Raw genomic sequence first — 56495 nt, 5'->3', positions numbered from 1 at the left:
GCGACCAGGCAGGAGCACACCGGCACGCCGTCCAGGCGCACCGTGCATGAGCCGCACTCGCCCTGCTCGCAGGCGTTCTTGGAGCCGGGCAGCCCCAGTCGCTCGCGCAGCACGTACAGCAGGGACTCGCCCTCCCAGACGTCGTCGGCCTGCTGGGGGCGTCCATTGACGGTGAAGTTGACGCGCATCACGCCGCTCCCTCGTTCGTTCGGCGGGCGCCGCGGTACGACTCCCAGGTCCAGGTGAGCGTCCGGCGGGCCATGACGCCCACCGCGTGGCGGCGGTAGCTCGCGGTGCCGCGGACGTCGTCGATCGGGTTGCAGGCGGCGGAGCACAGCTGCGCGAACTGCCGGGCGACGGAAGGGGTGATGATCTCCCCGCTGTCCCAGAAGCCTCCCTCGTCGAGCGCCGCGTTCAGGAACTCCTCGGCGGCCCTGGCCCGGATGGGCGTGGGCGCGGCCGAGCCGATGCCGGTGCGCACCGTACGGGTCTCCGGGTGCAGGGCGAGGCCGAAGGCGCACACGGCGATGACCATGGCGTTGCGGGTGCCGACCTTGGAGAACTGCTGCGGCCCGTCGGCCTTCGCGACGTGGACGGCGCGGATCAGCTCGTCGGGTTCCAGGGCGTTGCGCTTGACGCCCGTGTAGAAGGCGTCGATCGGGATGCGGCGGGAGCCGCGGACCGACTCCACCTCGACCTCCGCGCCGGCCGCCAGCAGGGCGGGGTGGGCGTCGCCGGCCGGGGAGGCGGTGCCGAGGTTGCCGCCGACGCCGCCGCGGTTGCGGATCTGCGGGGAGGCCACCGTGTGCGAGGCGAGGGCCAGGCCCGGCAGCTCGGCCCGCAGGTTCTCCATGATCTTCGAGTACGGAACGGAGGCGCCGAGCCGCACGGCGTCCTCGCCGACCTCCCACTCGTAGAGATCCGGGACGCGGTTCAGGTCGAGCAGATACTCGGGCCGGCGGTGGTCGAAGTTGATCTCGACCATCACGTCGGTGCCACCCGCAATCGGCACAGCGGCGGGGTGCTCGGCCTTCGCGGCGAGCGCCTCCTCCCAGCTGGTGGGGCGAAGGAAGTCCATGACCGGCTCTCTTCTTCCGTCTCGTGAGTCGTACAGATTGAGCCAATCCGTGTGCGGCGGGCCCGGCTCGTTCCTGTCCCTTTTACGCGGAGTGGAGTCAGTACACCGTTGACCGCTCCGGCTCGGTCAGTCACCGAAAACATGAAGGGTTTGGCTGGTCGGCGCGGGCATCTTGTAGATTCGTATGAACCAAGGTCTTCAGAAACCTCTTGGGTTCCCCTGGAAACAGAGGCGGCCGAGGGGACGCGGACTCACCTCCTGGCGGAGCTGCTGCCCGGCCGCGCGGCCGGGCCCTCGCCACTTGATCCATAGTAGTTTTCTAGACACAGAACGGCGGCGACGAGAATGCGGCTGCGCGCACTGCTGGACACCGATGCGCTGGGCCTGAAGCTGCTCGGCGGGGAGGACGAGCTGGACCGCACCGTCCGGGGTGTCATGACCACCGACCTGCGCGATCCCAGCCGCTACCTCTCCGGCGGTGAGCTGGTGCTGTCGGGGCTCGCCTGGCGCCGGGACGCCGCCGACTCCGAGCCGTTCGTACGGATCCTGGTGCGGGCCGGGGTGGCCGCCCTGGCGGCCGGTGAGGCCGAACTGGGGCCCGTGCCCGACGACCTCGTGGTGGCCTGCGCCCGGCACCGGCTGCCGCTGTTCGCGGTGAACGAGTCGGTGGCGTTCGCGACGATCACCGAGCACGTGGTGCGGCAGGTGTCCGGCGAGCGCGCCGGCGACCTGGCGGCCGTGGTGGAGCGCCACCGCAGGATGATGACGGCCGGCCCGGCGGGCGGCGGCCCGGACGTGGTGCTGGACCTGCTGGGCTCCGACCTGGACCTGCGGGCCTGGCTGCTCTCCCCCACCGGCCGGCTGATCGCCGGGCCCAAGGTGGCGGGCCCGGCGCTGCCCGCCGACGTGTGCGCCCGGCTCGCCGCCGAGCACCTGGCGGCCGCCCGCACCGGCCGGCGCGGCCCGCACCGGGTGACGCTGGGCCCGACGACGTACTCCCTGTTCCCCATCCGCGGCGGCGGCCGCTCCCCGCGGGCCGCGCGGGACGTGCGCGAGACGGTGCTGTCGGACTGGCTGCTGGCCGTGGAGGCGGACGCGGGCGAGTGGCCCGAGGAGCGGCTGGATCTGCTCCAGGGCGTCACCCAGCTGATCGCGGTCGAACGGGACCGCCGGGACGCGGCCCGCACGGTACGCAGGCGGCTGGCCCAGGAGGTGCTGGAGCTGGTGCAGAGCGGCGCGCCGCCCGCGGAGATCGCCGCGCGACTGAGGGTCGCCGCGCCGGTGCTGCTGCCCGGCCTCGGGGCGGCCCCGCACTGGCAGGTGGTCGTGGCCCGGGTCGAGTGGGACGACGGGGAGAACGAGGGCGGGCCGATCGCCCAGTCGCTGCTGGAGGAGATCCTCGTCGACCCCCACAGCACCGGTCCCGAGCCGTCCGACCGGATCGCCGTCGCCCACACGGGCGACGAGGCGGTCGCGCTGGTCCCGCTCCCGGCCGTCTCGGCCGAGCACGACGGCTCCGAGACCGGGATCCTCGCCGACGCGCTGCTGGAGGCCGTGCGCGACCCGCTGTCGGCCGGCCTCGACGACGACGGGCGGCTCACCCTGGGCGTCAGCGCGGCCGTGCACTCGGCCGAGGGGCTGCGCGGGGCGCTGGAGGAGGCCCGGCACGCCCGGCGGGTCGCGGCGGCGCGCACCGGCCGCGTCTGCGCGGCCGGGCACCAGGAGCTGGCCTCCCACGTCCTGCTGCTGCCCTTCGTCCCGGACGACGTGCGCCGCGCCTTCACCGCGCGGCTGCTGGACCCGCTGCGGGACTACGACCGCCGGCACCGCGCCGAGCTGATCCCCACCCTGGAGGCCTTCCTCGACTGCGACGGCTCCTGGACCCGCTGCGCCACCCGGCTCCACCTGCACGTCAACACGCTGCGCTACCGGGTCGGGCGTATCGAGCAGTTGACGGGCCGTGACCTGTCCCGCCTCGAGGACAAGCTGGACTTCTTCCTGGCGCTGCGCATGAGTTGAGGCCGCGACGGACGGGCACGGCGCGCCACCTGCGGCCTCCTCCGTCCCACGACTTTGTGAAATTTTTCACCCATCCTCTTGGCCGGGCCACGGATTTCGTGCTGAGATGCCGCCACCACTCAAGGCTCGATGGCGTGCTCGGGGAGGGCAATGTGGCGCATACCGCCATGTCTGGTAACGGAACGACCCCTGGTGACGATCCACTCCAGACCGCGGTATGGCGGCTGCGCTCACGCGCGTGCTGGGCCGACGCGGCGGCGCTGCTCCAGTCGGCCACCGCGGCCGCGGCGCTGCAGAGAACCGCGCTGCTGGTCGAACGCTGCCTCTACACCGAGGCGGGCTGGGAGGAGGCCGAGGACGCGCTGCGCACCGCCGAGGCGCTGGCCCACACCGACGAGGAGCGGGGCGCCGCCGCTTGTGAACGCGGGTACCTCGCCTACGCGGCCACGCTGCACGGCGTACGGGACCGGGCGGACGAGGCGCGGTCGGCGCTCGGCCGGGCCGCGGCGCTGGTCCCGCCCGGGGTACCGGGACGGGCCCTGCTGGACTTCCGGCGCGGACTGATCGCCGAGAACCTCACCCGCTCCCCGCAGGCCGCGCACGCCGCGTACCGGCGCGCGCACGCGGGCGCGATCGCCCACGCCGATCCGCTGCTGCTCTCCTTCACCTGGCGCCACCTGGCCGGACTGGCGATGCGGGACGGCGAGTTGGCCGAGGCCCGGAACGGGTTCGCCGAGTCGCTGCGGATCCGCGAGGAACTGGGCTACCTCGTCGGCACCGCGCCGGCCCTGGTCTCCCTGGCCGATACGGAGACCGAACCGGAGGCGTCCCGCCTGCGCGAGGAGGCACGACGGCTGTTCCGGCTGCTGGGGGGCGTACCGACGTGGCTGGCCCAGCAGTTGACCCCGGCACCACCGACACCGGGCGCGGCCACGGCCTGAGAGACCCACGAGGCGACTGCTTCTCAGAGGAACCTGAGAGGTTGCTGTGCCAGGCTGACCAGCCCCAACGCGCGGACGGCCGACGGTGTCCGCGCGCACCCCCCACGGTCGCTCCGGAGGATCGCCCGATGAGCCTGGTCAACGGACTTCCCGCCCATGTGCTGCTGGTCCACGCAGTCGTCGTCCTGGTCCCTCTCAGCGCCCTGGCGCTCGTGCTCTGCGCCCTGTGGCCGCAGGCCGCCCGGCGCCTCGGTCTCGTGCTGCCACTGCTCGCCCTGGTCACGCTGGTGAGCGTGCCGCTGACCACGCAGGCCGGGGAGTGGCTGGAACGTCATGTGAGCGGCGACGCGCTGGTGCGCCGGCACGCGGAGCTGGGTGACGGACTGCTCCCGTGGGCTCTCGGCCTGTTCGTGCTGGCGGCCGGCGTCTGGTGGATATCCCGCCGGACGCCCGCACCGGACGGGGGGACGCGCGCGGGCTCGGTACTCCGGGTCGCCGCGGTCGTCCTGTCCGTGGTGGTGGCCGCGGGTGCGGTCGTCGACGTGTACCGGATCGGCGACTCGGGCGCGAAGGCCGCCTGGCACGACGCCTACTCGAAGACGGCCACGCAGTCGGGCGGCGACGACTGACGGGCGGAACACCGCCACCACGTGTCACCGCGCGCCGGCCCGCACCGCATGACCGCCTGCTCAGTCCGCGCCCGCGAAGTGCTCGGCGACCAGGGCGCGTACCACGTCGACGTCCCGCGCGACGAGGGCGTCCAGGAGGGCCGTGTGCTCGGCCGCGTCGGCGACGAGGTCGGCGCGGGCCGGGCGCGCGGAGCCGCCGACGAGCGGCCACTGGGCACGGCGGTGCAGATCCTCGGCGATCTGGACGAGCTGGTCGTTCCCGGAGAGGGACAGCACCGCGCGATGGAAGGCGCGGTCGGCCTCGGCGTAGGTCGCCCGGCACCCGGAGGACGCGGCCCGCACGGTGGCCTCGGCGAGCGGGCGCAGTTCGTCCCAGCACTCGACGGGCACCCGGCGGGCCAGCCGCAGCATCACCGGCACCTCCAGCAGGGCCCGCACCTCGGCCAGTTCGGCGAGCTCGCGGTCACCCCGCTCGATCACCCGGAAGCCGCGGTTGGGCACGACCTCCACGGCGCCCTCCAGCGTGAGCTGCTGCATCGCCTCGCGTACGGGGGTCGCGGAGACCCCGAACCGCTCGCCGAGCGCGGGTGCCGAGTAGACCTCGCCGGGTTTCAGCTCCCCCGCCACCAGGGCGGTGCGCAGGGCCTGCAGGATCTGGCCGCGTACCGAGGAGCGCCGCACGAGGGGCCGGGGGTGCGGGACGGGCGGTTCGCCGTGCGTGTGCTCGCCGCGGACGCCCGCCCGAGGGAGGTCCGCGGCCCCGGGGGCCTCCTGGTCCCGCCGCGGCCCCCCGGCTGCCTGCTCCCGCCGCAGGTCCGCGACCTGCGGCTGGCGCGGCACGCGAGGCACGGCGCCCCGGCCGGCCCCGGGGGCCCGAGTGCCGGCGGAGTCCTGTGCGCCCTGCTTCACGGTTCTCCTCCGGGCTCGCGGTGCTTGAGGCACTTGGGGTGCTTGGGGTCATTACGGCGGCTTGTCGCTCTGCCGTCAAGCACCTTAGGCGCTGTAGGCCAAGGCTTCACATTCCGATCAACTGAAGTAAGGTAAGCCTTACCTACAATCGAACGTGAAAACGGTGGTCCGGCATGCCTGTGCCCTCTTCGGCCGTAGCGGACGCCTACGCCCGCCTCACCGAGGCCTTCCCCGGACTCGCGGTGACGGAGACGGGCCCCGGCGAGAGCGTCCCGGACGGCGGCGGCTGGACCTCGGCCGCCTCCCTCGCGGCGGGCGGGAGGGGCCTGGACGCGTTCCTGGCCTGGGACGACGCCCAGGTGCTGCGGGACTACGGCACGCACGCCCGCCCGGACGTCGTGGCGAGCTTCGGGCTGCACCGCTACGCCTGGCCCGCCTGCCTGCTGTTCACCGTGCCCTGGTTCCTGCACCGCCGGGTGCCCCGCCTCCCCGTGACCCACGTCTCCTACGACCGGGCCGCCGGCCGCATGGCCGTACGCCCCGCCGCCCTCGCCTGCCTGCCGGGCGACCCGGCGGCCGCACTGCCCGGCGCGCGCGTCGTACGCGACGAGGAGGCACTGCGGGCCGAACTCCGCTCGGCCGTGGCCGAGCACCTGGAGCCGGTACTGGCCGGATTCGGCCCCCGTATGCGGCGGCGCGGGCGCGCCCTGTGGGGCATGGCGACCGACGAGGTCGTCGAGGGACTCTGGTACGTCGCCCATCTGCTCGGCGAACAGGAGCGGGCGGTGCGCGAACTGGAGCTGCTGCTGCCGGGGGCGACCCGGCCGTACGTCGGCTCCGCCGCCTTCCGGGAACTGACGGGGCCGGACGGCGAGTCCCTGCCCACCCGCGACCGGGCCAGCTGCTGCATGTTCTACACCGTGCGCCCCGAGGACCTCTGCGTCACCTGCCCGCGCACCCGCGACGCGGACCGGATCGCCAAGCTGACGGCCACGGCGGCGGGCTGAGCCCTCGTCACACCGGACTGAAACCGCCCTGACGGTCCGGCGCACCCCAGCGATCGCGTAAGATCACTCGCGACTGGGACACCCACAAGGTCACAGGTGATTCACAAATTCCTCACCTGCCACGGGAACTTTCCGCGGAACCACCGGTACGGGTAGTCTTATTCGAACTCAACTCCCGCCCCTCAAGCGGCAGTTCGAGCAGAACGCCGCCCCGGGCATCCCCTTGCACCTCCTTGGCGGCCTCTTGCCCCGAAAACCCCTGAGGGCCGACGGGATTGGGCCACTATGGCGGGCGTTACGCCCTATCCCAATGCAAGGGACCCCAGATGAGACTGACCGACATATCGCTGAACTGGCTGCTTCCGGGCGCCGTGCTGCTCCTGGGCGTGCTGGCGGCGGTTGCGGTGATCGCGCGCGGCAAGCGCTCCTCCGGGGAGAACGCGAGCGCGGACGACTCGTGGGAGCGCAGCGAGGAGCGCCGCAGGCGCAAGGAGGCCATCTACGGCACGGCCTCCTACGTTCTGCTGTTCTGCTGTGCGGCGGTGGCCGCGGCACTCTCCTTCCACGGCCTGGTCGGCTTCGGCGAGCAGAACCTCGGCCTGACCGACGGCTGGCAGTACCTGGTGCCGTTCGGTCTGGACGGCGCGGCGATGTTCTGTTCCGTGCTCGCGGTGCGCGAGGCCAGCCACGGTGACGCGGCGCTCGGCTCGCGGATACTCGTGTGGATGTTCGCCGCCGCCGCGGCCTGGTTCAACTGGGTGCACGCGCCCAGGGGCATCGACCACGCGGGGGCACCGCACTTCTTCGCGGGCATGTCGCTCTCGGCCGCTGTCCTGTTCGATCGCGCGCTGAAGCAGACCCGCCGGGCCGCCCTGCGCGAGCAGGGTCTGGTGCCGCGCCCGCTGCCGCAGATCCGTATAGTCCGCTGGCTGCGGGCGCCGCGCGAGACCTACAAGGCCTGGTCGCTGATGCTCCTGGAGGGCGTGCGGAGCCTGGACGAGGCGGTCGACGAGGTGCGCGAGGACGAGCGCCAGAAGGCGGAGAACCGGCGGCTGCGTCGCGATCAGGAGCGCATGGAGCGGGCGCAGTTGAAGGCGCTCAGCCGTGGCCACCGCGGCTTCATCGGCCGGGGTGGCCGGCCCGTCGAGCAGCAGGCCCTGGAGCGCGGCTCCACGCAGGTCACCGCGGAGCCTGCCATAGCGGCGGCGGAGCTTCCCGTGCGCGCGCGTCCGTCCCTTCAGCCCGTCCGCAAGGGATCCGAGAGCTCAGCCGTCGACCTCACCGCGGAGGACGACACAATGGCCCTGCCGCGCCTCGACTCCCTGGAGCGCAAGCTCAAGGACCTGGAGCAGCAGTTCGGCTAGGAACGAGTCGACTGGACCGGTGAACGGGTGGGGGGCGCGGCCTGCGGGCCGCGCCCCCCACCCGTTCACGCGGCGTCCGCGCCCAGTTCGAACCAGACGGACTTTCCGACCCCGTGCATGCACACGCCCCAGGTGTCCGCGAGGGACTGCACCAGGACCAGGCCCCGGCCGCCGGTGCCGTCGCCCGTCCCCGGTGTCCGAGGTCTGGGCCGGCGGGCCACGAAGTCCCGTACCTCCACGCGCAGTCCGCGCGGTGACACGGTGGCCGTCAGGATCGCGTCGTCGTCGGTGTGGACGAGCGCGTTGGTGACCAGTTCGCTGGTGAGCAGTTCCGCGACCTCCGATGTGCCGGGCCTGCCCCAGTGGCGCAGCAGTGCGCGCAGCGCCCGTCGTGCCTCGGGCACCGCCTTGAGGTCGGCCCGCCCCAGTCTGCGTCTGAGCTGCGGCGGGACGGGCCGTCCCGGGAGGCCGTCCCTCTCTCCGCCCGCCGGTCTCTGCGTGTGTTCCTCCGTCGTCCGAGCCGAGGAGGCCCCGACCGTCGCGGGACCACCCCCTCGTGCCTGCCTCTTCATGGCCCCCGTCCGCGTGCCGATGTCGGTTCCCCTCCAGTTCGAACACGTTCACGGAGATCCATGCCCCGTCGGGCGCGGGCCAGTCATGTGGAATGGCCCACGCCAGTTGTCCGGCGCTCCCCTGTCCCGACGGGCCTACGGCCGGGGCACGTTGCGCAGGTTGGAACGCGCCATCTGCACCATCCGGCCGACGCCTCCGTCCAGCACCATCTTCGAGGCCGACAGCGCGAACCCGGTCACCATCTCGGCCTTGATCTTCGGCGGGATCGACAGGGCGTTGGGGTCGGTGACGACGTCCACGAGGGCGGGGCCCTTGTGGCTGAAGGCCTCCTTCAGGGCGCCGGCGAGGTGCCTGGGCTTCTCCACCCGGACGCCGTGGGCGCCGCAGGCGCGGGCGACGGCTGCGAAGTCGGGGTTCTTCATGGCCGTTCCGTAGGCGGGCAGGCCCGCGACCATCATCTCCAGCTCCACCATGCCCAGCGAGGAGTTGTCGAACAGGACGACCTTCACCGGCAGGTCGTACTGCACCAGGGTCAGGAAGTCGCCCATCAGCATGGCGAAGCCGCCGTCCCCGGACATGGACACCACCTGCCGGCCGCGGTCGGTGAACTGCGCGCCGATCGCCATCGGCAGGGCGTTGGCCATCGAGCCGTGCGAGAAGGAACCGATGATGCGGCGGCGTCCGTTGGGCGAGATGTAGCGGGCGCCCCAGACGTTGCACATGCCCGTGTCGATGGTGAACACGGCGTCGTCGTCGGCCACTTCGTCCAGGACGGCGGCCACGTACTCGGGGTGGATCGGGACGTGCTTGTCCACCTTCCTCGTGTACGCCTTGACGACCCCCTCCAGGGAGTCCGCGTGCTTCTTGAGCATCCGGTCCAGGAAGCGCCGGTCCGTCTTGACCCGCACCCGCGGCACGAGACAGCGCAGGGTCTCCTTCACATCGCCCCACACCGCGAGGTCGAGCCTGGAGCGGCGGCCGAGGTTCTCGGGCCGGACGTCGATCTGGGCGATCTTCACATCGGTCGGCAGGAAGGCGTTGTACGGGAAGTCGGTGCCGAGCAGGATCAGCAGGTCACACTCGTGGGTGGCCTCGTAGGCGGCGCCGTAGCCGAGCAGCCCGCTCATGCCGACGTCATACGGATTGTCGTACTGGATGAATTCCTTGCCGCGCAGCGCGTGCCCGACCGGGGACTTGATCCGCTCGGCGAACTCCATCACCTCGGCGTGCGCGCCCGCCGTGCCGCTGCCGCAGAACAGGGTGACCCTGTCGGCCTCGTCGATCATCTCGACGAGCCGGTCGATCTCGGCGTCGCCGGGCCGGACGGTGGGCCGGGAGGTGACGATGGCGGTCTCGGCGGCCCTCTCGGGCGCGGGCTCGGCGGCGATGTCGCCGGGCAGCGACACCACGCTGACGCCGCTGCGGCCCACCGCGTTCTGGATGGCCGTCTGGAGCAGCCGGGGCATCTGCTTCGGGTTGGAGATCAGCTCGCTGTAGTGGCTGCACTCGGCGAACAGCCGGTCGGGGTGGGTCTCCTGGAAGTACCCGAGGCCGATCTCTCCGGAGGGGATGTGCGAGGCGAGGGCGAGGACCGGGGCCATGGAGCGGTGGGCGTCGTACAGGCCGTTGACGAGGTGCAGGTTGCCGGGACCGCAGGAGCCCGCGCACGCCGTCAGACGGCCCGTGATCTGGGCTTCGGCGCCGGCCGCGAAGGCGGCGGTCTCCTCGTGGCGGACGTGGATCCAGTCGATGGCGGCGTTGCGGCGGACCGCGTCGACGACCGGGTTGAGGCTGTCCCCGACCACGCCGTACAGGCGTTTGACTCCGGCGCGGACGAGGATGTCGACGAACTGCTCTGCGACGCTCTGCTTGGCCATGGCGCTCGGGCACCCCTTCGGTCTGCCGCGGATCCTCCGCCTCCATGAAGGCACAGCCCCGACGCTCACGCCTCCCACACGGCAGCGGCCGTACGGTCGTCCGCGTAGCCCTTGACCCGCACCTGGGCGTCCGCCAGGAAGGCGGCGAGGCCCGGCGGGGCGGGATCGGACCACCGTCGCGAGAGGTGGGCGCACAGCTCGGGCTCGCCGCGCAGCGGGTCGGCCAGACCGGCGGTGCACATCAGGAGCGTGTCACCCGGTTGGGCCACGGACGCACGGAAGCGGAAGGGTTCGCGGGGCGGTTCCGGGGCCGGGTCGTACGGGTTCGGCGGGGTGGTGATGCCGAGGTCCATGGTGAGCCGGTCGCCGTCCGGGGTCTCGGACGGCGGCGAGCCGAAGCCGACCACGGGGTGGCCGGGGGTCTCGGCGACGCCGGGTTCGATGTCCTGCCACTCGCCCTCGCGCAGCCGGAACAGGCCGCCGGCGCCGACGCCGAAGAAGACCCGGACGCGGCAGTCGGGGTCGGCGGGCAGGAGCAGGCAGCGCAGGGTGGCCGTGTACTGCTCCGGCTCCACGCCCTGTTCGGCGGCGCCCGCTCGGAGTCTGCCGAGGCTGCGGTCGGTGAGGCGGTGCAGCCCCGACTTCAGGTCGCCGCGCCGGGCCGCGCGGATGTCCTCGGCCAGCCGTGCGTGGCTGCGACCCACGGCCTCGGCGATCCACTGGCACACCTCGCCGGCCGCGCGGTGCGCGCCCGGGGTGGCGCGGGCGCCGGTCGCCATCGCGACCAGCACCAGTGCCTGGTCCCCCGCGCCGAAGCGGGCGGTGAGCAGCGCGTCGCGCCGCGACTCGCCCCGGTACCGTGCGGAGTCCCCCCGGATCGACACCGCCCGCAGCGTGCACGCCCCGTAGGCGGCCCCGTCCAGCACGGTGTCCGGCACCGTGACGTCCAGCCCGTCCGGCTCGGCCCCGGGCAACGCGGTGGGCTCGGCCGCGTAGGTGGGCGGCCGGGCCCCGACATACCCGACGACAACGCCGCCACCCCGGGCACGCGGTGCGACGTGCGCCCCGGCGTCGGGCGGTGCGACATGCGCCTCCCCGGCGCCCGATACGGAGTACGCCTTACCGGCGGCCGGTGCGGAGTGCGCCTGACCGGCGCCAGGTGCGGAGTGCGCTTCCACACCGCCCGTTGCGGCGTTCGCCTCCCGGGCGGCCGGTACGTCGTACGCCTCCACGCCAGGCGGTGCGTCGTACGCCTCCTCCACACCGCGCGAAGCGGCGTGCGCCTCCCCGGCGGCCGGACCCTCCTCCGCCTCCGCGCCACCCGATACGGCGTACGCCTCCCCGGCGGCTGGTGGGTCGTACGCCTCGCCACCGCCCACCTCACGTCCGGAGCCGCCCACGGCCCCGACAGATGGAGGCTCCGGCGGGGAGGGGGGAGTGGAGGGCGGCGGGGGTGCGGAGGAACGCGGAGAAGCGGACGGAGGTGGAGGGGCGGCCGGAGGTGCGGAAGGGGGCGAGGGGGTGGACGGGGGCGGAGAAGCGGTTGCGGGCGCGGACGGAGGCGAAGAAGGTGACGGGGGCGCGGGAGGAGGCGGGGGCGTGGACGGAAGCCGCCTCGCGGCGGGGCCGGCCGGGTCGGCGGCGTCCCTGGGCGAGGGACCGCCCGAGCCGGAGCCGGTACCTCCCCGGTGGGTCGACTCGGCGGAGCCCGACGGCCGGCCGTCGCCCGTCCCCGCGGAGGAGACGGGCGGTTGAGCCGGCTTCATCGGCGCGGAATCCCAAGCCGCCCCCGCGGCGGGCCCCTCAGCCGGCGCGGACGACCGAGGCGACCGCACCGGCTCCACCGGCCCGGAACTCCAAGCGCCCCCTGCAGGCGGCTCTTCGGCCGGTACGGGCGGCTGAGACGGCCGCTCCGGCGTCCCCGTCCCGGGCTCCCGGTCGGCCTCCGCAGCCTCCCCCTCGGCGCGAGAGGCAGACCAAGGCGACCGCTCCGACTCCCCCGGACCGGAACCCCAAGCACCCCCCGAGGCCGGCTCCGCCGGTTCGGAGCCCCGGTCGGCTGCCGACGCCGTGTCCTCGGGGGTGCTGCGCCACCAGTCCGGGGCCGGGTCCGGTGGGCGTGGGGTGGGTAGCGGCGCGCCCCGCGGGGGGCCGTCGACCGTTCCGGACGCCGAGGCGAAGCGGTCGTCCAGGGAATCGGCCCCGGCCGCGGGGCCGGTGTCCTCGGCGGAGTCGTCGTACAACTGCCCCCACCAGTCGTCCTCTTGACCGGTGGGCCTTCCCCCCTGCTGGCTCATGCCGCCAATTGTCCACCGCACGGGCCCTGTGAGAACGGGGCATCGGCAAATCCGGTGGACCGAACCACCCCGGGGCGCGGCGAAGTCGCCGGACGGCTCCACCCCCCACGGAGGAGCCGTCCGGCGGTACATGGGTGATCCTGGTCCGGATCACGGTCCGGTCGGCCGAAACACCGCCGTCCGGAACGCCCCGACGCGGCCCGCGGTGCCCGGCCCGGACGCTGCGGGCCGGGGCCGTCAGTTGCCCCGGCCACCCGCACGGGGTGCGTATCCGTGCAGGCCACGTCCATGGCTGGACACCGGGCACCCGTCGGTGCTTCGGTGGCGCCACCTTGTCAGAGTGACCGGTGGTACAGCGATGATGTGCCGCGGCGGGTTTGCGCCGTGGCTGTTTCCCGCCACCGCCGACGCGCCGCGGAACGTGATGCCAGGAGTCTGAAAGGGGAGGGACAGCAGCTGATGCTGGCAGCGATAGGTCTGGACGAGACACACGAGGCGGCGTACCGGGCTCTGGTGTCCGTGGGCGCCGCCGAAGTCCCCGATCTCGCACGGCGGTTGATGCTCGGCGAGCGGGACACCGAGCACGCCCTGCGCCGTCTCGAGCGGCACGGACTCGCGGCCCAGTCCTCGGCCCGGCCCGGCCGCTGGGTGGCCGCGCCGCCCGGGGTGGCGCTGGGCGCACTGCTCACCCAGCACCGCCACGAGCTGGAGAGGGCGGAGCTGGCCGCCGCGCTGCTCGCCGAGGAGTACCGGGCGGCGGCCTCCGAGCCCGCGGTGCACGATCTGGTCGAGGTGGTCACCGGCGCCCCCGCGGTCGCGCAGCGCTTCCTCCAGCTCCAGCTCGGGGCGAGCGAGGAGGTGTGCGCGCTGGTCACGGGCAACCCGATCGCCGTCTCCTCGATGGAGAACCACGCCGAGGAGCAGGCGGCCGCCCGCGGGGTCCGCTACCGGGTGGTGCTCGAACGCGCCGTGCTGGACAAGCCGAACGGCGTCACGGAGCTGACCGCCGCGCTCAGCCGCGACGAGCAGGTGCGGGTCGTCGAGACCGTACCGACCAAACTGGTCGTCGCCGACGGGACGCTCGCCATGGTGCCGCTCACCTCGCACACCCCGGAGCCCACCGCGCTGGTCGTGCACGCCAGCGGCCTGCTGGAGCTGCTCTACGGGCTGTTCGAGTCGGTGTGGCGGGAGGCGCTGCCGCTGCGGCTCGGGGCGTCCGGTGTGACCGAGGAGGACCGGGACGGCCCCGACGCCATCGACCTGGAGGTGCTGTCGCTGCTGCTGGCCGGTCTGACCGACGCGAGCGTCGCCAAGCAACTCGACCTGGGCCTGCGGACCGTGCAGCGCCGGGTGAAGCGGCTGATGGAGCTGACCGGGGTGAGCACCCGGCTGCAACTGGGCTGGCACGCCTACGAACGGGGCTGGGTGGCCCGCGAGCGGCACGGCTGACACGCCGGTGCCTACGGGCACGGCTGACACGCCGGTGCCTACAGCACGCCCTCCAGCGTGAGCAGTCGCACCTTCCGCTCCAGGCCGCCCGCGTAGCCGGTCAGGGAACCGTCCGCGCCGATCACGCGGTGGCAGGGGCGCAGCACCAGGAGCGGGTTGGCGCCGATGGCGCCGCCGACGGCCCGAACAGCCGCGCGGGAAGCGCCGATACGTGCGGCGATCTCGCCGTACGTGGTCGTCGAGCCGTACGGAACGTCGTCGACGGCGGCCCACACCCGCTCCCGGAACGCGGTGCCGGCGGTGCGCAACGGCAGCCGGAACTCCTTGAGTTCACCGGCGAAGTAGGCGCGGAGCTGTTCCTCCGCCGCGCGGAAGGGCCCGGCGTCGTGCCGCCAGTCGGCCCGGACCTCGCGACCGCCCTTCTGGCCTGGCACGGACAGCGAGGTCAGCGCCCCGGAGGAGTCGGCGGTCAGCAGCAGGGGGCACAGCGGGCTGTCGAGGGTGGTCCAGTAGGTCGTACCGGTGACCGTCGAGTGCGTGTGCGTGTGCGTGGTCATGGGGTGATCTCCAGCTCTTCGGCGGCACGCAGGTGCCGCAGGGCGTACGAGCGCCAGGGGCGCCAGCTTTCAGGGGTGTCCGCGCCGGGCGGGGCCACGTCGGGGTCACCGAGGGCCCGGGTACGGATGGCGGCGGCCACGGCCGGATCCAGGCCGGGCAGGGCGAGCAGTGCCCGGTGCGTGTCGTCGCGGTCGGCCCCCGGGTCCAGCCGCACCGTGCCGTCGGCGAGGGCGGCGGCCAGGGCGCCCAGGGGGCCGTCCGGTTCGGCCTCGGCGAGCACGGCCGGCTCGGGGAAGAGGTGGGTCAGCGTGCCGGTGGGAGCGTCCAGCGCCTTGCCGTAGCGCCGTACCAGCTCCGCGGCGGCCGCCGGTCCCACCAACGCCCGGACCGCCGTCTCCGGCGGGTCCGCCGAGCCCGGCGAGCGCAGGCCGGGCCGGGCGGCGACCAGCGGGGCCAGCCGCGGGTCCGCACCGAGCCGCTCGTCGACGGCGTACGGGTCGGCGTCCAGGTCGAACAGCCGGCGCAGCCGCTGCACGGCCGTGGTCAGATCGCGTGGGTCGGTCAGGTGGAGCCGGGCCTCCAGCCAGCCGCCGGGATGCGCTCCGGACCCGGCCCGTGGCGCGCCGGAGCGCTCGTCCACGGCGGCGGTCCCGGTGCCGTACGGCAGGCGCAGGGTGCGCCGGTAGGTCCGCCGTCCGGGCGTGCCGCCGATCTCCTCGACGCCGGGCACGGCCTCGCGTTCCAGCAGGTCGAAGACGGGGCCGGCCTGGTAGGGGCCCCGGTGGGCGAGCCGCAGCGGGATCCCGGCGGTGGGCGCCGCGGGGCGGCGGCCCCGTGCCCTGCGGGCGGTGGCGCGCAGCTCGCTGGGGGTCGCGGCGTAGACGCACCGCATCGTGTCGTTGAACTGCCGCACGCTGGCGAACCCGGACGCGAACGCGATCTGCGTGACCGGCAGGTCCGTGGTCTGGAGCAGGACGCGCGCGCTGTGCGCCCGCTGGGCACGGGCGAGCGCGACGGGCCCGGCACCCAGCTCGGCGATGAGCTGCCGGCGCACCTGCCGCTCGCTGTAGCCGAGTCGCGCGGCGAGCCCGGCGACGCCCTCCCGGTCGATCACGCCGTCGCCGATCAGCCGCATGGCCCGCCCGACGGCGTCCGCCCGTACGTTCCAGTCGGCGGAGCCGGGCACCGCGTCCGGACGGCAGCGCCGGCAGGCGCGGAAGCCCGCGCCCTGCGCGGCGGCGGCCGTGGGATAGAACCGCACGTGGTGCCGTTTGGGTGTCACGGCCGGGCAGCTGGGACGGCAGTAGATCCCGGTCGTGTCGACGGCGAAGAAGAACTCCCCGTCGAACCGGCCGTCCCGGCTGCGTACGGCCTCGTACCTGGTGTCCTCGTCCATCACGCCGTCCAGTGTCCGCCTCCGCGCGGGGGTGCCGCTGGCGGAAATCGGACACTGCGGCCGACATGACAGGTGACGGATGACGGATGACGGATGGCGGATGAGGGATGACGGATGACGGGTGACGGGTGACGGGCTAGTGCCACCGCCCCCGCTTGGCCTCCATCGCGGCCCGCCCCTCGGCGCCCTTGCGCTTCCAGTCCCGCCGGATCTCCGAGCGCAGCCGCGCGTCGGTCTTGGCGACGATCCACTGGTTCTCGCGCAGGAGCTTGCGGTAGCTCTCCAGCCGCCGCTGGGGCAGCTCACCGGCGTCGACGGCGGCGAGCACCGCGCACCCCGGCTCGCTGTCGTGGGCGCAGTCGTGGAACCGGCACCGTCCGGCCAGCTCCTCGATCTCGGAGAACACCTGTCCGACCCCGCTCTCGGCGTCCCACAGGCCCACTCCGCGCAGTCCCGGGGTGTCGATCAGCACGCCGCCGCCCGGCATCGCGAGCAGGTTGCGGGTGGTGGTCGTGTGCCGGCCCTTGCCGTCGACGTCCCGTGCGGCCTGTACCGTCATCACGTCCTCGCCGAGCAGCGCGTTCGCGAGCGTGGACTTGCCCGCGCCGGACGACCCGAGCAGCACGGACGTGCCCGAGGAGACGACGGCGAGGAGGACGTCGAGCCCGTCGCCGGTCATGGCGCTGACGGGCAGCACCGGCACACCGGGCGCACTAGTCTCCACGTCCTGGACGAGATACCCCAGCCCCGTCGCGTCCGGCACGAGGTCGGCCTTGGTCAGCACGATCAGCGGCTGCGCGCCGGATTCCCAGGCCAGTGCCAGGTAGCGCTCGATGCGGCCGAGGTCGAGTTCGACCGCGAGGGACACCGCGACGATCGCGTGGTCGACGTTGGCGGCGAGGATCTGACCCTCGGACCGCTTGGACGAGGTGGAGCGCACGAAGGCGGTGCGGCGCGGCAGCGTCGTGCGGACGTAGCGCGGGTGGCCGCCGGGCTCGACGGCAACCCAGTCGCCGGTGCACACCACCCGCATCGGGTCGTGCGGGGTGACGAACGCGGTGTCGGCGCGCAGCACACCGCCGGCGGTGACGACGTCGCACTGCCCCCGGTCCACGCGGATCACCCGGCCCGGCAGCAGGCCTTCGGCGGTGTACGGGGTGAAGACCGACTCCCAGCCCTCGTCCCAGCCGTAGGGGGCGAGAGGATGCGGCGAGTCGGAAGAAGGAACGGAGGGAGCGGAAGGAACGGAAGAAGCGGAGGAACGCAAGGGGGAACCCTTCACGAGGGCGGCCCCGACGGCCCGCGACGGTGCGCGCGGGCGTGGCAGGAGGTGTCAGCCGGTGGCCGCGGAGGGGGAGTGGATGGTCCTGTCGTTGCGGGCAGCGCCCATTACCGAGACAGCCATGGGTCACACCTCCTCTTTCTCCGCGAGAACTCAGCGAACTCTGGGAACCGGCAGCGGCGGCCGCCGGCCTCCGCGTAATGCGAGCCTCACGGTAGGGGAGCGCGAGGAAGCGGCGCCACCGGATTTACGCCGGCGCCGCCCGCCGTCACCCGATGCGCTCCCAGCCGCGCCGAGGCGGGGCTCGCGGCTGCGGTGGACGATGCAGGGGCGGGTGAGGCAGCCCAGCGGTGCGGTGAGCATGTGGACCAGCCGGGTGAAGGGCCAGGCCGCGAAGAGCAACAGGGCGCTGAGGGCGTGGAGTTGGAACGGCAACGGCACGCCGCTCATCAGTTCCGGGCGCGGTTGCAGGGCGAAGACGGACCGGAACCAGGGGGAGTTGGTCTGCCGGAGGACGAAGACGGCGGGGGCGAGGGCGAGGTAGGGCAGCACCACCCACAGCAGGATGCCGCCCGTGTCGGCCAGGGCCACCGTGGTGAGGGGTTGCGCGAGGTCTCCGGCGGTGAAGAGCCGGGTGAGGTAGCCGACGAGGGCAGCGCGAACGGCGCGGCCCGGCACCCGCGCACCCGCGCACCCGAGGATTCCACCGACCGGAGCGCCGCCCCTCGAAACGTCGGGTCCTGAGGCGTCGGGCGGAACCCCGCCGAAGATGTGGGCCAACAGGCCCTAACGGCGGGCCGGGTGCGCGGCGACCATGGAAGGGTGTCCGACAACGATGGCTTTCGCTCGATGGACCGGCAGGAGTGCCTGCGCCTGATGGCCGAGGTACCGGTGGGCCGTGTCGTCTACACGCGGCAGGCACTGCCCGCGGTGCTGCCCGTCAACTTCGCCCTGGCGGCGGACGCATCCGTCCTGCTGCGTACCTCCGCGGGCTCCGGCCTCGTCCGTGCCGTGGACGGTGTCGTGGTCGCCTTCGAGGCGGACGCGTTCGACGCGCAGAGCCGGTCGGGCTGGAGCGTGGTCGTCACCGGCCGGGCCACCGTGGTGACCGATCCGGTCGAGCACGAGCGTCTCCTGCGGACCGGGCCGCGCTCCTGGATGCCGATCGAGGAGGACGTCTTCGTCCGCATCGAGGCCACGATGGTCACCGGACGGGAGCTCACGGATCTGCGCGTCGCCAATTGAGCGGCCGAGCGTCAGCGGTTGAGGGTATGGAGGGGCCGGGGCGGACGTTCGGTCCGCCGCCCGGCCCCTCGTCGTGTGCGTTCAGCCCGTCCGGCCCGTGGGGCCCGCCGGTGTTTCGTCCGTGCCCGCCGGTGTTTCATCCGTGGGGGTCAGCCGGGTGGCGGCGCGCGGGGTGCGGCCGCCCTCCGGGCCGTAGCCGAAGCGGATCAGCAGGTGGGGGCGGCACCGAAGCCTCGGGGCGGCCATCGTCGCCCGCAGGTCGGGCCACTCCATCGCCTGGTGCAGCATCGAGGTGCGCACTCCGAACCGGGTGGCCACCAGCAGGGCCCGCTCCATGGCCTGCCCCGCGCGCAGCCAGTCCTCCCGCCGGTCGTGCGGGGTCCACAACAGGGCCACCTGCGCGTGCCGTTCGAAACGCAGGGCGGGCGGTCGCAGCCCGGGCAGCGGGCCGGTGAAGTCCCGCATCGGCATCCGCCCCGCCGTGTCCCGCGGGCCGAGCGAGGTGAGCGGAATGCCGTGCGGGAGGCGCATGTCCGGCGCGTTGACCCAGGCCCTGGTCTCGGCGGTGCGGGCCGGGTCGGCGGCGTTGCGCGCCTCGGCCTGCGCGGTCAGGCTCAGCAGGCGCCGGGTGCCGGCGAAGTCGGGGACCTCCAGGTGCGCCCCCTCGATCCGCGCCGCCTTGACCATCTCCAGCACGATGTGCTCCGGCACCGGCCGCCCGGTGAAGGGCATCCGGCTGGTGTGCCTGCGCGCGACCGCGTCGTACAGGCCCGCGTACGAGGGCTGTGCGTCCGGGGCCGCCACGAACAGCCGGACGGTCGCCAGCAGGCCGGGGTCGCGCGGGTCGGGCAGGAGCGTCACGAGCGGGTCCCAGCCGAGGTGTGCCGCGGCGACGCGGAGGTTGAAGACGGCCGCGCCCACGGAGAGGTGCTGGGCACGCTGCCGCGGATCGGTCAGCGGCAGGGACCGCGAGTCGGCGCGGACGTGGATGGACCGGGTGTCGGCGTCCATGCCGAACCGCCAGGGCTGGGTGTTGTGGATCGACGGAGCCGCCACGGCCGAGTACAGCAGGCTCTCCAGGGTGGTCGCGTCGACTGCCGGTGTCCGCATGACGGCTCCTCCATGGGCTCCCTTGACGCTTGCCCGTCCACCTTCCTTCGCCGCCCGGCCGGGGCGGAAGGGCTCAGCGGGCCCTCGACAGGGCCGCAGGTCCCGACCGGACCGCGGCCGCCCGGCCGGGGCCGGACGGCCCTGGTGCCGCGGCGGCCCGTGTGGTGTCATGAAAGTGACGGGAAGGACCGCAAGACGCGGGGAAGCGGCGGAGAAGCCGTGCACCGCGCAATCAGGATCCGCGAGAAGTGGATTGTCCTTCCCGTCCGATCATGTCCGGCCGAAGCCCGGACCCCGCCCCGCTCACCGGTCCGCGGGAGTGATGCGGCGTCCCGTCAGACGGGCGGGGCGGATACGCACCCAGAGGGTCCGCGGCCCGCCCGCCCAGGGGTCGGAGTGGACCCGCTGCTCCAGCCGGCGCACCGCTTCGGCGTCCGTGACCGCTTCGGCGCGGCCGACCGCCAGCACGCTCCAGCCCTGGCTCATCGTCTCGTCGACCTGGTCCACCTCGAAGGCCACCTCGTGGCCGACGGCCGCGGCGGGGACCGCGTCGGGCTCGGTGCGGAAGACGAGCGAGTCGTCCACCACGTCGTAGTTGACCGGGAGGACGGCGGGCCCGTCCGGGCCGGTCAGCGCGATACGCCCCACTCCGTGCGTCGACAGCAGCGCCCGGCACTCGTCCGGACCGAGGTCGGTCAGCCGGGGGTGGAGCAGCGCCTGTCCCTGCCCGGGCGGCACGTCCTGGTCGCCGCCGCTCAGCGTGATCAGTGTGGTGTCCAGCGCGTCGGCCAGCCGTACGACGGTCCCCATCCCCGGCGCCGACGGGCGCTGCTCGAGATAGGCGAGGTACTGCGGGGACATCCGGGCCCGGCCCGCCGTCTCCTCCAGGCTCAGTCCCCGCTTCCTGCGGGCGGCCGCCAGACGCCTGCCGAAGTCCCCCGGCCGGCCCGGCCCGGCGCGGGAGGGTTCCGCGGGGGCCTGTCCGCCGGCCGTGGTCTCCTCGTCCTCCCCCGGGTGCCGGACATGCGCGTCCGGCCCTGGGAACACCAGCGTGATCTCGCCGGTGTCGGACCAGCGCACGTCGTACGGCGGGGTGCCGTCCTCGTGGTGCAGGCCGACGATCTCACCGTCACGCCGGACGTCGCCGGTGACCGGGCTTTCGACGACCAGTCGGTCGCCCAGCTGAGCGTGCATGGCCATCCCTCCCTGAAGGGGGTCCGCCCTCCAGGATCGCCCGACCCCGCCGCCCGCACCAACGGGCCCGAGGTCCCTCGCAAAAGGGACGAACGGCGCCGTCCTCGTACACGAGGGGCCCAAGCCCGCCCGGGTGTGCCACCGCCACCCTGGAGAGTGCGGGCCCGCGCGTGAACCGCGGACCGGCGCACGCGAACCGGTCGGGCGGACCGAAGGGAGAGACGTCATGCGACACCGTACGGTGGAGGACCTCATGACCCGCGGAGTCGTCCGGGTCCGCCGGGACACCCCGTTCAAGCAGGTCGCCAAGGTGCTGGCCGACAACGAGGTGACGGCCGTGCCCGTGGTCGACGAGTCGGACCGTCCCGTGGGGGTGGTCTCCGAGGCGGACCTGCTGCGCACGGTGGCCGTGCGCCCGGACCCGGCCGGCCTGCTGCCCGGAACGCGGGCGGAGGGCGCCGGGCACGGTGGCTCCGCCGCCGGCACCGCCGAGGACCTGATGACGGCACCGGCGGTGTGCGCGCGCCCCGAGTGGACCGTCGTGGAGGCCGCGCGCCTGATGGACGCGCACCGGGTCAAGCGGCTGCCCGTGGTCGACGAGGGCGGCACCCTCGTGGGCATCGTCAGCCGCGGCGACCTGCTGCGGGTCTTCCTCCGGCGCGACGAGGCCATCTTCGAGGAGATCACCCAAGAAGTGCTCGCGCGGACCCTCGGGCTCACCCCGGCGGACGTGACGGTCGCGGTGTCCGACGGCCGGGTCTCGCTGAAGGGGACCGTGCGGACCAGGAGCCTCGTCGCGGTGATCGAGCGGCTGTGCGGCGGGGTCGACGGCGTGGTGTCGGTGAGCACCGACATCATCTACCGGTCCGACGACACCGGCGGAAACACCGGCCACGCATGAGGCACCGGCGCCGATGGACGAAGGCCGGGAGGTCCCGGTCAGGAGGTCCCGCGCAGCCGGTCCTTGGCCTGGGTGGCGATGACGGCGGCCTGGATGCGCCGCTCCACGCCGAGCTTGGCGAGCAGACGGGAGATGTGGTTCTTCACCGTCTTCTCGGCCAGGTAGAGGCGCTGGCCGATCTGGCGGTTGGTCAGTCCCTCGCCGATCAGGGCCAGGATCTCCCGTTCCCGGTCGGTGAGGCCGGGCAGCGTGTCCGGCTCCTCCTCCGGCTGCTGTCCGCCCCGCAGCCGGGCCATCAGCTTCGTGGTGGCGCTGGGGTCGAGCAGTGACTGGCCGCTCGCCACCGTGCGCACCGCCGAGACCAGGTCCGAGCCCCGAATCTGCTTCAGCACATAGCCGGAGGCACCCGCCATGATCGAGTCCAGCAGCGCCTCCTCGTCGTCGAACGAGGTCAGCATCAGGCAGGCCAGTTCCGGCAGACGGGAGCGCAGGTCGCGGCAGACGGTCACGCCGTCGCCGTCCGGCAGCCGGACGTCGAGCACCGCGACGTCCGGTCGCAGGGCGGGGACACGCACCAGTGCCTGATCGGCGGTGGCGGCCTCGCCGACCACCGTGATGTCCGGTTCGTCGTTCAGCAGGTCGTGCACCCCTCGCCGTACCACCTCGTGGTCGTCGAGGAGGAAGACCCGGATCGGGGTGTCGGGTCCGGCCTGCTCACGGTCCGCCATCGGTCGCTCCTTGTGATGTGTCGGCTTACCTCAAGGATCCTTCCCCGAAGCGCGTGCGCGGACCAGGGCCGGTCGGCCCTGGTCCGCGCACACCCGGGATGGGATCCTGCCGGCCGCCCCGCGCGCCGGACGGCGACGCCGGGGTCAGCCGTCCCAGGACCAGTCCGCCACCTCGGGCAGGTCCACGCCGTGCTCCCGGATCCAGGCGTGGTGGCGCAGCCGGGTGTCCTCCATCCGCTGGCGGACGGCCGCGGCGCGCACCGCGAGGCCGGGGACGCGGTCGATGACGTCCATGACCAGGCGGTAGCGGTCCAGGTCGTTGCTCACCACCATGTCGAACGGCGTGGTCGTGGTGCCGATCTCCTTGTAGCCGCGCACGTGCAGGTGGGGGTGGCCCGCCCGGCGGTAGGCGAGTCGGTGGATCAGCCACGGGTAGCCGTGGTAGGCGAAGATCACCGGCTTGTCCCGGGTGAACAGCCCGTCGTACTCGAAGTCGGTCATCCCGTGCGGGTGCTCCCCGCTGGGCAGCAGCCGGGCGATGTCCACGACGTTGACCACGCGCACGGCCAGGTCGGGCAGGTGCCGGCGCAGCAGCTGGGCGGCGGCCAGCACCTCCTGGGTCGGCACGTCGCCCGCGCAGGCCAGCACCACGTCCGGTTCGCGGTTGCCGTCCTCGGTGCCGGCCCACTCCCAGATGCCGGCGCCGCGCGCGCAGTGCACCGTGGCCTGCTCCATGGAGAGCCAGTCGAAGCAGGGCTGCTTGCCGGCGACGATCACGTTGACGTAGTCGCGGCTGCGCAGCGCGTGGTCGGCCACGGAGAGCAGGGTGTTGGCGTCCGGCGGGAAGTAGACCCGGACCGCTTCGGGGCTCTTGTTCAGGATGTGGTCGACGAAGCCGGGGTCCTGGTGGGAGAAGCCGTTGTGGTCCTGGCGCCACACGTGCGAGGTCAGCAGGTAGTTGAACGAGGCGATGGGGGCCCGCCAGGGCAGCCGGCGGGTGGTGCGCAGCCATTTGATGTGCTGGTTGACCATCGAGTCGACGATGTGCACGAAGGCCTCGTAGCAGGAGAACAGTCCGTGCCGGCCGGTGAGGAGGTAGCCCTCCAGCCAGCCCTGGCAGGTGTGTTCGGACAGGATCTCCATGACCCGGCCGTGCGGGTCGAGGTGCTCGTCCACCGGCAGGGTCAGTGCCTGCCAGGCCTTGCCGCTGGCGCCGTAGACGGCCTGGAGGCGGTTGGAGGCCGTCTCGTCCGGGCCGACGAGCCGGAAGTCTCGCCGGTCGGTGGTGGCGGCCATGACGTCCTCGAGCAGGTCGCCGAGGACACGGGTGGGCTCGTGGAGGGTCGCGCCGGGCTTGTCGACCTCGACGGCGTACTTCTCCAGCGGGGGCAGGGGCAGTTCGCGCAGCAGGAGCCCACCGTTGGCGTGCGGGGTGGCGCCGAGCCGGCGGGTGCCGTGCGGGACGCAGGAGAGCACGGCGGGGCGCGGGGTGCCGTGCTCGTCGAACAGTTCCTCGGGGCGGTACGAGCGCAGCCACCGCTCCAGCTGCCGCAGGTGCTCGGGATTGTCCCGGACTCCGGCCAGCGGGACCTGGTGGGAGCGCCAGGTGCCCTCCACGGGCAGCCCGTCGACCTCGGCGGGTCCGGTCCAGCCCTTGGGGGTGCGCAGCACGATCATGGGCCAGCGGGGCCGTTCCGTGGCACCGTCGGTGCGGGCGGCGCGCTGGAAGGCGGCGATACGGTCGAGCGCGGTGTCCATGGCCGCGGCCATGGCGCGGTGCACGGCGGCCGGGTCGTCGCCGGTGACGTGGATCGGGTCGTGGCCGTAGCCCCTGAGCAGTTCGTCGAGTTCCGCCTCGGGGAGGCGGGCCAGGACGGTCGGGTTGGCGATCTTGTAGCCGTTGAGGTGGAGGATCGGCAGGACCGCTCCGTCGTGGACCGGGTCGAGGAACTTGTTGGAGTGCCAGGACGCGGCCAGCGGGCCGGTCTCCGCCTCGCCGTCGCCGATCACGCAGGCGACGACCAGGTCCGGGTTGTCGAGCGCGGCGCCGTAGGCGTGGGAGAGGGAGTAGCCGAGTTCGCCGCCCTCGTGGATGGAACCCGGTGTCTCGGGGGCGACGTGGCTGGGCACCCCGCCGGGGAAGGAGAACTGCTTGAACAGCCGCGCCATGCCGGACGTGTCCCGGGTGATGTCCGGATAGGTCTCGGTGTACGAGCCCTCCAGCCAGGAGTTGGCGAGCACGGCGGGCCCGCCGTGGCCCGGACCCCAGATGCACACGGCGTTCAGGTCACGGGCCTTGATGACGCGGTTGAGGTGGGTGTGGACCAGGTTGAGGCCGGGCGAGGTGCCCCAGTGGCCGAGCAGGCGCGGCTTGATGTGTTCCGGGCGCAGCGGTTCGGCCAGCAGCGGGTTGCCCATGAGGTAGATCTGGCCGACGGAGAGGTAGTTCGCGGCGCGCCAGTGGGCGTCCAGCGTCGCGAGCTCCTCCTCCGTGAGCCCGGCGGCTGCCTGCTGCGTCTCGACGGACATCGGGTTTCCTTCCGGGGCGGGACAGCGGTCGGGGGTACCGCGTGCCGGTGGCACACGCTCCCACCCTCCATGTCCCGCCCGGGTACCCGACAGGGCCGTTCGGGTCACTCCTCGGAGCGGGCCGCCGGAACGCCGGAACGCCCCGCCGCCGGGCCGCTCACGGTCCTGGGATCAGGCCGTCGCGCAGCTGTGGCCGTTGAGCGTGAAGTCGTACGGCGTGGAGTTGTGGCCGTGCCAGGTGCCGAGGAAGCCGAAGGACAGGGTGCCGTTCGCGGGGACGGACTTGTTGTACTCGGCGGCGGTGGCGGTGACGCGGGAGCCGTTCTGGGCCACGGTCGCGTCCCACATCTGACCGACCTGCTGCCCGTCGGGGAAGGACCAGGCGACGCGCCAGGTGTCCAGGGAGCGGGCGGTGGTGACCGTGACCTTGGCCTGGAAACCGTCGGTCCACTGGTACGTCAGGTCGTAGTCGACCCGGCAGGCCCCCGTCCCGCCGCTCCCCGGCCCACCGCTCCCCTGCCCGCCCGTCGCCGGGTCGCCCGCCCCTGGCCCGTCCGTCGCGGGATCGGGCGAGTCGCCCCCGTCGGCGGTGGCCGAGGCGGTTCCCTGCGGCTCCGGGTCGGGGTTCTCACGGCCGGACCGGGTCGCCGCGCCGCTCGCGGACGATTCGTGGGCCGCGGACACCGAGGCCGCGACGGACGCGGACGGCAGGGGGTCGGCGGCGGGCGGGGCGGCGACCGGGTCGTCGGCCTGGCGGCCGTCGGCGACCGGCTGACGGCCGGCCTCACCGTGCGCGGCGTCGTTCGCGGAGCCGTCGAACGGCATCATCGACACGGCCAGCGCCAGCCCGGACAGGGCGACCGCCGCGGCGAGCAGGCCGCCGCGCACGACCCGCGCCCGAGCGGCGCCCTCCTGCGGCTCCCCGCCGGTGCCGGCCGCCGCGGAGCGGTGGGCGCCGAGGCGCACCTCGGCAGCCCGGCGGCGGCGCTCCAGATAGGCCAGGCCGCCCCAGCCGATGACGCCGCCGGCCAGCGCGGCGGGCAGTCCGCCGCCGTGCGGCCGCAGGCAGGCGGCGGCCTGGGCGCACCCCTCGCAGGTGGCGAGGTGCCGGGAGAGGTCCTCGGGGGTCTCGGCGGCGGACGCGGGACGGGTGACCGCGTCCAGCAGCCCCGCGTAGCCGCGGCACTCCGCGTCCATCGGGGTGTCGAGGTGGTTGCGGCGGCAACGGTCCCGGAACAGGGCCCGCACCTGGTCGAGTTCCTCGGACACGAGCGCGGGGTCGAGGCCCAGCCGGCGGGCCACCACGGTCGACGGCAGCGCCTCCACCTCGGCCAGCCACAGCAGCGCGGCGTCCGGTTCCTGGAGGTCCCGCAGGGTGCGCAGGGCGAGCGGGCGGTGCGGCGGCGGGCCGCTCCAGCGGGCGGCCTTGTCGGAGTTGAGCCACAGCCGCAGGTCCGGGGCGAGCCGGTCGCCGAGCCCGCCGGCCTCCCAGGACGCGGCGGTGACGCGCACGGCGGCCAGCGTCAGCGGGATCGCGGGCAGCCGGGGCGTACGGCGGCCCCGGGACGCACCGGCCTCGGCGGCCCGTACCTCGCGCACGCCCGCCGCGAAGGCCTCCGCGGCCAGTTGCCCGGCCGCGCCGGAGCCGGCCGTGCACAGGTCGGCGTAGGAGAGCACGGCGTCCCAGCACTCGGCAAGCAGCGCGGCCTCGGTCGCGTCCTGGGGGCTCGGCAGGTCGGGCATGGGTCTCCTGCATCCACGGGCGAGGTCAACTCTCTGCGCTCAGGGAGAAGTTGGGGGGAACCTCGCGGCAGAGCACGAGCTTTTCACGCCTTTGACACAACTGACAAGCCACGTATGCAATTGTCGTGACGGATCCCGTGGTCCTCAACTCCGCTCCGTAGTACGGACCGAAGCCCCCATTCGACTCACGGGACCCGAAAACGCACCGCGGAGGACTACCGCGCCGCCGCCTCGGTCTCCTGGGGCGTCTCCTCCGCCGCCGACAGGCTGTCCATGAAGGAGCTGACCGAGAAGACCGCGTTCCCGGGGCCGGCCGGGCCGTAGCCGGGGGGCGAGGAGAGGCCGAAGTCGTCCATCGTGGCGCGGTAGGCCTCAAGCAGCCGGATGTGGTACTCCAGCGGCGCGCCCTGCGGGTTGGCCTTGCCCAGCGGGGTGGTGGGCTCCGGGCACCAGGTGGTGAAGCGGGGCGTGATGCCGTGCGACATGAAGAAGCGCAGGCCCTCGGTGGTGGACGCGATGGCCTCGTCGACGGTGGTGAAGCCGAAGGGCTCGGCCATCTCCACGCCCGCCACGAAGTTGGGGATCACATTGCGCGCGCCGAACACCTCGGCGGAGTCCAGGATCCGGCGGTGCCACTCGTCGCGGCCGACGTAGCGCTCCTTGCCCGGGCAGTACAGCTCGAACAGACGTCGGTCCCACACCTCGAAGTTGGGGTGGTAGATCTGCACGCCGTAGTCCTTGAACCGCTGCACGTCCGGCTTCGGCAGCGCCTGCGCGACGACCTTGCCGATCCAGCGGCCCGGGAAGCGCTCCTCGATGGCCTTGGCGTAGTGGCCGTAGAAGTCGGCCTCGTCGCGGCCCGCCACCTTGGAGGTGACGGCGCCCCCGGTGAGGGTGTAGGCGGTGGACGCCTTCTGGGTGTCGTACCGGTCGATGATCTCCAGCGCCTCCAGGACCTCCTCGACGTCCTTGACGCCGGTGTAGGGCCGGCCGGCCGCCTTGTGCTGGCGCCAGTTGTGGTTGATGTCGCAGTACTGGCACTCCTCCTTGGCGCCGAAGTACTGGCAGACGCGGAAGACGGTGAGGTAGATCAGGTAGCCCCACTGGATGGTCGGGGCGACCTCCATCACGGACTTCCCGTTGGACAGCTTGTGCCGGTAGTACTCGGGCATGGGCGGCACACCGACGTCGGCGATCCGCTTCCCGTCGAGGTAGAGGCCGAGCAGCCCCTCGTCGTCGGCGGCCACACGGTACGGCGAGGCGGGATTCACCCGTACGGAGACGACGGTCCGCCGCAGGTCGTACGGTCCGCCGGTGAGGATGATCTCCTCCGGCGGCCGCCGCAGCGCGGCCTCCCCCAGCTCGGGCAGGGTGCCGTGGTCGAAGGAGAAGATGAAGTACGACTTCGGCTTGACCTCGCCGCTCTCGTTGTCACTCAGCGCGGAGGGGTCGAAGGCCACACCGCCCCGGAGCAGGTCCTCCTTGAAGACGGCCTCCCGCGGCACGTGCGGGAAGCGCTCCATCAGATCCTCGACCAGCTCGGTACGGCTGTCCATGCCGTTGACTCCTCCCGACTCGCGTGTACGACTTCTCACGGTATGCCTACGCTCGCGCGCGGGTCGTGCCGGGTCCCCCGCACGGGCGCCGTGAACCACTGCCCGGCGGCCGTCGGGTAGGTTCCCTCCGGTGGCCTGGTGGGCCGTGGCGTGAGGGGGAGGAACAGCGGGATGACCGGGACGACCGTGACCAACTGGGCGGGGAACATCACCTACAGCGCCGCGGAGGTGGACCGGCCGGGCTCGCTCGACGCCGTGCGGGAGCTGGTCGCCCGCAGTGCGCGGGTGCGGGTGCTGGGCAGCGGGCACTCCTTCAACGAGATCGCCGACCCGGGCACCGGGGGCACCCTGCTCTCCCTGGAGGCGATGCCCGCCGAGGCCGACGTCGACACGGCGGCCCGCACGGTCCGGGTGGCCGGCGGTCTGCGCTACGCGGAACTCGCCCGCCGGGTGCACGCGCACGGCCTCGCCCTGCCCAACATGGCCTCCCTGCCGCACATCTCGGTGGCCGGCTCGGTGGCGACCGGCACCCACGGCTCCGGCGTCGGCAACGGACCGCTGGCCGCGCCCGTGCGGGAGGTGGAGATCGTCACCGCGGACGGCTCGACGGTCGTCATCGGCCGGGGCGACCCGCGGTTCGGCGGAGCCGTCACCTCCCTCGGCGCGCTCGGCGTGGTCACCGCGCTCACCCTGGACCTGGAGCCCGCCTACGAGGTCGAACAGCACCTGTTCACCGAACTCCCCCTGGAGGGGCTGGACTACGAGACGGTGGCGGCCGCCGCGTACAGCGTCAGCCTGTTCACCGACTGGCGCGACCCGGGCTTCCGCCAGGTATGGCTCAAGCGGCGCACCGACCAGCCGCTGCCCGCCTTCCCCTGGGCGGTACCGGCCAAGGTCGCGCTGCACCCGGTGCCGGGCATGCCGGCGGAGAACTGCACGCAGCAGTTCGGCGTGCCCGGCCCCTGGCACGAGCGACTCCCGCACTTTCGGGCCGAGTTCACCCCGAGCAGCGGCGCCGAGTTGCAGTCTGAGTACCTGCTGCCGCGCCGGTACGCCCTCGACGTCCTGCACGCGATCGACGAGATCCGGGAGACGGTCGCCCCGGTGCTCCAGACCTGCGAGATCCGCACCGTCGCCGCCGACGAGCAGTGGCTGAGCCCCTCCTACGGCCGGGACACCGTCGCCGCGCACTTCACCTGGATCGAGGACACGGCCGCCGTACTGCCGGTCGTGCGCCGACTGGAGGAGGCTCTGACGGACCTCGACCCCCGCCCGCACTGGGGCAAGGTGTTCACCACACCGTCGGCCGCACTGCGCGACCGGTACCCGCGCATGGACGACTTCCGCGTCCTGGCACGGGAGTTGGACCCGGCAGGGACGTTCACGAACGCCTTCCTCGCGGACCTCCTGACCCCGTGACCCGCACCTCCGCCCACACCACCTTGTAGGCACGGCCCGCCCGCGGCTCCACGCCCCATCGTTCGGACACCGCCGCGACCAGCAGAAGCCCGCGCCCGCCCTCGCCATCCGGCTCCCGCGGCACCGGGAGCCGTTCGGTCCGCGCGTCGGCCACCTCCACGCGGACGACCGCGCCCTCCCACAGCAGCCGGACGCGGAAGTCCCGCCCGGGGGCGCGGCTGTGCCGGACGGCGTCGGCGGCGAGTTGGGCGACGACCAGGGTCACGCTCTCGCCCGCCTCGCTCCCGTACGGGAACCCCCAGGCGTCCATCCGATGCGCCACGAGCCGCCGCGCGAGCCGGGCACCTCGCGGCGTGCAGCCGTGCGCGACTACGAACACCGCCGGCGCTCAGCTCGCCCTCTCCCCCACCGCCTGGTCGGAGTTCACAGGGTTCGCCGCGTATGAGTGACCGCTTCGACGCACCCGGTCGGTGGAGTCGGTCCACCCCCGACACGCAGCCTCTCGCACATCACCATGATCACTAAATGATCTTTTAATGGCGTCTAATGATATTTGTCGCTTTTTAGCCCGCCAGATGTACTGCCGCGCGCCTGCGTGCGGCTGGTGCCTCGCTGTGAGGAGAAGGGGTTCGACCCGTAGATGAATGCTTGTCAGCGTCAAAGTGGACGGTATTCAGGCCGAGGTGTGGGTGCGGTGTCCGTGGGGTGCGCGGTGCTCACCGGAATGGCGCTGCTGGCCGTGACGGCCCCGCCGGTGGCCGCGGCTACGGCGCGGGTGCGGGCGGCGCCCACACCAGTGACACAGACGTTCACCTTCACCGGCGCCCCGCAGACCTACACGGTGCCGGCAGGGGCGGTCGTGACGATCACCGCGGACGGCGCGGGGGGCGCCGACAACACTGGCACCGTCTGCGGCTTCACCGGGACCGGGGGCACCGCGGGACGTGTCATCACCACACTGCCGGCAACCACCGCCCCGACGACCTTCACCGTCAATGTCGGCGGCACCGGCGGCAAAGGGTGCAACGGAACCGGCGCCGGCGGATACAACGGCGGCGCCCCAGGCGGCACCTCGAGCCAACCCACCGGCCAATTCCGGAGAGGCTCCGGGGGAGGCGGGGCGTCCAGTGTCGGCACCGGCGCCGGCCTCCTTGTCGTCGCCGGAGGCGGCGGCTCCGGCGGCGGCACCCCCTTCGCCGGCACCACCGCCGGGGGAAGCGGGGGCAACGGCGGCACGCCGGATGCCACCGCAGGCACCACCGGAGCATTCGGTGTTGATGGTTCGCCGGGATCCGGCGGGCAGGGCGGCAGCACCACCACCACGACCGGCGGCACCGACGGTGCGCCGGGCACCGCCACTGCAGGCTGCACGCCCGCCGCGGGCAACCCGGGAATCAGCTTCACGGGCAGCACGGTCGGCACCGGAGGCACCGGAGGCACCAACACCGGAGGCAACTGCGTGGCCGCCGGGGCCGGAGGAGGCGGAGGCGGAGGGTACTTCGCCGGTGGCGGAGGAGGCGCCTCCGCCCCTGGAACCAGTGGTTTTGGCCGGGCGGGCGGTGGCGGTGGCGGAGGAGGCAGCAGCTTCGCCACCCCGACGGGCACGGGCACGAGCTATGCGCTGTCCACGATCGGCACGGCGAACAACAACGGCCAACTCGTCATCTCCTACACCCTCAAACCCGCCCTGACCATCACCAAGCGCCACACCGGAAAACTCACCCGGGGCAAGCAGGGCGTCTACACCCTCACCGTCCGCAACGCCGGGCCCGGCCCGGCGGACGGCACCACCGTCACGGTCCACGACACCCTTCCGCGAGGGCTGCACGCTCGCGGCATCAGCGGTCCCGGATGGAAGTGCGACCGGAAAACCCTGACCTGCACACGCGGCAACCCGTTGCCCGCCGGGAGCTCCTACCCGTCCATCACCCTCAAGGTCGAGGTCTCCCGCAACGCCCCCCACCACGTCACCAACCGTGCCACCGTCAGCGGCGGCGGCGACCCCACCACGCGCACCGCCACCGACCGCACCTCCGTCGGGCACCAGTACCACCACACGCACCGCCACAAGAGGCACCAGTCGCGCAAGTGATCGATCGCGGATCGGGTAAGGGCCCCTGCCGCACTTACCCGATCCGCTTTTCTCCCCCCCACAGTCTTGTCAGGGACATGCATCGCTTCTATAGTCCGGTTCTAAACGATGGGAGCGCTCCCACAGAAGCGCGAACGGGAGCACTCCTCCTCCCCACGACGTCGCCCCTCGAAGAGGCCCCCCTATGCGACTGCTGCCCCATCGGCTCGACCCCGCGCGCGGCTTACTGTGCGCGCTGCTCACCGCTCTCGCCCTGGTCGCCGCCTTCCTGGCGGCTGCTCCGGCGGCGCGCGCCGACACACAGATCTGCGACGCCTTCGGAACGACCACGATCCAGGGCCGCTACGTCGTCCAGAACAACCGCTGGGGCACCGACGCCACCCAGTGCATCACCGTCACGGACTCCGGCTTCCGGATCAACCGGGCCGACGGCTCGGCGGCCACCAACGGCGCTCCGAAGTCGTACCCGTCCGTCTACAACGGCTGCCACTACACCAACTGCTCGCCGGGCACGGCGCTCCCGGCCCGGCTGGACACCATCTCCAGCGCGCCCACCAGCATCTCGTACGGCTATGTCAGCGACGCGGTCTACGACGCCGCCTACGACATCTGGCTGGACCCGACGGCCCGCAAGGACGGCGTGAACCGGACCGAGATCATGGTCTGGTTCAACAAGGTCGGGCCGATCCAGCCGGTGGGTTCGCAGACCGGCACGGCCACGGTCGCCGGCCGGTCCTGGCAGGTGTGGTCCGGCAGCAACGGCTCCAACAACGTGCTGTCCTTCGTCGCCCCCTCGGCGATCACCAGCTGGAACTTCGACGTGATGGACTTCGTCCAGCAGGCGGTCTCCCGTCAACTGGCGTCGAGCAACTGGTACCTGACGAGCGTGCAGGCGGGCTTCGAGCCCTGGCAGAACGGCACCGGGCTCGCGGTGACGTCGTTCTCCTCCGAGATCCGCACGGGTGGCAATGGCGGCGGAGGCAACGGTGGCGGCGGGGGCGGCAACCCCGGTGGCCAGACCGCCTGTTCGGTGACGTACGCCACGAACGTCTGGCCGGGCGGGTTCACCGCCGACGTCACCGTCCGCAACACCGGTTCGACGGCGGTGAACGGCTGGCAGCTCGGCTTCACCCTGCCCTCCGGGCAGCGCGTCACCAGCGCCTGGAACGCCACGGTGAACCCGGCCTCGGGTGTCGTCACGGCGTCCGCCCTGTCGCACAACGCGCAGCTGGCGCCGGGCGGCAGCCAGACGTTCGGCTTCCAGGGCACCTACAGCGGCACGTTCGCCGCACCGAACGCCTTCACCCTCAACGGAACTGCCTGCAACACCGCCTGAGACGCACCACCACCCCCACAAGGAAGGACGGACCGAACGTGGCTCGACGCAGCAGACTCTTATCGGTGGCGGCGGCCTTCGCCACCCTCCTCGCGGCACTGGGCCTGACCCTTCTCGGTCAGGGCCGCGCCGAGGCGCACGGCGTGGCGATGATGCCCGGTTCGCGCACCTATCTGTGTTACGTGGACGCCCGCACGGCGACCGGCAGTCTCGATCCGACGAACCCCGCGTGCCGGGACGCCATGAACAAGAGCGGTGCCACGCCGCTGTACAACTGGTTCGCGGTGCTCGACTCCAACGCCGGTGGCCGGAACCAGGGTTACGTCCCGGACGGCACCCTGTGCAGCGCGGGCGACCGCTCACCGTACGACTTCTCCGCCTACAACGCCGCCCGCGCCGACTGGCCCAGGACCCATCTGACCTCCGGGTCCACGATGGAGCTCCAGTACAGCAACTGGGCCGCCCACCCGGGTGACTTCCGCGTCTACCTGACCAAACCCTCCTGGTCGCCCACGTCCCAGCTGCGCTGGGCCGACCTGGACCTGATCCAGACCGTCAGCAACCCGCCGCAGGTGGGGTCGCCCGGCACCGACGGCGGGCACTACTACTGGAACCTCCCGCTGCCCTCCGGCCGTTCGGGCAACGCGCTGCTCTTCATCCAGTGGGTGCGCTCCGACAGCCAGGAGAACTTCTTCTCCTGCTCGGACATCGCCTTCGACGGCGGCCACGGCGAGGTGACGGGCATCCGGAACTCCGGCTCGTCCACCCCGACCCCGACGCCGACGCCCACCCCGACGCCGACGCCCTCCGGTCCGCAGACCGGCTCCTGCATGGCCGTGTACAACGTGGAGAACTCCTGGAGCGGCGGCTTCCAGGGTGCCGTGCAAGTGATGAACCACGGCACGGCACCGCTGAACGGCTGGACGGTGACGTGGAAGCCCGGCACCGGTACCAAGATCAGTAGCGCCTGGAACGGCAACCTGACCACCGCCGGAGACGGCACGATCACGGTCAAGAACGCCGACTACAACCGGACCGTACCCCCTGACGGCAGTGTCTTCTTCGGATTCACCGCCACGTCCACGGGCAACAACTTCCCGGTCGGTTCGGTCAGCTGCACCGCGAGCTGACACCCACACCGTCCCTCACCCGGGCGCGCCGGTTCATCCCGCCGGCGCGCCCTCTCCTGTGCGGCGGGGAACTCCGCTCGCGCTTCCCTCCTGGGCGCTGAGCGCCTGCACCTCCGCGTACGAGGGAGCGGCGCCCCGTGGAGTGCGCCCGTCCGCGACGGCGGCCATCGCCTCCACGGCGGCGCCCAGCGCCACCCGGTACAGCAGGGAGCCGAGGCTGATCCGGCGTACGCCGAGGTCGGCGAGGTGGGGGACGGTGGGGCAGGCCGGGGAGTAGAGGATGTTGAGGGGTGCGTCGAGCTGCTCCACGAGGGCGGCGATCGCCTCGGGTTCGGTCAGCCCGGGGACGAACACCCCGTCGGCTCCCGCCTGTTGGTAGAGGTCGAGCCGGCGCAGTGTCCGTGTGACGTCTCCGTCGCCCAGCCAGTACGTGTCCGTGCGCGCGTTGACGAACAGGCCGGGGGCGGCGGACTTCACCGCGGTGATCTTCGCGGCGTGCCGGCCGGGCGGCCCGAGCCCGTCCTCCAGGTTGATGCCGCGGGCCCCCGCCTCCCACAGCCGCCGGGCGAACTCGGCCACCTCGTCCGGGTCTTCGCTGAGCCCGCCCTCCGCATCGACGGTGAGCAGGAAGGGCTGCGAGCCGAGGAGGAGGGCGAGGCGGAGGGTGAGCTCGCGGGTCGCGGCGGCGCCGTCGGGCAGTCCGGCGGAGGCGGCGACGCCGAGGCTGGTGGTGCCGATGGACGGGAATCCGCGGGCGGCGAGCAACAGGGCGGAGGCCCGGTCCCAGGCGTTCGGCAGCAGCAGCGGCTCGTCGGCCCGGTGGAGGTCGGCGAAGGCAGTCATGACAGGTCTCCGACGGCGTCCGCGTAGTACGTGGATCCGGCGAGGTGGCGGGCGAGTTCGCGGAAGCTCCAGCCCTCGCCCGGCGAGTGGTCGAGCTGCTCGTCGGTGAGCGCGTCCAGGCGGTTGGCCCAGATCCGGGCCAGTCGGGTCAGACGGCTGCGCGTCTCGTCGAGATCCTCGGGGGTGAAGGGGGCGCGGTCGGACTCGGTCGTGATCGCGGAGGCGTGCCAGTGGTCGGGCCGGGGCTCTTCTCCGGCCAGCCGCGCCTCCATTTCGGCCAAGTGGTCGATCATGTGGTCGGCGACGCGGCGGATCGCCTTGTGCGGGGTGTACACACGGCCGTCGACGCGGGCGGGCGTGCCGTCCCAGGCGGTCCAGGTGGCGGCCAGTTCGAGTACGTGGTCGACCATGGAGGTGACGGCTGCGGCGGGTGTCTCGTGGACGGTCTCGCTCATGCGGCCCACGCTAGGGGCCGGTTGTTTCGGTACCGGCCGAACCGTTCCAGTCAGCCCGCCCGCTCCCCCGCGCCGCGCTCCACGCAGAACTCGTTCCCCTCCGGGTCGGCGAGCACCGCCCAGCCCGTGCCGTCCGGGTTGCGGCGGTCGGCGACCAGCGTCGCGCCGAGGCCCAGCAGCCGCTCCACCTCCTCGTCGCGGGTGCGGTCCTGCGGCTGGAGGTCCAGGTGTACGCGGTTCTTGACCGTCTTGGCGTCCGGCACCGTGACGAAGAGCAGGCCGGCGCCCTCGATCAACGCCTCGTCGTCACCCGGCTCGTCGTCCTCGTGCACCGGAAGGTCCAGGACCTTGGACCAGAAGGTGCCCAGGGCGTGGGCGTCGGCGCAGTCGATCGTGACGTGACGTATGGCGGAGGTCATACGGGGATGATGTCAGGGCGTCCGGGGCCGTGCAGGGGAATTCCGCGGGGCCCGATCGGCTAGCGTCGTGCCATGGACAGCGTCATCCCCAGTGTCACCTCCCCCGCCCTCGCCGACGCGCTCGACGGCGGGACGGTCGTGCTCGACGGCGGTATGTCCAACCAGCTGGAGTCGGCCGGGTACGACCTGAGTGACGAGCTGTGGTCGGCGCGGCTGCTGGCCGAGCGGCCGGAGGCGGTCACTCAGGCGCACCTGGCGTACTTCGAGGCGGGGGCGAGCGTGGCGATCACCGCGAGCTACCAGGCCACCTTCGAAGGGTTCGCGCGGCGGGGGATCGGACGGGAACGGGCCGCCGGACTCATGCGGCTGAGCGTGGAGTCGGCGCGGGAGGCGGCGCGGCGGGCGCGCGCGCTCGGGGTGGTACGGCCGTTGTGGGTGGCCGCGTCGGCGGGGCCGTACGGGGCGATGCTCGCCGACGGCTCCGAGTACCGGGGCCGGTACGGGCTCACCGTCGACGAGCTGGAGCGTTTCCACCGGCCCCGCCTGGAGGTGCTGGCCGCCGCCCGGCCCGACGTGCTGGCACTGGAGACGGTGCCCGACACGGAGGAGGCGCGGGCGCTGCTGCGGGCGGTGCGCGGGCTGGGGGTGCCGGCCTGGCTCTCGTACACCGTCGCCGGTGACCGCACGCGCGCCGGGCAGCCGCTGGAGGAGGCGTTCGCCCTGGCCGCCGACGCGGACGAGGTGATCGCGGTCGGCGTGAACTGCTGCGCGCCCGGCGACGCGGCGGCCGCGGCGCGGACGGCCGCCCGGGTCACCGGCAAGCCGGTCGTGGTCTACCCCAACAGCGGCGAGTCCTGGGACGCCGCGTCCCGCTCCTGGACCGGCCGCTCCACCTTCACCCCGGCCCAGGTGGACCGCTGGCGCGCCGCCGGCGCCCGCCTGATCGGCGGTTGCTGCCGAGTGGGCCCGGAGGCGGTCGCGGAGATCGCCCGCGCGCTGTCGCCCCGGTAGCGGCCCCACGGCACCCTCACGGGACCGGCGGCCACCAGCCGGCGCGCACAACACCGCCGCCCCCTCCCGACGGCCGACCGGACTGCGGCTCCTGCCGGACGGAACCAGGTGATCACGGAGATGGCCCGCACGCTGTCGACCGCGCGGCCGCAACACCGTGCCCCGGGGCGAACCAGCGGTCAGTGCAGCGGCCAGAACACCGCCGCCCCCCCATCCGCGCGGCGACTCCTGCCGGACCGAACCGGGCGATCACGGAGATGGCCCGCGCGCTGTCGACCGCGCAACCGCAACACCGCCCTCTCCCCGGCGCGAACCACCGATCGGTGCAGCAGGCACGACACCGCCGTCCCCTCCACCATCGGCCGGCGACTCCTGCCGGACCGAACCAGGCGATCACGGAGATGGCCCGCGCGCTGTCGACCGCGCAACCGCAACACCGCCCTCTCCTCGACGCGAACCACCGATCGGTGCAGCAGGCACGACACCGCCGTCCCCTCCCCGGCGCAATCCACCGGACAGAACACCCGCACCCCGTCCCGCACCCGTCCGGTCGGCGGCGGCTTCTGCCGGGCGCAGCCCGGGGCGCACACGGAGTTCGCCCGGTTGCTGTCGGCGCCCCGGCCGGTCGTCGCGGGCCCGCCCGGTTCACGCTGCCGTGGCTCCCTCCCCCCGGCGAAGGATCGTCAGCGGCCGCTCACGCCGCCCACGTCCCCCGGGCGGCGCAGGCGTCGTACCACCGCGCGGAGTTCCGTGGCGCGGGCCCGGGTGCCGTCGAGGGTGGGCGGCGGCTCGGGGGCGGCCGTCCAGAGGGCGAGTTCGGCGTCGCGTGGGCCGTGCACGGTGTGGGGCGGGCCGTCGCCGAAGACGTGTACCGGGTGGGTGGCGTCCCAGGACTGCCAGCCGGGGTCGCCGTCGGTGGCGAAGCGGACCCAGGCCGCGTGCATGGCGTCGGCCAGCTCCTGCGGGGCGCCCTCCCCGGCCAGTCTGCGGGAGTCTGAGAGGTCGCCGGTGTCGAAGACGAAGCCGAGTTCCAGGGCGTGGCAGGCACCGAGGTCCGGCAGCAGCGAGGGCCAGGCGAACTCGTAGACGTACGAGGAGCCCGGCGAATGCGCGTCGGCCAGGCGGTGCAGGGGGCGGCGCAGCAGGTGGTCGGTGACCAGCTGGCCGACGATCTCGGCGGTGCCGGCCCCGGGGCGCAGCGCCCGGTAGCCGCGGACCACCTCGTGCCCGCAGTGGCAGCGGGCCATGGCGGCGGCCAGCGCGACGGCACCGAGCCGGTCGACGCGCTCCAGCAGCCCGCCCGGCACCAGCCACAGCCGGTACTCGTCGCGGGTCCAGCCCATGAGGAGGTCCGCTCCCCGCGCCGCGTCGCCCTCCACCAGGGCCTGGAGCGGGTCGCGCGGGACGAGGTCGCCGTCGACGACGATGCCGAAGGCGGGCCCGCCGAGGACCGGACCGCCGAGCCGACCGACCTCGGCCTGGGTGCGCAGCAGCAGGTCCCGGTCGACGGCGGCGAACGCCTCCGCGGTGGCGGGCACCTTCAGCCGGGTCGCCATGCGCCGCACCATCCGCCGTACGTTGCCGCGGTCGGCGGCCTCCGGCGGCCCGCTCTGGAGGACCGCGCGGCGGAACAGGCCCTGGGCCTGCGGGGCGGCGATGAGGGCGCCGATGCTGATGGCTCCGGCCGACTGGCCGCACAGGGTGATCCGGTCCGGATCGCCGCCGAAGGCCCCGATCGCCTCGTGGACCCAGCACAGGGCGGCGAGCTGGTCGCGCAGGCCGGGGTTGGCGGGGGCGTCCGGGAAGAGTCCGTAGCCCTCCACGCCGAGCCGGTAGTTCACGGAGACCAGGACGACGCCGTCACGGGCGAAGGCACGCCCGTCGTAGACGGGCACGGCGGAGGAGCCGCGGGTGAGCGCGCCGCCGTGCAGCCAGACCATGACGGGGAGCCGGGCTGCCGGGTCCGGATCGGGTGTCCACACGTTGAGGTTGAGGCAGTCGTCGCCGGGGACTACGGGGTCGGACAGGTACCGGGCGAAGGCCTCGGAGTACGGAGGCTTCGGCGCGGTCGGGCCGAAGAGGGCGGCGTCGCGCACACCGTCCCAGGGCTCGGGCGGCACCGGCGGCCGGAACCGCCGGGGGCCGAAGGGGGGTGCGGCGTACGGGACGCCGCGGAACACGGCCACTCCGTGCTCATGTCTGCCTCGCACCGCCCCGTAGGGGGTGGTGACCACGGGGTCCGATCTGCCGGCCGTCATGCGCCCACCAGCCCTTCGCCGCGTCTCACACCGGTATCACCGAAGCGCACCGCCGTCTTCCGGTATTCCGGGCGCGGGGTGCCGGCACCGCCGTCCGGTGGAAGCCCGGCGGAGGTCCGGTGGACCCCTACCGGTTCTCGCTGCGGCCGAACCTGAGACAGGCGACCAGGCCGATCACGTTGCCGAAGGCGCAGACGGCCAGCCATGCCAGGGACGAGAGCTGCCTGGTATCGGGGTGCCGCGAGATGTCGATCATGCAGGAGACGGCGAGGACGAGCTACGCCGCCGCCGTGCCCCGACGGGAGGCCGCGGGAGGTCCCGAGCGGCCCCGGGCGGCGCGGCGGCCCGTCGGGCCGGTCACCCTTTCGACGAGCCGTTCTGGTCGTCCTTGTGCGGGCTCCGCGTGTGCGTGGTCTTCACATGGGCCCGCAGCCGTGCCGTCACGTCCTCCGGGGGCAGGAAGCGCGACCACCGCTCGGGGAACTCCGCGGGCATGTCGGGGTCCTCCGGGTCGTCGGGCTCGTTCTCGCGGGTCGCGGCGGCGCGGGCGACGTACTCGGCGATCTGCGCCTCGCGCACCCGCTCGTTGGCGGCGCGCGCCAGGGCCGTGGCGGCGGCCGGCCAGACCCGGTCGATGGCGGCGTTGACCGCCGCCCCGACGAGCACGGCGAACGCGGACACACCGATCCACAGCAGCACGGCGACCGGCGCGGCGAGTGAGCCGTAGATGGTCGGGCCCTCGACGGTGCTGGTGAGGTAGATGCGCAGCAGGAAGCTGCACACCACCCACATGGCCAGGGCGACCAGGGCGCCGGGCACGTCCTCTGTCCACGCGGAACGCACCGGCACGGACACGTGGTACAGCGTGGTCAGGAACACGACGGACAGCACGATCACGACCGGCCAGTACAGGATCTGGACGAGCGTCGTCGACCACGGCACGATCCGCACCACCGCGTCCGGGCCGGCCACCATCAGCGGCAGCGCGATGGAGCCGATCAGCAGGGCCACGATGAACAGACCGAAGGCCAGGAGCCGGGTCTTGACGATGCCGCGCACGCCGTCGAGGCCGTACATGACGGTGATGGTGTCGATGAAGACGTTCACCGCGCGCGAGCCCGACCACAGGGCGAACACGAAGCCGATGGAGATCACGTCGGGCCGGCCGCCCTTCATGACGTCCCGCAGGATCGGCTGGGTGATCTCCTTGACCCCTTGGTCGGACAGGACCGTGCGGGAGGCGTCCAGGATGTTGCGCTCCAGGCTGGCGATGGTGTGCGCGCCGGTCCAGGTGTCGACGTAGAAGAGCAGTCCGATCAGGCTCAGCAGCAGCGGCGGCACGGACAGCAGGGAGAAGAACGCCGCCTCGGCCGCCAGCCCCAGGATCCGGTACTCCATGCACGAGTTGACGGTGTCCTTCAGCAGCAGCCAGGCGGTCCTGCGTTTGGATACGTTCCGGTAGAGGGCTCGTGCCCGGTGGAGGCGGCCGGAGGGCCTTTCGGGGGTTTCGCTGGCTGACTGCTGCACGAGCCAAAGGTATCTCCGTCGGCCCCGCTCCCCGTCACCCGCCGGGGGGCGGCCCTCAGGCAGGACCTCTGCCGGGGTCCGGCGGGCCCGTTCGGGGCCCGCGGCTGAGCATGAGTCCTGGCACCAGCACTCGCTCCCGCTCAGTCTTCAGGAACGGTAGGTTCCGTCGTATGGCACCCAGCACGCACACCGTGACCAACCAGCCGCCGCCGCTGGTCGGATACGACGTCTTCGCCACCGATCAGGCCCTGGCCGAGGCGGTCGGACGGCACGTGGAGGCGGGGCTGCTCGACAAGGTGCGCGCGGAGCTGACGACGCTCGGGCGGGCCGCCGGCTCCGCCCAGGTGCAGGAGTGGGGAGCGCAGGCCAACGAGAACCCGCCGAGGCTGCGCACCCACGACCGCTACGGCCACCGCGTCGACGAGGTCGAGTTCCACCCGGCCTGGCACCGGCTCCTCGGCAAGGGCGTCTCGGCCGGGCTGACCGCGGCCTGGGACCGTCCGGCCGGGCATGTGCGGCGGGCGGCCGCCTTCCTGGTGTGGACGCAGGTCGAGGCCGGCACCTGCTGCCCGCTGTCGATGACCCACGCGGCCGTGCCCGCGCTGCGCACCGACCCGGAGCTGTCCGCCGAGTGGGAGCCGCGGCTGACGTCCGCGGTCTACGAGCGCGAACTGCGGCCCGCGCAGCTGAAGGCCGGGGCGCTGTTCGGGATGGGGATGACCGAGAAGCAGGGCGGCAGCGACGTACGGGCGGGCACCACCGCGGCCAGGCCGCTCGCCGAGGACGGCGCCTACGAGCTGACCGGGCACAAGTGGTTCTGCTCGGCGCCGATGTCGGACGGGTTCCTCGTGCTGGCGCAGGCCCCGGGAGGGCTGACCTGTTTCCTGGTGCCGCGGGTGCTGGCGGACGGCACGCGCAACGTGTTCCTGATCCAGCGGCTCAAGGACAAGCTGGGCAACCGGTCGAACGCCTCCGCCGAGGTCGAGTTCGACGGGACCTGGGCGCGCCGGGTCGGCGAGGAGGGGCGCGGGGTGCGCACCATTATCGAGATGGTCGCGGCGACCCGGCTGGACTGCGTGCTTGGGTCGGCGGGGCTGATGCGGCAGGCGGTGGCGCAGGCGGTGCACCACTGCGGTCACCGCGAGGCGTTCGGCGGCAAGCTCGTCGACAAGCCGCTGATGCGCAACGTGCTGGCCGACCTCGCGCTGGAGTCGGAGGCGGCGACGACGCTCGCGCTGCGCCTGGCGGCCGCCTACGACGACGGGGGCGAGCAGGAGCGGGCGCTGCTGCGGATCGCGGTGCCGGCCGCCAAGTACTGGATCACCAAGCGGTGCGCGCCGCTGACGGTGGAGGCCTCCGAGTGCCTGGGCGGCAACGGGTACGTGGAGGAGTCCGGGATGCCGCGCCTGGTGCGTGAGTCGCCGCTCAACTCGATCTGGGAGGGCGCCGGGAACGTACAGGCGCTGGACGTACTGCGGGCGCTGACGCGGGAGCCGCAGGCGCTCGACGCCTATCTGCGGGAGGTGGGCCTGGCGCGCGGCGCCGACCACCGTCTCGACGCGGCGATCAAGCAGTTGCTCACCGAACTCGCCGATCTGGAGGGCGCCGAGGCCCGGGCCCGGCGGCTGACCGAGCGGCTGGCGCTGGTGCTCCAGGGGGCGCTGCTGGTGCGGTACGCGCCGCCGGACGTCGCCGACGCGTTCTGCGCCTCGCGGCTGGGCGGCGAGTGGGGCGCCGCCTTCGGGGCGCTGCCGCACACCCTGAACCTGGCGGCGGTGGTGGAACGGGCGCGCCCCGCGCACTGACGCGGGGGTGGTGCTGCGCCGACACGGCACCACCCCCGCACTTCAGGCCCGTTCCAGGCCGTATGCGCCGCACACGGCGGCGTTGGACAAGTTTCAATGAGCTCAAGCCTGTTTCACCAGGGTTGCAAGGGGTTGCAACTTGCGCGTCCGCGTGAGCGGACCGCATCCTTCCGGCACGGCCGGGCAGCACGGTGCGCGGGGCGGCCGGAAGGGGCGCGACCGCGCACGCCCGCAGGGCCGGGGCGCCCGGGGGGGGCAGCCGGTTGCCCGGACCCCTTTCACGGGGGGACTCAGTGGCGAAGAGACCGGTGGACGTCGCGCAGCTCGCCGCCATCGATCCGGCGCAGGCGGCAGGGGTGCTCAGCGAGACCCGCTCGGCGACGCTCGCCGGCCGGCGCGCGCGGGTGGCCCCGCGCCCGGTGATCGGACACGCCGGTCCGGGTCGGCTCGGTGCCGGAACCGGGCGGGGCGAGGCTGCGGGAGCAGCATCCGGCCTCACTGGAGCGGCTGCGGGCGGTCGCGGCGCCGGTGCCGGCCCGGCGGGACGGCGGGACGGCGGGACGGCGGGACGGCGGGACGGCGGGACGGCGGGACGGCGGGACGGCGGGACGGCGGGACGATGGTGGACGCGGAACCGCCGCGGTCGCGGCGGCGGGGGTGCGGGTCGCGGCCGTGGGCCGGACAGCGACGGCGGCGGCGGTGGTGGCCGGAATGCCGTACGCGGCGCGGATCCCACAGTCCAAGTCCCGCTCGGCGGGCCCCGTGTGGCCGCCCGCGGCCGGCCTGTGTTCTCTGGAGCCGCCGGTGGACGGCTGGTTGGCACGGGCCCGTGAGGGACCGACCCCGCACGACGGAGCCCGGATCGTGCTGAACCCGGCCCGGCCGCGCCGCCGGCCGGTGACCGTCCTGGGCGGCGAGGGCTCCTGGATCCACGAACTGAGCCCGCGCCCCGCCGAATTGCTCTGTCCGCTCGCCGTGCACCGCACCGGCCCCGGCGCCTCGCAGCCGGCCGGAACCGTGTTCGGCGACCCGGCCCGCAAGGTGACCGTCCGCGCCGCGATGTCGCGGGTACGACGCTGTCTGGGCCCGTTTCTGGAGCACCGCCCCTGCCGCTTCCGCGAGCGCACCGACGTCGAACTGCTCCCCCCGGACGACCCGGACGACCCCGACGACCTCCTCGCCCCTCGGCGGCATCGGCGGTACGAGGGGAGCGTGTCATCACGGTGCCGTGAGTGGCGCGGGTGGGTGACCCCGGTGGCCCCGATAGGTCAAGGGTTCGGCCCCGGGGTGGCATCTTCCGCATAATTGCAGGGTCTTCGACCTGTCGCGGGCCCGACTGCCGTAGCATCGCCACAGGGTCGCCCCAGCCGCTACTCGGTCAACGCTCGGACCTCCCGAAGCAGTTGGCCCGTGTGCGCGGAACTGGCGTCCCGGAGGCGGACCGAGCCCTGAAAAGGGGGCTGTATGAAGCAGCGCGGCAGACACCGCAGGCGCAGACGGGGCAGGGCGCTGCGCGCGGTCCTGGCCGGGGCCGGCCTCGCGCTGACCGCTGCCGCCACCATGATCAGCACCTCGCAGGCCACGGTCGCCGACGACCCCGGGGCCCTGAAGCCGCTCACCTCGTCCGCCGAGCTCGGCCGGCTGCGGCTGACCGAGCAGCCGGTGCCGCAGCGTTCCCTCGACCGGCTCGCCGCGGCGATGGGCCGGCCGGTCGGAGTCGGCACGGTGCTCAGCGGCGCCGACCGCTCGCTGCGCGACGCGGACGAGTGCAGCGCCCACGAGAAGGAGGCGCTGCCCCTCGAGCCGGCGGCCACGCGCGCGTACTGCTGGGACCCCGCGGATTCCGCCACCCGCCGGTGGCGGCCGGAGTCGGTGACCACCTCCGGGGACGCCGAGGACAGCGGCCGGTGGGGCGCCCACCGGGTGATCCTCTCCGGCTGGACGCACGACACCGACGACGGGCGCGGACTGGCCCGGGTGGCCTTCGTCAACGCCGACGATCCCGGTCACCTCACCTACACCTGGGCGCTGCTCGCCGTCCCGGTCGACGGCGGACGCGACTTCCGCGGGCTCGTCTCGCGCGTGTCGGGGATGGTCTGGTACCGGGACAAACTGCTGGTCACCACCTCCGGCGGCGAGCGCGACGCGCTGTACGTCTACGACCTGCGCCGCATCCACCGCGCCACGGTCGACGGCCGGGAGGTGGGCCGGGTGCCGGGCGGGTGGTCGGCGCACGGCTACCGGTGGGTGCTGCCCGCGGTGGCCTCCTACCGCCCGGCCGACGGCAACTGCGTCCGGGCGGCCGGTGCGGACCTGTCCGCGCTGCCCTGCCCGGACGGCCTCTCCCTGGACCGCAGCTCCGCGCCGGCCAGCCTGGTCGCGAGTCAGGCCGCGCCCACGGACGGCGGCCGCCACACGCGCCTGTGGCGCTACTCCTTCAGCCGGGACCCCCTCCGCTCCGGCCTGCTGGCCGCCGACTCCGGCGGCACGGTGGCCTCGGACGAGGCCTACGGGACGAAGGCGGAGGACGTCCGGGGTGTCCTGTCGCACCGTCCGGGCCCGTCCGCGACGCCGGACTGGTACCTGGGCCGCCCCGCGGACGAGGGCACCCACGGCACGCTGTGGCGGCAGGACGAGCGCGGCGCGAAGGCCGCCGAGTGCGGCTCCGAGGACACCCACCGCTGCTGGGGCGACGGCACCGGCTCCCTTTCCTACTGGCAGGAGACCGGCGACGTTTGGTCCCTGTCGGGCCGGATGCTGTTCGCGCTGCCGCTGTCCTCGGTCGAACGGGAGCTGCGCTAGTGCTGTGGCCGGGAAGGTTTGCCGGGAAGCTCGCGGCGTCCGGTGCTGGGGGCACCTCCCACGCCCTTCAGGCAGTGGGGGAACATCGCAAGACGGAGCATTGCCCGCGTACGGGATGTACTCGGGTGATGCGACAACGCGGCGTGGGGGTACCCCCGGCCGAAGGCTGGGGGAGTGCCGTGCCGGGCGCTCCCCCGGCCGAAGGCTGGGGGAGTGCCGTGCCGGGCGCCGCGAGCCGGCAAACCTTCCCGGCCACAGCACTAGGTCGTCGCACGGGGGCTGCGCCAGGCCGTCGCACGGAGCCGGGCCAGGTCGTCGAGCGGGAACCGCGCCGGGGCCGTCGCACGGGAACCGCGCCCGGGAGCCGCGCCCGGCCGGTGGGCGCGTCCCGGGTGAGACCCCGCACTCCCGATCGACACGGGCCCGGCGCGGATGATTCCCTGACCGGCATGACGAGCATCGCCGTGACCACCTGGTCCCTGGAGCAGACCTCCCCGACCGACCTCCTGCCGGCCGCCGTGCCCGAGGGGGACGTACGGGTCGTACGGTCCGAGGTTCCCTCCCCCGAGTTCAGCCGGTTCCTGTACGCCTCGGTCGGCGGCGACATCCGCTGGACGGACCGGCTGGGCTGGACGTACGCGCGGTGGCGGGAGCACCTGGAGCGTCCGGGTGTCGAGACATGGGTGGCGTACGACCGCGGCACCCCGGCGGGTTACGTCGAACTGGAGGCGCAGGACGAGGGCGTCGTGGAGATCGTCTACTTCGGGCTGATCGAGGCCTTCCGCGGCCGGCGGATCGGCGGCCACCTGCTGTCCTGCGGCACCGCCCGCGCCTGGGACCTGGCCGACCGCTGGCCCGGGCGGACGCCGACGAAGCAGGTGTGGCTGCACACGTGCAGCAAGGACGGCGAGTTCGCGATGGACAACTACCAGCGCCGTGGCTTCAAGCTCTTCGACACCAAGGTCGAGGAGGAGACGGAGGTGGCCACTCCGGGCCCCTGGCCGGGGGCGTACCCGGCCTGACCTGCGGGTGCGCGCACGATCGCGGCCGACGCGCCGAACGACACCCCTGTCCCGAATCCCGGGACAGGGGTGTCCGCATGCCGGACGAAGCTGGACGCTGTCCAGATCGCCATGCCAGGCTTTCCACCATGTCTGGAACTGGAGTCGCCTTGGTGAGCCGACGGCACGTCGACCACGGCCGCATGTCCAGCGCCATCTGTCCGGCGAGCTGACCTCACCCGCTGTGGCCTGACGGCCACGGGCCCGGGTCCACCGGTTCTCCCGCTTCTCCGGTTTTCCCAGCTTTCCCTCCGCTTTTCCCACCTGCGCACAGACGCGCGTGCCTGCCCGTCTGCCGATGTGCCCTGCGCCCGCGCAGGTAAGAGCCGCATTCCCGCTGTCCCGAAGGACGTATCGACCATGGCCGCCTCTCCGCAGAACCCCACCGCGCCCCGCCGCAAGGTGAGCCGTCACCGCGGCGAGGGGCAGTGGGCCGTGGGGCACCTGACCCCGCTCAACGGCAACGAACAGTTCAAGAAGGACGACGACGGTCTCAATGTGCGGACACGCATTGAGACGATCTACTCCAAGCGCGGTTTCGACTCGATCGACCCCAACGACCTGCGCGGCCGGATGCGCTGGTGGGGGCTGTACACCCAGCGCAAGCCCGGCATCGACGGCGGCAAGACCGCGATCCTGGAGCCGGAGGAGCTGGACGACCGCTACTTCATGATGCGTGTACGCATCGACGGCGGCCGGCTGACCACCCGGCAGCTGCGGGTCATCGGCGAGGTCTCGCAGGAGTTCGCGCGCGGCACCGCCGACATCACCGACCGGCAGAACATCCAGTACCACTGGATCCGGATCGAGGACGTGCCGGAGATCTGGAACCGCCTGGAGGCCGTCGGCCTGTCCACGGTCACCGCCTGCGGCGACACCCCGCGCGTGATGATCGGCTCCCCCGTCGCCGGCATCGCCGAGGACGAGATCGTCGACGCCACCCCGGCGCTGGAGGAGATACAGCGCCGCGTCCTGGGCAACAAGGCCTACTCGAACCTCCCCCGGAAGTTCAAGACGGCCATCTCCGGCTCCCCGCTGCTCGACGTGGTCCACGAGATCAACGACGTCGCGTTCGTGGGCGTGCGCCACCCCGAGCACGGGCCCGGCTTCGACCTGTGGGTCGGCGGCGGCCTGTCCACGAACCCCAAGCTGGGCGTGCGGCTGGGCGCCTGGGTGCCGCTGGAGGAGGTCCCGGACGTCTACGAGGGCGTCCTGTCGATCTTCCGTGACTACGGCTACCGGCGGCTGCGCAACCGGGCCCGGCTGAAGTTCCTGGTCGCCGACTGGGGCGCGGAGAAGTTCCGCCGGGTACTGGAGGACGAGTACCTGAAGCGCGGGCTCGTCGACGGGCCCGCCCCCGAGGAGCCGGTCCAGCGGTGGCGCGACCACGTCGGGGTGCACCGGCAGAACGACGGCCGTCACTACGTCGGTTTCGCCCCGCGGGTCGGCCGCGTCGACGGCGCCACCCTGACGAAGATCGCCGAACTGGCCGAGGCGCACGGCTCGGGACGGGTCCGTACCACCGTCGAGCAAAAGATGATCATCCTCGACGTCGAGGGGGACCAGGTCGACTCGCTGGTCGCGGGTCTGGAGGCGCTGGACCTCACCGCCCGGCCGTCCACGTTCCGGCGCGGCACCATGGCCTGCACCGGCATCGAGTTCTGCAAGCTCGCCATCGTCGAGACCAAGGCGCGCGGCGCCACGCTGATCGACGAACTGGAGCGCCGCCTGCCGGACTTCGACGAGCCGATCACCATCAACCTCAACGGCTGCCCCAACGCCTGCGCCCGCATCCAGGTGGCGGACATCGGCCTCAAGGGCCAACTGGTCGTCGACGACCGGGGCGAGCAGGTCGAGGGCTACCAGGTGCACCTGGGCGGCGCGCTCGGCCTGGAGCCCGGCTTCGGCCGGAAGGTGCGCGGGCTGAAGGTGACGGCGCGGGAGCTGCCCGACTACATCGAGCGGGTCCTGACCCGCTTCCAGGAGCGGCGCGAGGACGGCGAGCGGTTCGCCGCCTGGGCCGCGCGGGCGTCCGAGGAGGAGCTGTCATGAGCGAGCGGGCCGCCCCCTTCTACTGCCCGTACTGCGGCGAGGAGGACCTCCGTCCCAACGAGGAGGGCCACGGTGCCTGGGAGTGCGCGGGATGCAACCGGGCCTTCCGGCTGAAGTTCCTCGGGCTGCTCGCCCGGGGCGTCGGGCGAGCCGGCCACGAAGGGGACGAGGGGATATGACCACGACTCCGGAAGCAGGCGTGGAAGCCGGGTTGAAGGCGCTGGCCGAACAGGCCGGCCGCGACCTGGAGGACGCCTCCGCGCTGGAGATCCTCCAGTGGGCCACCGGCACCTTCGGCCGCCGGTTCTGCGTCACCTCGTCCATGGAGGACGCGGTGGTCGCCCACCTCGCCTCCCGTGCGATGCCGGGCGTGGACGTGGTGTTCCTCGACACCGGCTACCACTTCCCGGAGACCATCGGCACCCGCGACGCGGTCGAGGCCGTGATGGACGTCCACGTCATCACCCTCACCCCGGAGCGGACGGTCGCCGAACAGGACGCCGAGTACGGCCCGAAGCTGCACGACCGTGATCCGGACCTGTGCTGCCGACTGCGCAAGGTGCGGCCGCTGGAGGAGGGCCTGAAGGGCTACACGGCGTGGGCGACCGGGCTGCGCCGCGACGAGTCCCCGACCCGGGCCAACACGCCGGTCGTCGGCTGGGACGAGAAGCGGCGGAAGGTCAAGATCTCCCCGATCGCCCGCTGGACCCAGGACGACGTGGACGCCTACGTCGCCGAACACGGCGTCCTCACCAACCCGTTGCTGATGGACGGCTACGGCTCCGTGGGCTGCGCGCCCTGCACCCGGCGTCTGCTGGAGGGCGAGGACGCGCGCGCCGGCCGCTGGGCGGGCAGTGCCAAGACCGAGTGCGGACTGCACGGCTGACCCATGACCGTGCTTTCCACGACCGCTTCCAGACACAGGGAGACACACGTGACGACCGGAGCCACCGTCTGGCTCACGGGTCTGCCGAGCGCCGGCAAGACCACCATCGCGCACGAACTGGCCGGGCGGCTGCGTGCGGAGGGCCATCGCGTCGAGGTGCTCGACGGCGACGAGATCCGCGAGTTCCTCTCCGCGGGCCTCGGCTTCAGCCGCGCGGACCGGCACACCAACGTGCGGCGCATCGGCTTCGTCGCCGAACTGCTCGCCCGCAACGGCGTCAAGGCGCTGGTCCCGGTGATCGCGCCGTACTCCGACAGCCGCGGCGCGGTGCGCGAATGGCACGCGAAGAACGGCACGGCATACCTGGAGGTGCACGTCGCCACCCCGGTCGAGGTGTGCTCCGTACGCGATGTGAAGGGTCTGTACGCCAAGCAGGCCGCGGGCGAACTGACGGGACTGACGGGCGTCGACGACCCGTACGAGGAGCCCCTGTCGCCGGACCTGCGCGTCGAGTCGCAGCACCAGACGGTCCGGGAGTCGGCGGCTTCCGTGCACACGCTGCTCAGCGAGAGGGGACTGGCATGACGACCGTCGCCAAGACCAAGGCGGGCGACGAGGGGACGGGCAGTCCGTACGCCCTCTCCCATCTGAACGCGCTGGAATCCGAGGCGGTGCACATCTTCCGCGAGGTGGCGGGCGAGTTCGAGAACCCGGTGATCCTGTTCTCCGGGGGCAAGGACTCCATCGTCATGCTGCACCTGGCGCTGAAGGCGTTCAGGCCCGCCGCGGTCCCCTTCTCGCTGCTGCACGTGGACACCGGGCACAACTTCCCCGAGGTCCTCGACTACCGCGACCGCACGGTGGCCGGGCACGGCCTGCGGCTGCACGTCGCCTCCGTGCAGGACTACATCGACCGTGGCGTCCTCAAGGAGCGCGCGGACGGCACCCGCAACCCGCTCCAGACCCTCCCGCTGACCGAGAAGATCCAGTCCGAGCGGTTCGACGCGGTCTTCGGCGGCGGCCGCCGCGACGAGGAGAAGGCCCGCGCCAAGGAGCGGGTGTTCTCGCTGCGGGACGAGTTCTCCCAGTGGGACCCGCGCCGTCAGCGACCCGAGCTGTGGAACCTCTACAACGGCCGGCACGCGCCCGGCGAGCACGTCCGGGTGTTCCCGCTGTCCAACTGGACCGAGCTGGACGTGTGGCAGTACATCGCCCGCGAGGGCATCGAGCTGCCCGGGATCTACTACGCCCACACGCGCGAGGTCTTCCGGCGCGACGGCATGTGGCTGACCGCAGGCGACTGGGGCGGCCCCAAGGACGACGAGGCCGTGGAGAAGCGGCTCGTGCGCTACCGCACCGTCGGCGACATGTCGTGCACCGGCGCCGTGGACTCCGGCGCCGACACCATCGAGAAGGTGATCACCGAGATCGCCGCCTCGCGCCTCACCGAGCGCGGCGCCACCCGGGCCGACGACAAGCTGTCCGAGGCCGCGATGGAAGACCGCAAGCGCGAGGGGTACTTCTAGAGATGACCACGACCACGACCACGGACCTGGCGGCCACGACCCTGCTGCGGTTCGCGACCGCCGGCTCCGTCGACGACGGCAAGTCCACCCTGGTGGGCCGGCTGCTGCACGACTCCAAGTCGGTCCTCGCCGACCAGCTGGAGGCCGTGGAGCGTGCCTCCGCGAGCCGCGGCCAGCAGGCCCCGGACCTCGCGCTGCTGACGGACGGGCTGCGCGCCGAGCGCGAGCAGGGCATCACCATCGACGTGGCCTACCGCTACTTCGCCACCCCGCGCCGCCGGTTCATCCTCGCGGACACCCCGGGCCATGTGCAGTACACGCGGAACATGGTCACCGGCGCGTCCACCGCCGAACTGACGGTGATCCTGGTGGACGCCCGCAACGGCGTGGTGGAGCAGACCCGCCGGCACGCGGCGATCGCCGCGCTGCTGCGCGTGCCGCACGTGGTCCTGGCCGTGAACAAGATGGACCTGATCGACTACCGGGAGTCCGTGTTCGCCGCGATCGCCGAGGAGTTCACGGCGTACGCCACCGAACTGGGCGTCCCCGAGGTCACCGCGATCCCGATCTCGGCGCTGGTCGGCGACAACGTGGTGGAGCCGTCCGCGACCATGGACTGGTACGGCGGCCCGACCGTCCTGGAGCACCTGGAGACGGTCCCGGTCAGCCACGACCTGGCGCACTGCCACGCGCGGCTGCCCGTGCAGTACGTGATCCGGCCGCAGACCGCCGAGCACCCCGACTACCGCGGCTACGCCGGCCAGATCGCCGCCGGCAGCTTCCGGGTCGGCGACGAGGTCACGGTGCTGCCGTCCGGCCGCACCACCCGGATCTCCGGCATCGACCTGCTCGGTGAGCCGGTCGACGTGGCCTGGACGACGCAGTCGGTGACGGTCCTGCTCCAGGACGACATCGACGTCTCGCGCGGCGACCTGATCGTGCCGAGCAAGGACGCGCCCGCCACCACCCAGGACGTGGAGGCGACCGTCTGCCACGTCGCCGACCAGCCGCTGACCGTCGGCCACCGGGTGCTGCTCAAGCACGGCACCCGCACGGTCAAGGCGATCGTCAAGGACATCCCGTCCCGGCTCACCCTGGACGACCTGTCCCTGCACCCGCACCCCGGGCAGCTCGTCGCCAACGACATCGGCCGGGTGAAGATCCGCACCGCCGAGCCGCTGCCGGTCGACTCCTACGCCGACTCGCGGCGCACCGGCTCGTTCATCCTGATCGACCCCTCCGACGGCACCACGCTCACCGCGGGCATGGTCGGCGAGTCGTTCGCCTCGCCGGTACCGGTCAAGGACGCGGCGGACAAGGACGGCTGGGACTTCTGACCATGAACTCACCCGACTTCTACTCGACGTTCGCCAAGGAGGGCGGCCGCGTCGGCAGCGGCGCCCTCGGCAGCGGACAGGGCGGAGTGGCCCGATGTGTGCGCTGACGTACGCGCACTGCCCGCGCGCCCTCACCCCCCACCCCCCGCGTAGACGAAGACCTGCCGACCTCCCGGCCACGACCTGACGGGCGTGACCGCCGGGCCTGCGAGAGGACAGCCTCCCGTGCCAGCCAACCGTGCCCCGTTCCGCAACCGCCCGACCGGGGGCTCCCCCGGGCCCGTACTGCGCCGCGGCCTCGCCGTGGTCGCCGCCCTGCCCCTGCTCGCGCTCGCCGCCTGCGGCTACGGCTCCCAGGCCGACGACGACGGCGCCAAGCAGAAGGTGGCCGCCGGGGCCGAGAAGACCGACGGTCTCGACTCGGTCAGGATCGGCTACTTCGGCAACCTGACGCACGCGACCGCGCTGGTCGGGGTGCAGAAGGGCTTCTTCCAGAAGGAGTTGGGCGCGACGGTCGTCAAGCCGTCGGTCTTCAACGCCGGGCCGTCCGAGATCGAGGCCCTCAACTCCGGCTCCATCGACATCGGCTGGATCGGCCCGTCCCCGGCGATCAACGGCTACACCAAGTCGGCCGGCAAGAGCCTGCGCATCATCGGCGGTTCGGCCTCCGGTGGGGTCAAGCTCGTGGTCAACCCGGCGAAGATCAAGTCCCTGAAGGACGTCAAGGGCAAGAAGATCGCGACCCCGCAGCTGGGCAACACGCAGGACGTGGCGTTCCTCAACTGGATCGCGGAACAGGGCTGGAAGGTCGACGCGCAGAGCGGCAAGGGCGACGTCTCCGTGGTCCGCACCGACAACAAGATCACCCCCGACGCCTACAAGTCCGGCTCCATCGACGGCGCCTGGGTGCCGGAGCCGACCGCGTCCAAGCTGGTCGCCGAGGGTGCCAAGGTGCTGCTGGACGAGGCGTCGCTGTGGCCCGACAAGAAGTTCGTGATCACGAACATCATCGTGTCGCAGAAGTTCCTCAAGGAGCACCCGAAGGCCGTCGAGGCGGTCCTGAAGGCCTCCGTGGACACCAACAAGTGGATCAACGCCAACCCGGACGAGGCGAAGGCCGCGGCGAACAAGCAGCTGGGCATCGACTCCGGCAAGGAACTGCCGGAGAACGTCCTGGACCCGGCGTGGAAGTCCATCCGGATCACCGACGACCCGCTGGCCTCGACCCTCGACGCCCAGGCGCAACACGCGGTCAAGGCGGGCCTGCTGCAGAGCCCGAAGCTGGCCGGCATCTACGACCTCGCCCCGCTGAACAAGGTCCTGAAGGCCGCGGGCGAGCAAACCGTCAGCGACGCCGGTCTCGGCGCCGAGTAAAGACCGTAGCCGAAGAGTTCCCAGGAGGTGACGACCATGGCCACGACCCTTGCCAGGGCCGCCGAGACCGTAGAGCACGCGGCCCGCCTCGAGAACGTCTCGAAGTCCTTCGCGGCACCGGGCGGGCAGCAGCTCGTCCTGGACGGCATCAGCCTCGATGTCGCTCCGGGCGAGTTCGTCACCCTCCTGGGGGCCTCGGGCTGCGGCAAGTCCACCCTGCTGAACCTGGTGGCGGGGCTGGACCGGCCGACCGCCGGGTCCATCACGACGGACGGCCGCCCCGCCCTGATGTTCCAGGAGCACGCCCTCTTCCCCTGGCTGACCGCGGGCAAGAACATCGAACTCGCCCTCAGGCTGCGGGGGGTGGCGAAGCCGGAGCGGCGCGGCCGGGCCGAGGAGCTGCTCGAACTCGTCCGGCTGAAGGGCGCGTACGGCAAGCGCGTCCACGAACTGTCCGGCGGTATGCGCCAGCGCGTGGCGATGGCCCGCGCGCTGGCCCAGGAGAGCAACCTGCTGCTGATGGACGAGCCGTTCGCGGCGCTGGACGCCATCACGCGGGACGTCCTGCACGACGAGCTGACCCGGATCTGGCAGCAGACCGGGGTGTCGGTGCTGTTCGTCACGCACAACGTGCGCGAGGCGGTGCGACTGGCCCAGCGCGTGGTGCTGCTGTCCTCCCGTCCGGGCCGGGTGGCCCGCGAGTGGACGGTGGACATCCCGCAGCCGCGCCGCATCGAGGACGCGCCCGTGGCGGAACTGTCCCTGGAGATCACCGAAGTCCTGCGTGGGGAGATCCGCCGACATGGCCAGCACTGAGACGAAGACGGCGCGGGGCGGCGAACTGGCCGACGTGGAGGCCGGTCTCGACGCCCTGGAGACCACGGCGGCCGGCCGTACGCCGCTGCGCCAGACCCTGGTCAACAAGGTCCTGCCACCGGTCGTGGCGATCGCGGTGGTCCTGGTGGCCTGGCAGGCGCTGATCTCCCTCAAGGTGGTCGGCGACCCGAGCAGGCTGCCCTCTCCCGCCGACGTGGGCGCCGAGTTCAAGGACGCCTGGTTGCAGGGCAAGCTGCTCGGCTTCATCTGGACGTCCGTCTCGCGCGGTCTGCTGGGCTTCCTGTTCGCGCTGGCGATCGGCACCCCGCTGGGCCTGCTGGTGGCCCGGGTGAAGTTCGTGCGGGCGGCCATCGGCCCGATCCTGTCCGGTCTCCAGTCGCTGCCGTCGGTGGCGTGGGTGCCGCCGGCGGTGATCTGGCTGGGCCTGGACAACTCGATGATGTACGCGGTGATCCTGCTCGGCGCGGTCCCGTCCATCGCCAACGGCCTGGTGTCCGGCATCGACCAGGTGCCACCGCTGTTCCTGCGGGCGGGCCGCACGATGGGCGCGACGGGTGTCCGGGGCGCCTGGCACATCGTCCTGCCGGCCGCGCTGCCGGGCTATCTGGCCGGTCTGAAGCAGGGCTGGGCGTTCTCCTGGCGCTCGCTGATGGCGGCGGAGATCATCGCCTCCTCGCCGGACCTGGGCATCGGCCTGGGCGCGCTGCTGGAGAACGGCCGCAACGCCAGCTCCATGGCCATGGTGTTCGAGGCCATCATCCTGATCCTGTTCGTCGGCATCGCCATCGACCTGCTGATCTTCAGTCCGCTGGAGCAGTGGGTGCTGCGCAGCCGCGGTCTTCTCGTGAAGAGCTGAACGCCCGTGATCTCCCAGCCTGTTCTCCTCGTCGTCGCCCACGGCAGCCGCGATCCGCGCCATGCCGCGACCGTGCACGCCCTGGTCCGCCGAGTCCGGACGCTGCGCCCCGGGCTGCGCGTGGAGACGGGCTTCCTGGACTTCACCATTCCGTCCGTGCCGGGCGTGCTGGAGTCCCTGGCGGCCGACGGGGTGCGGGACGTGGTGGCGCTGCCGCTGCTGCTGACCCGCGCCTTCCACGCCAAGGCGGACATCCCCTCGGTGCTGCGCCGGGCGCCGTCGCGACTGCGGATCCGGCAGGCGAAGGTCCTCGGCCCCTCACCGCTGCTGACGGACGCCCTGGAACGTCGTCTGTACGAGGCGGGTCTCGACCCCGCCGACAAGTCCTCGACCGGGGTCGTGCTGGCCTCGGCGGGGTCCTCCGACCCGGAGGCGATCGCAGTGATCGCAGAAATCGCGCGGGAGTGGCGGCACACCGGCTGGTGCGCCGTGCGGCCTGCGTTCGCCTCCGCATCCCTGCCCCGCACCGAGGACGCGGTGCGGGAACTGCGGGAGCTGGGCTGCGCCGAGGTCGCGGTCGCGCCGTACGTGCTGGCACCGGGTTTCCTGCCGGACCGTATCGCTCGGGGCGCGGCCGAGGCCGGGGCCGACGTGCTGGCCGGGGTGCTCGGCCCGGCGCCGGAGGTGGCCCGGGTCCTGCTGGAGCGCTACGACGCCGCCCGGCTGCCGCTGTCCGCGGCCCTGGGAGCCTGACGGGCGGGCGCCCGTTCCGGCCGCGGCCCGGCACTCCCCCGTGGTGCCGGTCCGCGGACGGTCCGACCACCGGCCGCCGATGATCGGCGAGCGGTGGTGTCGTTCAGTTCAGCGTGCGGCGGTGCGCACGTGTCACTGCCGTACGACGGGCGAGGATCCGAATGTGGATCTTCCAGCCCAAGCCGGGCGCCGAGGGATGCGCGTCCGGTGCACGGCCGGGTCGGTCGCGGCTCAGTCGAAGCGGAGTGATCCGGTGCGGGTCCGCTTGAGCTCGAAGAAGTCCGGCCGGGTCGCCAGGACCCGGAAGGCGTCGAACAGTTCGGCCGCCTCG

General features: G+C 73.0%; 49 protein-coding genes and 2 pseudogenes (2 of these 51 running past the window's edge). 27 read left to right on the top strand and 24 right to left on the bottom strand.

What is annotated here, in order from left to right:
- Together ACIQMV_RS10060 and ACIQMV_RS10055 are read right to left on the bottom strand one after the other, a co-directional pair.
- Window positions 1-188, bottom strand: partial view of a (2Fe-2S)-binding protein gene (locus ACIQMV_RS10060; protein ID WP_402592269.1) — the start only. Its footprint begins 385 nt before the window's first position; 188 of the gene's 573 nt are visible here — the first part of the coding sequence; the start codon lies at window positions 186-188; its stop codon lies beyond the left edge, outside the window.
- Window positions 188-1078 carry an FAD binding domain-containing protein gene (locus ACIQMV_RS10055; protein ID WP_402592268.1) on the bottom strand — a complete coding sequence of 297 codons (891 nt, stop codon included), beginning with the start codon at window positions 1076-1078 and terminating at the stop codon, window positions 188-190. The genes ACIQMV_RS10060 and ACIQMV_RS10055 overlap by 1 nt, the downstream gene beginning before the upstream one ends.
- Before the next feature lie 345 nt (window positions 1079-1423).
- Between ACIQMV_RS10055 and ACIQMV_RS10050 the strand changes: the two genes are divergently transcribed.
- The 3 genes from ACIQMV_RS10050 (at window position 1424) to ACIQMV_RS10040 (ending at window position 4667) form a co-directional block, all read left to right on the top strand.
- On the top strand, window positions 1424-3097 hold the full coding sequence (locus tag ACIQMV_RS10050) for a PucR family transcriptional regulator (protein ID WP_402592267.1): 1674 nt from the start codon (window positions 1424-1426) through the stop codon (window positions 3095-3097).
- A gap of 167 nt (window positions 3098-3264) precedes the next feature.
- Window positions 3265-4038: a hypothetical protein gene (locus ACIQMV_RS10045; protein ID WP_402592266.1), complete on the top strand. Its 774-nt coding sequence runs from the start codon at window positions 3265-3267 to the stop codon at window positions 4036-4038.
- Between the two features lie 128 nt (window positions 4039-4166).
- On the top strand, window positions 4167-4667 hold the full coding sequence (locus ACIQMV_RS10040) for a DUF2231 domain-containing protein (RefSeq protein ID WP_390873498.1): 501 nt from the start codon (window positions 4167-4169) through the stop codon (window positions 4665-4667).
- A gap of 60 nt (window positions 4668-4727) precedes the next feature.
- On the opposite strand, the gene ACIQMV_RS10035 is transcribed toward ACIQMV_RS10040, so the two are convergent.
- Window positions 4728-5576, bottom strand: coding sequence for a GntR family transcriptional regulator (locus ACIQMV_RS10035; RefSeq protein ID WP_402592265.1), 849 nt, complete (start codon window positions 5574-5576; stop codon window positions 4728-4730).
- Between the two features lie 173 nt (window positions 5577-5749).
- Here ACIQMV_RS10035 and ACIQMV_RS10030 point away from each other — a divergent pair, with 173 nt between their 5' ends.
- Together ACIQMV_RS10030 and ACIQMV_RS10025 are read left to right on the top strand one after the other, a co-directional pair.
- Window positions 5750-6583: a (2Fe-2S)-binding protein gene (locus ACIQMV_RS10030; RefSeq protein WP_402592264.1), complete on the top strand. Its 834-nt coding sequence runs from the start codon at window positions 5750-5752 to the stop codon at window positions 6581-6583.
- 326 nt (window positions 6584-6909) lie between these two features.
- A complete protein-coding gene (locus tag ACIQMV_RS10025) occupies window positions 6910-7947 on the top strand; it encodes a DUF2637 domain-containing protein (protein WP_401779119.1) in 1038 nt (345 codons plus the stop codon).
- A gap of 65 nt (window positions 7948-8012) precedes the next feature.
- On the opposite strand, the gene ACIQMV_RS10020 is transcribed toward ACIQMV_RS10025, so the two are convergent.
- The 3 genes from ACIQMV_RS10020 to ACIQMV_RS10010 form a co-directional block, all read right to left on the bottom strand.
- Entirely contained in the window at window positions 8013-8519 is a 507-nt protein-coding gene (locus ACIQMV_RS10020) for an ATP-binding protein (RefSeq protein WP_402592263.1), read from the bottom strand.
- A gap of 135 nt (window positions 8520-8654) precedes the next feature.
- A complete protein-coding gene (locus ACIQMV_RS10015) occupies window positions 8655-10397 on the bottom strand; it encodes a pyruvate dehydrogenase (protein ID WP_402592262.1) in 1743 nt (580 codons plus the stop codon).
- A 65-nt stretch (window positions 10398-10462) separates the two neighbouring features.
- On the bottom strand, window positions 10463-12694 hold the full coding sequence (locus tag ACIQMV_RS10010) for a protein phosphatase 2C domain-containing protein (RefSeq protein WP_402592261.1): 2232 nt from the start codon (window positions 12692-12694) through the stop codon (window positions 10463-10465).
- A gap of 459 nt (window positions 12695-13153) precedes the next feature.
- Here ACIQMV_RS10010 and ACIQMV_RS10005 point away from each other — a divergent pair, with 459 nt between their 5' ends.
- A complete protein-coding gene (locus ACIQMV_RS10005; RefSeq protein WP_402592260.1) occupies window positions 13154-14143 on the top strand; it encodes a helix-turn-helix transcriptional regulator in 990 nt (329 codons plus the stop codon).
- A gap of 38 nt (window positions 14144-14181) precedes the next feature.
- Here the strand turns inward: ACIQMV_RS10005 and ACIQMV_RS10000 are convergent, their stop codons facing one another.
- The 4 genes from ACIQMV_RS10000 to ACIQMV_RS09985 all read right to left on the bottom strand — a co-directional run bounded on the left by ACIQMV_RS10000 (window position 14182) and on the right by ACIQMV_RS09985 (window position 18057).
- On the bottom strand, window positions 14182-14700 hold the full coding sequence (locus ACIQMV_RS10000) for a methylated-DNA--[protein]-cysteine S-methyltransferase (RefSeq protein ID WP_402592259.1): 519 nt from the start codon (window positions 14698-14700) through the stop codon (window positions 14182-14184).
- Window positions 14697-16097 (bottom strand): AlkA N-terminal domain-containing protein, encoded by a 1401-nt coding sequence (locus tag ACIQMV_RS09995; protein ID WP_402592458.1) that lies wholly within the window; start codon window positions 16095-16097, stop codon window positions 14697-14699. The genes ACIQMV_RS10000 and ACIQMV_RS09995 overlap by 4 nt, the downstream gene beginning before the upstream one ends.
- Window positions 16098-16233: 136 nt before the next feature.
- Window positions 16234-17364, bottom strand: coding sequence for a ribosome small subunit-dependent GTPase A (rsgA, locus tag ACIQMV_RS09990; RefSeq protein WP_402592258.1), 1131 nt, complete (start codon window positions 17362-17364; stop codon window positions 16234-16236).
- Window positions 17365-17532: 168 nt separating this feature from the next.
- Window positions 17533-18057, bottom strand: coding sequence for a respiratory nitrate reductase subunit gamma (locus tag ACIQMV_RS09985; RefSeq protein WP_402592257.1), 525 nt, complete (start codon window positions 18055-18057; stop codon window positions 17533-17535).
- Window positions 18058-18201: 144 nt separating this feature from the next.
- Between ACIQMV_RS09985 and ACIQMV_RS09980 the strand changes: the two genes are divergently transcribed.
- A complete protein-coding gene (locus ACIQMV_RS09980; RefSeq protein WP_402592256.1) occupies window positions 18202-18624 on the top strand; it encodes a pyridoxamine 5'-phosphate oxidase family protein in 423 nt (140 codons plus the stop codon).
- A gap of 81 nt (window positions 18625-18705) precedes the next feature.
- Here the strand turns inward: ACIQMV_RS09980 and ACIQMV_RS09975 are convergent, their stop codons facing one another.
- Window positions 18706-19734, bottom strand: a complete 1029-nt coding sequence (locus ACIQMV_RS09975) for an Acg family FMN-binding oxidoreductase (RefSeq protein ID WP_402592255.1) — start codon at window positions 19732-19734, stop codon at window positions 18706-18708.
- A 303-nt stretch (window positions 19735-20037) separates the two neighbouring features.
- The gene (locus tag ACIQMV_RS09970; protein WP_141357075.1) at window positions 20038-20928 is read right to left on the bottom strand and encodes a pyridoxamine 5'-phosphate oxidase family protein; all 891 of its coding nucleotides are present in this window, start codon (window positions 20926-20928) and stop codon (window positions 20038-20040) included.
- Between the two features lie 226 nt (window positions 20929-21154).
- On the opposite strand from ACIQMV_RS09970, the gene ACIQMV_RS09965 reads away from it, so the two are divergent.
- Window positions 21155-21829 (top strand): CBS domain-containing protein, encoded by a 675-nt coding sequence (locus ACIQMV_RS09965; protein ID WP_402592254.1) that lies wholly within the window; start codon window positions 21155-21157, stop codon window positions 21827-21829.
- 38 nt (window positions 21830-21867) lie between these two features.
- On the opposite strand, the gene ACIQMV_RS09960 is transcribed toward ACIQMV_RS09965, so the two are convergent.
- From ACIQMV_RS09960 to ACIQMV_RS09945, 4 genes are all read right to left on the bottom strand, one after another.
- The gene (locus ACIQMV_RS09960; protein ID WP_402592253.1) at window positions 21868-22557 is read right to left on the bottom strand and encodes a response regulator; all 690 of its coding nucleotides are present in this window, start codon (window positions 22555-22557) and stop codon (window positions 21868-21870) included.
- 144 nt (window positions 22558-22701) lie between these two features.
- On the bottom strand, window positions 22702-25086 hold the full coding sequence (locus ACIQMV_RS09955) for a phosphoketolase (protein ID WP_141357081.1): 2385 nt from the start codon (window positions 25084-25086) through the stop codon (window positions 22702-22704).
- Window positions 25087-25257: 171 nt separating this feature from the next.
- Complete coding sequence (locus ACIQMV_RS09950) at window positions 25258-26829, bottom strand: cellulose binding domain-containing protein (protein ID WP_402592252.1); 1572 nt, start codon at window positions 26827-26829, stop codon at window positions 25258-25260.
- 215 nt (window positions 26830-27044) lie between these two features.
- Window positions 27045-28385, bottom strand: coding sequence for a radical SAM protein (locus ACIQMV_RS09945; protein WP_402592251.1), 1341 nt, complete (start codon window positions 28383-28385; stop codon window positions 27045-27047).
- 171 nt (window positions 28386-28556) lie between these two features.
- On the opposite strand from ACIQMV_RS09945, the gene ACIQMV_RS09940 reads away from it, so the two are divergent.
- Window positions 28557-29804, top strand: coding sequence for an FAD-binding protein (locus tag ACIQMV_RS09940; protein WP_402592250.1), 1248 nt, complete (start codon window positions 28557-28559; stop codon window positions 29802-29804).
- Here the strand turns inward: ACIQMV_RS09940 and ACIQMV_RS09935 are convergent.
- Complete coding sequence (locus ACIQMV_RS09935; protein WP_402592249.1) at window positions 29767-30114, bottom strand: ATP-binding protein; 348 nt, start codon at window positions 30112-30114, stop codon at window positions 29767-29769. The two genes, ACIQMV_RS09940 and ACIQMV_RS09935, sit on opposite strands and share 38 nt — an antisense overlap.
- Before the next feature lie 384 nt (window positions 30115-30498).
- Between ACIQMV_RS09935 and ACIQMV_RS09930 the strand changes: the two genes are divergently transcribed.
- The 3 genes from ACIQMV_RS09930 to ACIQMV_RS09920 all read left to right on the top strand — a co-directional run bounded on the left by ACIQMV_RS09930 (window position 30499) and on the right by ACIQMV_RS09920 (window position 34362).
- Window positions 30499-31896, top strand: a complete 1398-nt coding sequence (locus tag ACIQMV_RS09930; protein ID WP_402592248.1) for a hypothetical protein — start codon at window positions 30499-30501, stop codon at window positions 31894-31896.
- A 184-nt stretch (window positions 31897-32080) separates the two neighbouring features.
- Complete coding sequence (locus tag ACIQMV_RS09925; protein ID WP_402592247.1) at window positions 32081-33232, top strand: cellulose binding domain-containing protein; 1152 nt, start codon at window positions 32081-32083, stop codon at window positions 33230-33232.
- Between the two features lie 38 nt (window positions 33233-33270).
- A complete protein-coding gene (locus ACIQMV_RS09920) occupies window positions 33271-34362 on the top strand; it encodes a lytic polysaccharide monooxygenase (RefSeq protein ID WP_402592246.1) in 1092 nt (363 codons plus the stop codon).
- A gap of 33 nt (window positions 34363-34395) precedes the next feature.
- Here the strand turns inward: ACIQMV_RS09920 and ACIQMV_RS09915 are convergent, their stop codons facing one another.
- Genes ACIQMV_RS09915 through ACIQMV_RS09905 form a run of 3 tightly spaced genes read right to left on the bottom strand, consistent with a single transcriptional unit; the run spans window position 34396 to window position 36079 of the window.
- Window positions 34396-35205, bottom strand: coding sequence for an isocitrate lyase/phosphoenolpyruvate mutase family protein (locus ACIQMV_RS09915; RefSeq protein ID WP_402592245.1), 810 nt, complete (start codon window positions 35203-35205; stop codon window positions 34396-34398).
- Window positions 35202-35660 carry a hypothetical protein gene (locus ACIQMV_RS09910; RefSeq protein ID WP_402592244.1) on the bottom strand — a complete coding sequence of 153 codons (459 nt, stop codon included), beginning with the start codon at window positions 35658-35660 and terminating at the stop codon, window positions 35202-35204. Before ACIQMV_RS09910 ends, ACIQMV_RS09915 begins: the two co-directional genes overlap by 4 nt.
- Before the next feature lie 50 nt (window positions 35661-35710).
- Window positions 35711-36079 carry a VOC family protein gene (locus ACIQMV_RS09905; RefSeq protein ID WP_141357106.1) on the bottom strand — a complete coding sequence of 123 codons (369 nt, stop codon included), beginning with the start codon at window positions 36077-36079 and terminating at the stop codon, window positions 35711-35713.
- Window positions 36080-36151: 72 nt separating this feature from the next.
- Between ACIQMV_RS09905 and mmuM the strand changes: the two genes are divergently transcribed.
- Window positions 36152-37090, top strand: coding sequence for a homocysteine S-methyltransferase (gene mmuM / locus ACIQMV_RS09900; protein ID WP_402592243.1), 939 nt, complete (start codon window positions 36152-36154; stop codon window positions 37088-37090).
- A 683-nt stretch (window positions 37091-37773) separates the two neighbouring features.
- Here mmuM and ACIQMV_RS09895 read toward each other — a convergent pair.
- The 3 genes and pseudogenes from ACIQMV_RS09895 to ACIQMV_RS09885 form a co-directional block, all read right to left on the bottom strand.
- The gene (locus ACIQMV_RS09895) at window positions 37774-39348 is read right to left on the bottom strand and encodes a carboxylesterase/lipase family protein (RefSeq protein ID WP_402592242.1); all 1575 of its coding nucleotides are present in this window, start codon (window positions 39346-39348) and stop codon (window positions 37774-37776) included.
- A gap of 127 nt (window positions 39349-39475) precedes the next feature.
- Window positions 39476-39610 (bottom strand): annotated as a pseudogene (locus tag ACIQMV_RS09890) (hypothetical protein); the annotation flags it as partial.
- 95 nt (window positions 39611-39705) lie between these two features.
- Window positions 39706-40875: a YihY/virulence factor BrkB family protein gene (locus ACIQMV_RS09885; protein WP_141357114.1), complete on the bottom strand. Its 1170-nt coding sequence runs from the start codon at window positions 40873-40875 to the stop codon at window positions 39706-39708.
- Window positions 40876-41045: 170 nt separating this feature from the next.
- Here ACIQMV_RS09885 and ACIQMV_RS09880 point away from each other — a divergent pair, with 170 nt between their 5' ends.
- From ACIQMV_RS09880 to ACIQMV_RS09815, 14 genes and pseudogenes are all read left to right on the top strand, one after another.
- Window positions 41046-42680: an acyl-CoA dehydrogenase family protein gene (locus ACIQMV_RS09880; RefSeq protein WP_402592241.1), complete on the top strand. Its 1635-nt coding sequence runs from the start codon at window positions 41046-41048 to the stop codon at window positions 42678-42680.
- 465 nt (window positions 42681-43145) lie between these two features.
- Window positions 43146-43838: pseudogene (locus ACIQMV_RS09875) on the top strand (hypothetical protein); the annotation flags it as partial.
- 306 nt (window positions 43839-44144) lie between these two features.
- Window positions 44145-45482: a hypothetical protein gene (locus ACIQMV_RS09870; RefSeq protein WP_402592240.1), complete on the top strand. Its 1338-nt coding sequence runs from the start codon at window positions 44145-44147 to the stop codon at window positions 45480-45482.
- Between the two features lie 449 nt (window positions 45483-45931).
- Window positions 45932-46504, top strand: a complete 573-nt coding sequence (locus ACIQMV_RS09865; protein WP_402592239.1) for a GNAT family N-acetyltransferase — start codon at window positions 45932-45934, stop codon at window positions 46502-46504.
- A gap of 399 nt (window positions 46505-46903) precedes the next feature.
- Window positions 46904-48595, top strand: coding sequence for a nitrite/sulfite reductase (locus ACIQMV_RS09860; RefSeq protein ID WP_402592238.1), 1692 nt, complete (start codon window positions 46904-46906; stop codon window positions 48593-48595).
- Window positions 48592-48774, top strand: coding sequence for a hypothetical protein (locus tag ACIQMV_RS09855; protein WP_401779042.1), 183 nt, complete (start codon window positions 48592-48594; stop codon window positions 48772-48774). The genes ACIQMV_RS09860 and ACIQMV_RS09855 overlap by 4 nt, the downstream gene beginning before the upstream one ends.
- Window positions 48771-49481 carry a phosphoadenylyl-sulfate reductase gene (locus ACIQMV_RS09850; RefSeq protein ID WP_401779039.1) on the top strand — a complete coding sequence of 237 codons (711 nt, stop codon included), beginning with the start codon at window positions 48771-48773 and terminating at the stop codon, window positions 49479-49481. The genes ACIQMV_RS09855 and ACIQMV_RS09850 overlap by 4 nt, the downstream gene beginning before the upstream one ends.
- A 3-nt stretch (window positions 49482-49484) precedes the next feature.
- The gene (gene cysC / locus ACIQMV_RS09845) at window positions 49485-50066 is read left to right on the top strand and encodes an adenylyl-sulfate kinase (RefSeq protein WP_402592237.1); all 582 of its coding nucleotides are present in this window, start codon (window positions 49485-49487) and stop codon (window positions 50064-50066) included.
- On the top strand, window positions 50063-51007 hold the full coding sequence (gene cysD / locus ACIQMV_RS09840) for a sulfate adenylyltransferase subunit CysD (protein WP_402592236.1): 945 nt from the start codon (window positions 50063-50065) through the stop codon (window positions 51005-51007). The genes cysC and cysD overlap by 4 nt, the downstream gene beginning before the upstream one ends.
- 2 nt (window positions 51008-51009) lie before the next feature.
- Window positions 51010-52344: a sulfate adenylyltransferase subunit 1 gene (locus tag ACIQMV_RS09835; RefSeq protein WP_402592235.1), complete on the top strand. Its 1335-nt coding sequence runs from the start codon at window positions 51010-51012 to the stop codon at window positions 52342-52344.
- Window positions 52345-52569: 225 nt separating this feature from the next.
- On the top strand, window positions 52570-53718 hold the full coding sequence (locus ACIQMV_RS09830) for an aliphatic sulfonate ABC transporter substrate-binding protein (protein ID WP_402592234.1): 1149 nt from the start codon (window positions 52570-52572) through the stop codon (window positions 53716-53718).
- Between the two features lie 36 nt (window positions 53719-53754).
- Window positions 53755-54534 carry an ABC transporter ATP-binding protein gene (locus tag ACIQMV_RS09825; protein ID WP_141357134.1) on the top strand — a complete coding sequence of 260 codons (780 nt, stop codon included), beginning with the start codon at window positions 53755-53757 and terminating at the stop codon, window positions 54532-54534.
- Entirely contained in the window at window positions 54521-55411 is an 891-nt protein-coding gene (locus tag ACIQMV_RS09820; protein ID WP_402592233.1) for an ABC transporter permease, read from the top strand. Before ACIQMV_RS09825 ends, ACIQMV_RS09820 begins: the two co-directional genes overlap by 14 nt.
- A gap of 6 nt (window positions 55412-55417) precedes the next feature.
- A complete protein-coding gene (locus tag ACIQMV_RS09815) occupies window positions 55418-56164 on the top strand; it encodes a sirohydrochlorin chelatase (RefSeq protein WP_402592232.1) in 747 nt (248 codons plus the stop codon).
- A 231-nt stretch (window positions 56165-56395) separates the two neighbouring features.
- Here ACIQMV_RS09815 and ACIQMV_RS09810 read toward each other — a convergent pair whose 3' ends face one another.
- Window positions 56396-56495 carry the 3' portion of a DsbA family protein gene (locus ACIQMV_RS09810; protein ID WP_402592231.1) on the bottom strand. 518 nt of this gene lie beyond the right edge of the window, so the window shows 100 of its 618 coding nt (coding positions 519-618); the start codon falls outside the window, past its right edge; it ends in the stop codon at window positions 56396-56398.

Source organism: Streptomyces sp. NPDC091412, assembly GCF_044756885.1.
In the GTDB taxonomy this organism is placed as follows: domain Bacteria; phylum Actinomycetota; class Actinomycetes; order Streptomycetales; family Streptomycetaceae; genus Streptomyces.
Note: the sequence above shows the minus strand (reverse complement) of the source record. Positions and strands in the feature narration are given on the sequence as shown.

Coding starts and splice junctions, on each gene's coding strand:
- ACIQMV_RS10055 (WP_402592268.1), bottom strand. CDS start 1,078: ATGGACTTCCTTCGCCCCACCAGCTGGGAGGAGGCGCTCGCCGCGAAG.
- ACIQMV_RS10050 (WP_402592267.1), top strand. CDS start 1,424: ATGCGGCTGCGCGCACTGCTGGACACCGATGCGCTGGGCCTGAAGCTG.
- ACIQMV_RS10045 (WP_402592266.1), top strand. CDS start 3,265: ATGTCTGGTAACGGAACGACCCCTGGTGACGATCCACTCCAGACCGCG.
- ACIQMV_RS10040 (WP_390873498.1), top strand. CDS start 4,167: ATGAGCCTGGTCAACGGACTTCCCGCCCATGTGCTGCTGGTCCACGCA.
- ACIQMV_RS10030 (WP_402592264.1), top strand. CDS start 5,750: ATGCCTGTGCCCTCTTCGGCCGTAGCGGACGCCTACGCCCGCCTCACC.
- ACIQMV_RS10025 (WP_401779119.1), top strand. CDS start 6,910: ATGAGACTGACCGACATATCGCTGAACTGGCTGCTTCCGGGCGCCGTG.
- ACIQMV_RS10020 (WP_402592263.1), bottom strand. CDS start 8,519: ATGAAGAGGCAGGCACGAGGGGGTGGTCCCGCGACGGTCGGGGCCTCC.
- ACIQMV_RS10015 (WP_402592262.1), bottom strand. CDS start 10,397: ATGGCCAAGCAGAGCGTCGCAGAGCAGTTCGTCGACATCCTCGTCCGC.
- ACIQMV_RS10010 (WP_402592261.1), bottom strand. CDS start 12,694: ATGAGCCAGCAGGGGGGAAGGCCCACCGGTCAAGAGGACGACTGGTGG.
- ACIQMV_RS10005 (WP_402592260.1), top strand. CDS start 13,154: ATGCTGGCAGCGATAGGTCTGGACGAGACACACGAGGCGGCGTACCGG.
- ACIQMV_RS10000 (WP_402592259.1), bottom strand. CDS start 14,700: ATGACCACGCACACGCACACGCACTCGACGGTCACCGGTACGACCTAC.
- ACIQMV_RS09995 (WP_402592458.1), bottom strand. CDS start 16,097: ATGGACGAGGACACCAGGTACGAGGCCGTACGCAGCCGGGACGGCCGG.
- ACIQMV_RS09975 (WP_402592255.1), bottom strand. CDS start 19,734: ATGCGGACACCGGCAGTCGACGCGACCACCCTGGAGAGCCTGCTGTAC.
- ACIQMV_RS09970 (WP_141357075.1), bottom strand. CDS start 20,928: ATGCACGCTCAGCTGGGCGACCGACTGGTCGTCGAAAGCCCGGTCACC.
- ACIQMV_RS09965 (WP_402592254.1), top strand. CDS start 21,155: ATGCGACACCGTACGGTGGAGGACCTCATGACCCGCGGAGTCGTCCGG.
- ACIQMV_RS09960 (WP_402592253.1), bottom strand. CDS start 22,557: ATGGCGGACCGTGAGCAGGCCGGACCCGACACCCCGATCCGGGTCTTC.
- ACIQMV_RS09955 (WP_141357081.1), bottom strand. CDS start 25,086: ATGTCCGTCGAGACGCAGCAGGCAGCCGCCGGGCTCACGGAGGAGGAG.
- ACIQMV_RS09950 (WP_402592252.1), bottom strand. CDS start 26,829: ATGCCCGACCTGCCGAGCCCCCAGGACGCGACCGAGGCCGCGCTGCTT.
- ACIQMV_RS09945 (WP_402592251.1), bottom strand. CDS start 28,385: ATGGACAGCCGTACCGAGCTGGTCGAGGATCTGATGGAGCGCTTCCCG.
- ACIQMV_RS09940 (WP_402592250.1), top strand. CDS start 28,557: ATGACCGGGACGACCGTGACCAACTGGGCGGGGAACATCACCTACAGC.
- ACIQMV_RS09935 (WP_402592249.1), bottom strand. CDS start 30,114: ATGGACGCCTGGGGGTTCCCGTACGGGAGCGAGGCGGGCGAGAGCGTG.
- ACIQMV_RS09925 (WP_402592247.1), top strand. CDS start 32,081: ATGCGACTGCTGCCCCATCGGCTCGACCCCGCGCGCGGCTTACTGTGC.
- ACIQMV_RS09915 (WP_402592245.1), bottom strand. CDS start 35,205: ATGACTGCCTTCGCCGACCTCCACCGGGCCGACGAGCCGCTGCTGCTG.
- ACIQMV_RS09910 (WP_402592244.1), bottom strand. CDS start 35,660: ATGAGCGAGACCGTCCACGAGACACCCGCCGCAGCCGTCACCTCCATG.
- ACIQMV_RS09905 (WP_141357106.1), bottom strand. CDS start 36,079: ATGACCTCCGCCATACGTCACGTCACGATCGACTGCGCCGACGCCCAC.
- mmuM (WP_402592243.1), top strand. CDS start 36,152: ATGGACAGCGTCATCCCCAGTGTCACCTCCCCCGCCCTCGCCGACGCG.
- ACIQMV_RS09895 (WP_402592242.1), bottom strand. CDS start 39,348: ATGACGGCCGGCAGATCGGACCCCGTGGTCACCACCCCCTACGGGGCG.
- ACIQMV_RS09880 (WP_402592241.1), top strand. CDS start 41,046: ATGGCACCCAGCACGCACACCGTGACCAACCAGCCGCCGCCGCTGGTC.
- ACIQMV_RS09870 (WP_402592240.1), top strand. CDS start 44,145: ATGAAGCAGCGCGGCAGACACCGCAGGCGCAGACGGGGCAGGGCGCTG.
- ACIQMV_RS09865 (WP_402592239.1), top strand. CDS start 45,932: ATGACGAGCATCGCCGTGACCACCTGGTCCCTGGAGCAGACCTCCCCG.
- ACIQMV_RS09860 (WP_402592238.1), top strand. CDS start 46,904: ATGGCCGCCTCTCCGCAGAACCCCACCGCGCCCCGCCGCAAGGTGAGC.
- ACIQMV_RS09855 (WP_401779042.1), top strand. CDS start 48,592: ATGAGCGAGCGGGCCGCCCCCTTCTACTGCCCGTACTGCGGCGAGGAG.
- ACIQMV_RS09850 (WP_401779039.1), top strand. CDS start 48,771: ATGACCACGACTCCGGAAGCAGGCGTGGAAGCCGGGTTGAAGGCGCTG.
- cysC (WP_402592237.1), top strand. CDS start 49,485: ATGACCGTGCTTTCCACGACCGCTTCCAGACACAGGGAGACACACGTG.
- cysD (WP_402592236.1), top strand. CDS start 50,063: ATGACGACCGTCGCCAAGACCAAGGCGGGCGACGAGGGGACGGGCAGT.
- ACIQMV_RS09835 (WP_402592235.1), top strand. CDS start 51,010: ATGACCACGACCACGACCACGGACCTGGCGGCCACGACCCTGCTGCGG.
- ACIQMV_RS09825 (WP_141357134.1), top strand. CDS start 53,755: ATGGCCACGACCCTTGCCAGGGCCGCCGAGACCGTAGAGCACGCGGCC.
- ACIQMV_RS09820 (WP_402592233.1), top strand. CDS start 54,521: ATGGCCAGCACTGAGACGAAGACGGCGCGGGGCGGCGAACTGGCCGAC.